Raw genomic sequence first — 54649 nt, forward strand, 5'->3', positions numbered from 1 at the left:
GAGGTCATGAGGCGGCGCCCGATCCCGGTCACAAGGTTCGCTGGGTCATCGAAAGCAGCGAGTGCCGCGCGCTCAGCGCGTCACACGCAGTCGCAGTTCGTTCTGACCTTGCACGCTTGCGGTGACGGCCACGCGGCGCGCGCCGGTGGTCACGACGAAATGCTGGCGCACCGGCGTGTTGACGTCGTGCACGACGCGCGGAAAGCAGGCGGCGATGTCGGCGCCGAGTTCTTCGAGCGGATCGTTGACGACGCCGTCGGCTTGCCAGTGCGCGCGCCAGTGGCAGTCGTAAGCGTGGGGGGTCGCGCGGCAATCGTCGGTGTGGGAGACGCCCGGCAGTTGCGCGGCGGTCCCGTTCGGCAGTTGCCGGAAATCGCTCGCGTCGACGATCTGCGTCAGCGCCGCGCAGATATCGGCGGGCTGGTTCGGTTCGGCCGTTTGCGCGGCGTCGACGGCTTTCGTGAAGAGCAGCGCCGCGCCGCAGGCGAGCGCGAGGCGCGGGAGCAAAGTCGGGAGCAAAAGTGAAACACGGCGGGCGAATGACATGGGCGAGGAGTCCAGAGAGCGGTTGCGATCAACGACGTGACTGACGTCAACGAAGGCCGTCGCATGGCGCGGCCTGTACGACTATCGTCGCTGCTCGCAGGCATTTTCAAAGCGCGGAACAGCTTGCGCGCTTCGCAAATGCTTCCGAACTCTTCTCGTGTCTTTCCGGATGTTGCGCACGACGCGGGGGGCGTCGTGCGCTTAGTTGACGTGAGCGCCGCGCGCGTCGCTCACGCCGCTATCGCTTCGGCCGAACGCTCGACTTCGAGCGTTTCATCATGGAACGCAGCAAGCGATTCGCGATGCGCGACGCTGACGATCGCCGCCTTCGGCAGCCGCTCGGTGAACAGTCGATAGAGCCGCGCCTCGTTTTCCGCGTCGAGCGCGCTGGTCGCTTCGTCGAGGAACAGGTAGTCGGGCTTGTGCAGCAGCACGCGCGCGGCGGCGAAGCGCTGCTGCTCACCCGGCGACAGCACGCGGGTCCAGTGCCCCGTTTCCTGCAGACGGTCCGCGTATTCCGACAGATGGCAGGTGATGAGCGCGTCGCGGCATTCGTCGTCGCCATAGGTGTCCGCCGCCGACGGATACGCGAGCGCCGCCTTCAGCGTGCCGATCGGCATGTAGCTGACCTGCGGGATGAACATCATGCGCGCATTGACCGGTGCGTCGATCGAGCCGTCGCCGAACGGCCACAGGCCTGCGAGCGCCCGCATCAGCGTGCTCTTGCCGGCGCCCGACGGACCGCGCACGAGCCAGCGCGAGCCCGGCCGGATCGCGATATCGCGGATGCGCGACAGCGGGTTGCCATTGGGCAGCGCGAGCGTGAGGCTGTCGGTGGTAAGCGTGTTGCTGTCGACGAAATGCAGATTGATGCCGCCGTGTTCCGTGGCCGGCGACACGGATTCCTTCAGACGCGGCGAATGCACGACGCGCTTGAATTCGCGCAACCGGTTCACGGTCGCGCGCCATTCGACGAGGCTCGTATAACTGTTGATGAACCACGAGAACGAATCGCTGACGGTGCCGAACGCGCTAGAAATCTGCATCAGCACGCCGAACGTGAACGCGCCCGCGAAGTAGCGCGGCGCGGCGACGACGATCGGGAAAATGATCGCGATCTGGCCGTAGAAGCTCAGCACGAAGGTCAGGCGCTTCGTGTACTTCATCACCTGCCACCAGTTGTCGCGGATGCGGCCGAACAGCGTGCGCGCGTTCGTCTTCTCGGTTTCCATGCCGTTGTAGAACGCGATCTGCTCGGCGTTCTCACGCAGCCGGATCAGGCCGAAACGGAAATCCGCCTCGACCTTCTGTGCCTGATAGTTGATCGACACGAGCGGATGGCCGACCTTCTGCATCACCAGCGAACCGACCACCGCATACAGCGCGGCGGCCCACACCATATAACCGGGGATATGCAGCGGCATGCCGCCGAGCGAAATACTCAGCGCGCCCGCGAGCGTCCACAGGATCGTGATGAACGACACGAGAGTGACGACGGTCGACAGCAGATCGAGCGTCAGCGACAGCGTGGTGGTCGCGAACGACTGCAGGTCGTCGCTGATCCGCTGGTCGGGGTTGTCGGCGAGGCGGTCACGCTCGATGCGGTAGAACGCGCTGTCGTTGAGCCACTCGTTCAGGTAGCGGGTGGTCAGCCACTGGCGCCAGCGGAAGCCGAGCATCTGGCGCAGATAGCGTCCATACACGGCGAGGATGATGAAGCCGAACGCGAGTCCGGTAAAAATCATCAGCAGATGCGGGAAGTCGTGGACGTTCTTCTGCTGCAGCGCGTTGTAGAAGTCCGCGCTCCAGCGGTTCAGGCGCACGTTGATCCAGACGACGATCAGGTTCATCACGATGATCGTAATGAGCAGCCCCCATGCGATGCCTCGTTCCTCGGAAACCCAGTAAGGCTTGATCAGGCTCCAGGCGGAGACCTTTTCGTCGGGCGGCAGCGCGGGGCTGGCGGAAGTATGTGGTGTCATGAGCGTCCTGATGATGTGCTAACCCGAAGTGCCATTCCGGCGTACGGTCCGATCTGGTTGACCCATGTCGGGCGATCCCGCTAACAGTCGGCCCTTTTCGAGGCCGTGACTGCGGCGGGTCTGCAATACCTGGCCGGGCATCGCGCCATCGTGCTCGATGAACGCGAGTCCGGACGGGCGCCCGATTCTGGCGTGACGCCCTTAAGCGAAAATTAATTTTTCGGGGCCGGCGTCCGCCGGGATGCCGCCGCCGCGCATGCGGCCACGAGCGCCGCGCACGCCGCGTTTTTGCGGCACCGTTCACGGCATTGTGCCAGAGCGCCGGGCCGCTTCGCATCGGCATCTAGTTAGACGGTGCCAGATCAAAATCGCGGCAGCGACGGCGGGCCGCTGGTTTGCGGGCGCCGCGCCTTTTATGGTCTAATGACCTGCGACGAAACAGGGGTGCTTCGCCCACAGGCGGCATGATTTTCATGCCGGGGCGGCGAGGCTGAGAGAGACCCTTTGCACCCGATCCGGGTAATACCGGCGCGGGAAGTTTCCGGAAGCAACCGTCTTCCATTCCCCGCCGGGCGGCGAGCGCAGCTCACATGCACACGCCGTGACCGGCCGGCTTCACCCGCCGGTTTCGTCCTGGGTACGTGCGTTTTTGGCCGTACGGAAAGGACTCGATGACCGCCTATTCTTCAGACATGCATCTTTCTCTTCGTCACGCCGCCTCGGGCGTGTCGTGCCACATTGGTTTTGCCCGCCGCAGTCAAACGGAGCGCGCGCGATGAACCGTTCCGCTCGACCTGATTTCGCGGTGCTCGGTGGCGGTTTGTGCGGCCGCCTGGTCGCGTGGCGCCTCGCGGGCGAAGGGCATCGCGTGGCCCTTTACGAGCGCGGCGATGCCACCGGCTCGCAGGCTGCCGCGTGGGTTGCCGCCGCGATGCTCGCGCCGCTGGCAGAAGCCGCGAGCGCCGAGTTGCTGATCACTCGGCTCGGCGCGAGTTCGCTCGAAAGCTGGCCGCGCGTACTCGCCGAACTGCCGGAGCCGGTGTTTTTCCAGCGCAACGGCACGCTCGTCGTCTGGCATCACGCGGATCGCACGGAGGCGCCGCTGTTCGAGCGCCGCGTGCGTGCGAACGCGCCGGCCGAGTTGCTCGACGGCGGCTTCGTCGCGCTTTCGGGCGCACAGCTCGGTGCCGCCGAACCCGCGTTGGCCGGCCGCTTCAATCAGGGCTGGCTGCTGCCGCGCGAGGGGCAGCTCGACAACCGTCAGGTGCTGTCCGCGCTCGCGGCGGGGCTTGCCGAGCGCGGCGTCGACACGCACTGGAACACGCCGATCGACGACGCGTCGCTGCCCGACGCCGGCATCACGATCGATTGCCGCGGGCTCGGGGCGAAACCTGTGCTACCGACGCTGCGCGGCATCCGCGGTGAAGTTGCGCGCGTGCATGCACCTCACCTGCAACTGACTCGCCCGGTGCGGCTGCTGCATCCGCGCTACCCGCTGTATATCGCGCCGAAGCAGAACGGCCTCTACGTGATCGGCGCGACCGAGGTGGAGGGCGAGGACATGTCGCCCGTCAGCGTGCGTTCGGCGCTCGAGTTGCTGAGCGCGGCGTTCTCGGTGCATCCGGGCTTTGGCGAGGCGCGCATCCTCGAGCTGAACTCGCAGTGCCGGCCGACCTTGCCCGATCACCGCCCCGCGCTGCTGTGGGACGGCGCGCGCACGCTGCGCGTGAACGGCCTGTATCGGCACGGCTATATGATCGCGCCGGAAGTCGCCGACGAAGCCGTACGCTTTGCGAGCGCGCTGCTCGACGGCCGCGTCGGGGACGCCGACGCATTCGCCGGCTGGCGGCGCGACGCACGCTGGAGCGAGCTGTTCCAACAGCATTTCGCGCGCGAGCCGGCCTGAGCGTAGCGGCCAACGTGCCGCGCGCGATGCCGCTGGCGCCATCGATTGAACCGTATTCGAACACCATGGACATTCATATCAATCAAAAGCCGTTGTCGCTGCCCGAAGGCGCGACTGTCGCCGATGCGCTCGCCGCCTTTGGCGCGCGTCCGCCGTTCGCGGTTGCGCTCAACGGCGATTTCGTCGCGCGTGCGCAGCATGCGGCGCGCGCGTTGCAAACGGGCGACCGGCTCGACGTCGTGCAGCCGGTCGCGGGCGGCTGAGCGCGCTCGCGCCAGCCTGTCGCTTACCGAACGCAACAACCGTCGCGGAAAACCCATTGCCGTCAAGCGGTCGGTTCTAGCCGCGACGGCAAACCAGGATGATGCAAATGACTTCTCACGAGAGCGCCGACGCGCTGACCCTATACGGTCAAACTTTCGCAAGCCGCGTGCTGCTCGGCACGTCGCGCTACCCGTCGCTGCAATCGCTGTCCGATTCGATCGACGCCGCGCGCCCCGGCATGGTGACCGTCGCGCTGCGCCGTCAGATGAACGAGGGCAACGCGGAAGCCGGCTTCTTCGAGCTGCTCAAGCGCCACGGCGTGCCGCTGCTGCCGAATACGGCGGGCTGCCTGAGCGTCGGTGAAGCGGTGACGACCGCGCACATGGCGCGTGAAATCTTCGAGACCGAGTGGATCAAGCTCGAACTGATCGGCGACGACTACACGCTGCAGCCCGACCCGGTCGGTCTGATCGAAGCCGCCGCGCGGCTCGTCAAGGATGGCTTCAAGGTGCTGCCGTACTGCACCGAAGATCTGGTGATCGGCCGCCGTCTGCTCGACGCCGGCTGCGAGGCGCTGATGCCGTGGGGCGCGCCGATCGGCACCGGCAAGGGCGTGATCAATCCGTACGGGCTGCGGGTGTTGCGCGAGCGGCTGCCCGACGTGCCGCTGATCGTCGACGCCGGGCTCGGCGTGCCGTCGCATGCGGCGCAGGTGATGGAATGGGGCTTCGACGGCGTGCTGCTGAACACGGCGGTGTCGCAGGCGACGCATCCCGACGCGATGGCGCGCGCGTTCGCGCTGGGCGTCGAGGCGGGCCGGCAAGCACACCTCGCGGGTCCGATGGCCGAGCGCGAGAGTGCGCACGCGAGCACGCCGGTGGTCGGCATGCCGTTCTGGCATCAGGATGGAGGTGCGGCATGACGCAGTCGTTGACGCTGAAGGATCGCGATCTGTTCTGGCCGACGGCCGACGAACTCATCGAAGCCGCCGAGCGCATCCGCGCGCGGCTCGGCGACTGGCCGCCGACCCACGCGCCGTGGCGCATCTGCCTGACCGCGCCCGACGAACCGAACGGCGGCGACCTGATCGTGATCGCCGACGCGCAGCCGCACGGCGAGCAGATCGCGCGCTGGCTGACGCGGGGCGCGGGTGTGATCGTCGCTGCGGAAAACCGCGCGACGCTGCATCTGGGTGGTGAGAAATACGGCCTCGAAGGCCATCTGGCGGAAGACTGGATTGCCGCGCTGGCCGCGTTCCTCGACTGCGGTTTCGATCCTCACGACGCGCTGGTGCTCGCGCTCGCGTGGCGCGACGGCGACGAGACCCGCGCCGACGACGCTTTCCCGTCCGACCTCGGCCGCTTTCCGCGCCTTACCGACCTGCCGCCGGCACCCGCCAGGGCGTTCGCGCGCTGCCCGGACAAGCTCGGCCTGTATCCGGTGCTGCCGACAGCGGACTGGGTCGAACGGGTGGTCGGCTTCGGCGTGAAGACGGTGCAGTTGCGCCGCAAGTCGGCGGAACCCGCCGACGAACTGAAGCGTGAGATCGCCCGCTGCGTGGCGGCCGGCCGCGCGCACGACGCGCAGGTGTTCATCAACGATCATTGGCAGGCGGCGCTCGAGGCGGGCGCGTACGGCGTGCACCTCGGCCAGGAAGACGTGCATACCGCGGATCTGTCCGCGCTGGCCAACGCGGGCATCCGCCTGGGCTTGTCCACGCACGGCTTCTACGAGATGCTGAAGGCGCTGCATTTTCGTCCGAGCTACATTGCATTGGGCGCCGTATTCCCGACCACGACCAAGGTCATGCCGACCGCGCCGCAGGGCTTGCGGCGCCTTGCACGCTACGTGCGACTGCTCGACGGCGTCGTGCCGCTCGTCGCGATCGGCGGGATCGATCTGCAGGTGTTGCCGGACGTACTCGCAACGGGCGTCGGCTGCGCAGCGGTGGTGCGCGCGGTCACGGAAGCGGCCGACCCGGCCGCCGCCGTTTCGGCGCTGCAACACACGTTTACGCAATAATCGTCAGGCATAGTCAAGGAACGGGGCACCTCAAGGCAGCTTTTGCATGATGGCCCTATAATTCGGCCTTCCGTGTAAAAGGACTGTCAGTTTGGTGCCTTCCTCCCCCGAGACCATACTCGAGCTGCGCGACGTCGACTTCGGTTACGGCGACCGGCTCGTCCTGTCGAATCTGAATCTGCGCTTTCGTCGCGGTCAGGTCGTTGCGGTCATGGGCGGCTCGGGTTGCGGCAAGACCACAGTGCTGCGGCTGATCGGCGGCCTCGTGCGCGCGCAGCGCGGCCAGGTGCTGTTCCATGGCCAGGACATCGGCGGGCAGACGCGCGAAGGACTTTACGCGCTGCGCCGCAAGATGGGCATGCTGTTCCAGTTCGGCGCGCTGTTCACCGACATGTCGGTGTTCGAAAACGTCGCCTTCTCGCTGCGCGAACACACCGATCTCCCCGGAGAACTGCTGCGCGACCTCGTGCTGATGAAGCTCAACGCGGTCGGCCTGCGCGGCGCGCGCGACCTGCTGCCGTCGGAGATTTCGGGCGGCATGGCGCGGCGCGTGGCGCTCGCGCGCGCGATCGCGCTCGACCCCGAACTGATGATGTACGACGAGCCGTTCGCCGGCCTCGATCCGATCTCGCTCGGCATCACCGCGAACCTGATCCGCACGCTGAACCAGGCGCTCGGCGCGACGTCGATTCTCGTCACGCACGACGTGCCGGAATCGTTCGCGATCGCCGACTACGTGTACTTCCTGGCCAACGGCGGCGTGCTCGCCGAAGGCACGCCGGACGAGCTTCGCGCGTCGACCGACCCGACCGTGCGGCAGTTCATCGACGGCGCGCCGGACGGCCCGTTCAGGTTCCACTATCCGGCGCAGACGCCGCTCGCGGCGGACTTCCGCATCGGCGGAGGCCAGTCATGATCAGTACGATCGGTCGCTCGGTCATCACCGGGCTCGGCACCGCCGGCTACGCGACGCGCTTCTTCCTGCGGCTCGTGCTCGAAATTTTTCCGCTGCTGCGCCGTCCGCGTCTTGTCACGAAGCAGATCCACTTCGTCGGTAATTATTCGCTCGTGATCATCGCGGTGTCGGGGCTGTTCGTCGGCTTCGTGCTCGGGCTGCAAGGCTATTACACGCTGAACCGTTATGGCTCCGAGCAGGCGCTGGGGTTGCTGGTCGCGCTGTCGCTCGTGCGCGAGCTCGGCCCGGTCGTGACCGCGCTGCTGTTCGCCGGGCGCGCGGGCACGTCGCTGACCGCCGAAATCGGCCTGATGAAGGCGGGCGAGCAACTCACCGCGATGGAAATGATGGCCGTCGATCCGGTCAAAGTCGTGATCGCGCCGCGCCTGTGGGCGGGCATTATCTCGATGCCGATCCTCGCGGCGATCTTCAGCGCGGTCGGTGTTCTTGGCGGTTACGTGGTGGGCGTGCTGCTGATCGGCGTCGATGCCGGCGCGTTCTGGTCGCAGATGCAAAGCGGTGTCGACGTGTGGCGCGACGTGGGCGCCGGGGTCGTCAAGAGCGTGGTGTTCGGCCTCGCGGTGACCTTCGTCGCGCTGTTTCAGGGGTACGAGGCGAAGCCGACGCCGGAAGGCGTGTCGCGCGCGACGACCCGCACGGTCGTGTACGCGTCGCTCGCGGTGCTCGGGCTCGATTTCCTGCTGACCGCGCTGATGTTCAGCTAAGGCCGCGCAGCATGCCGGCTGCCGGCGGCGCACGCTGCGCCGCGCACGGCGGGATGTGGCGGCGGCGCGGCGGATTCACTTTGGGATGACGATGAAAAAGAATGTTCTCGACTTCTGGGTCGGCCTGTTCGTGGTGCTGGGTTTCGTAGCGTTGCTGTTTCTTGCGCTGAAGGTCGGCAACATGAGCTCGTTGTCGTTCCAGGCAACCTACCCGGTCAAGCTCAAGTTCGACAACATCGGCGGGCTGAAGCCGCGCGCGCCGGTAAAGAGCGCGGGCGTGACGGTCGGCCGGGTCGCGTCGATCGGCTTCGATAGCAACACCTACCAGGCGCTCGTCACGATCGATATCGACAAGCAATTCGAGTTTCCGAGGGACACTTCGGCGAAGATCCTGACCTCGGGTCTGCTCGGCGAGCAGTACATCGGGCTCGAGCCGGGCGGCGACTCGGAAATGCTGAAGGCGGGCGATACCATCGCGATGACGCAATCGGCGATCGTGCTGGAAAACCTGATCGGCCAGTTCCTGTATAGCAAGGCCGCGGATTCCGGCGCGGCGAAGCCCGCCGCTTCCGCCCCCGCACCGGCGCCGGCAGCGCCGGCCGCAGGCGCCGCCGGCCAGTCAGGCCAATAAGGAGAAACTACGATGCAGACGAAACTGCAGACCCCGCGCAGCGGTGCGCGCGTCCTACAGTTCGGCAAGGTCGCCGTGGCGGCTGCGCTGCTCGCCGGTTGCACGACCGTGCAGACGCCTACCAAGGGCGACCCGTTCGAAGGGCTGAACCGCACCATCTTCACCATCAACGACAAGGTCGACCAGTACGCGATCAAGCCGGTCGCGCAGGGCTACGTGTTTGTTACGCCGCAGCCGGTGCGGGACAGCGTGACGAACTTCTTCTCGAACATCGGCGATATCTATATCGCGGCGAACAATCTGCTGCAGTTGCGTATCGCGGACGGCGTGTCGGACATCATGCGGATCGTGATCAACACGTTGTTCGGCGTCGGCGGCCTGTTCGACGTCGCGACGCTCGCGAAGCTGCCCAAGCATGACAACGACCTCGGTCTGACGCTCGGCCACTACGGCGTGCCGGCGGGCCCTTACCTGGTGCTGCCGCTGTTCGGACCGAGCACGGTGCGCGACGCGTTCGGCTCGCTCGGCAACTACTACGTGAACCCGATTAGCTACATCGATCCGCCGGGGCTGAGCTGGGCCTTGTGGGGCCTTAACATCGTCAATACGCGCGCGAACCTGCTCGGCGCGAGCAATCTGCTGGAAGGCGCGGCGCTCGACAAATACTCGTTCGTACGCAACGCGTATCTGCAGCGCCGCCAGTATCTGCTGTCGGATAACCGCCGGCGTCCGCAGGACCTGCCGAGCTACGACGAAGAAGCGCCGCTGCCGAAGTACGACGAAGGCGAGACGGGCGCGGCCGCAGGGGCGGCAGGTGCGCCGGCCGGCGCTGCAACCGGCGCGGCCGGCGCCGCCGCGGGCACGCAGGGTGCTCCGGCAAAGGCGGCTCCCGCATCCGGCGCGGCCGTGGCCACGCCGCAAGGCGCATCGGCACCGCAAGGCGCGTCGGCGCCGGAGGCCGCGTCGGGCACCGAGACCCCTCCGCTCGACCTGAAAGGCGGCCCTGAAACGCAGATTCCGGCCGGTCAGCTGGTGCCGCCCACGCGCTTCAACTTCCCGTCGTTCAGATTGCATTGAACGTACAGCCGTAACAGATCGATACGACTCTCGCAGTTTGCGCATGGATTGCCGTCGAACTCGCGTGATAAGGTCCGTTCAAACTGTTGCACTATTTTTGAGGCAAAGCTCGATATGAAAAAATTCTTCCTGATTCCATTGTTTGCCGTGTTGTTTTCATTCATCAGCGCGGGCGCATCGGCGCAAACCGTCGACACCAACTCCCCCGAGGCGCTGATCAAAACCGTCACCCAGCAGGTGATGGACGCAATTCGCGGCGACAAGTCGATCCAGCAGGGCGACATCACCCACATCACGGCGCTCGTCAACGAAAAGATCCTGCCGTACACCGACTTCCGACGCACCACCCAGCTCGCGATGGGCCGCAACTGGCGCACCGCGACGCCCGAGCAGCAGAACCAGGTGGTCGAGCAGTTCAAGATGCTGCTGATCCGCACGTACTCGGGCGCGCTCGCGCAGGTGCGCGACCAGCAGATCCAGTTCAAGCCGTTCCGCATGAACCCGGACGACACCGACACGGTGGTGCGCTCGGTCGTGATGAACAACGGCCAGCCGATCGAACTCGACTATCGCCTGTACAAGACGCCGCAAGGCTGGCGCGTGTATGACCTCAACGTGCTCGGCGCATGGCTGATCCAGGCGTATCAGCAGCAGTTCAACGAGCAGATCCAGCAGAAGGGCGTGGACGGACTGATCCAGTTCCTCACGCAGCGCAATCAGCAACTCGCCGCGGGCAAGCAGTCGTGAGCGACGTGCTGAACCAGGTCGCGAACCGCTTCGACAGCGGCGCGACGCTGACCCACGAGAGCGCGAAGGCCGCGCTCGCGGCGGGTCTGCAACGCATTGCGGCGGGCGCGCGCGGCGTCGATTGCGCGCCGCTCACGCAATTCGATTCGTCGGCGCTCGCCGTCCTGCTCGCGTGGGTGCGGGCCGCGGCGGCGCGCGGCGGCAAGTTCGAAATCGTCAATCTGCCGGCTGGTCTCGCCAGTCTCGCGCAGGCCTACGGCGTCGATACGCTTCTCTCTCCTGGCGCCTCCAGCATGGTTGCGTCAGCGCGACATTGACGCTCCTCTAGCGTCGTCTCCCGCCTTCCGGCCAGTCCGGGGGTGTCAGTTTTTGCCCTATAATCAAACGTTTTTTTGGGGCGTTGAACTGGCCCCCTAATCGGCCCCGGTTCCGTTTCTTCCAGCATTTGCACGTCCCCAGGCTCCATCGGGGCTACTTCAGGCGCCGCGACGCGCGCGGCCCATAGTCATGTCAGCCATAGAAATTCGTAACGTCAAGAAGCGCTACAAGGACTTGCAGGCGCTCAAGGGCGTCAGCCTCACGGTCGAAGAAGGCGAGTTCTTCGGACTGCTTGGTCCGAACGGCGCGGGCAAGACGACGCTCATCAGCATTCTCGCGGGTCTCGCACGCGCCGACGAAGGCAGCATCGCGGTGCGTGGTCACGACGTCGTCGACGATTTTCGCAACGCGCGTCGCGCGCTCGGCGTGGTGCCGCAGGAACTCGTGTTCGATCCGTTCTTCACGGTGCGCGAAACCTTGCGTATCCAGTCGGGCTACTACGGTCTGCGCAACAACGACGCGTGGATCGACGAGATCATGGCCAATCTCGATCTCACCGAAAAAGCCGATGCCAACATGCGCGCGCTGTCGGGCGGCATGAAGCGCCGCGTGCTGGTCGCGCAGGCGCTCGTGCACCGTCCGCCGGTGATCGTGCTCGACGAGCCGACCGCGGGCGTCGACGTCGAACTGCGCCAGACGCTGTGGAAGTTCATCTCGCGCCTGAATCGCGAAGGCCACACGATCGTGCTGACCACGCACTATCTGGAAGAGGCAGAATCGCTGTGCGACCGCATCGCGATGCTGCGCCGTGGCGAGGTCGTTGCGCTCGATCGCACCAGCACGCTGCTGCAGCGCTTCGCAGGCATGCAGCTGTTCGTGCGCTTCGCGCACGGCGTGCTGCCCGCCGATCTGCGTCCGCTCGAGGCGGAAAGCGGCGCGGGCAACGGCAATGGGCGCCAGCATCTGCTGCGCCTGACGAGCTACGACGACGTCGAGCGCATCCTCGCGCAATGCCGCGCGGCCGGTTGTACATTCGAAGAAATCGAGGTCCGCAAAGCCGACCTCGAAGACGTATTCGTTCAGGTGATGAACGGTCCGGAAGTGATCGAGGGGCTCGCATGAGCGGCTACAGTGGATTTAGCACGCTGTTTTACAAAGAACTGCTGCGTTTCTGGAAGGTATCGTTCCAGACCGTGCTCGCGCCGGTCATCACCGCGCTGCTTTATCTGACCATCTTCGGCCACGCGCTGCGCGGCCACGTCGAGGTCTATCCGGGCGTCGAATATACGAGTTTCCTGATTCCGGGTCTCGTGATGATGAGCGTGCTGCAGAACGCGTTCGCGAACAGTTCTTCTTCGCTGATTCAATCGAAGATCACCGGCAACCTCGTGTTCGTGCTGCTGCCGCCGCTGTCGCACCAGGAGATGTTCGCGGCCTACGTGCTCGCGGCCGTGGCGCGCGGGCTGTGTGTGGGCTTCGGCGTGTTCATCGTGACGATCTGGTTCGTGCCGCTCGCGTTCACCGCGCCGCTCTACATCATCGTGTTCGCGATGTTCGGCGCGGCGATTCTCGGCACGCTGGGGCTGATTGCCGGCATCTGGGCCGAGAAGTTCGACCAGCTCGCCGCGTTCCAGAACTTCCTGATCATGCCGCTCACCTTCCTGTCGGGCGTGTTCTATTCGACGCATACGCTGCCGCCCGGGTGGCGCGAAGTATCGCGGCTCAATCCGTTTTTCTACATGATCGACGGCTTTCGCTATGGCTTTTTCGGCGTGTCGGATATCGACCCGCTGGCGAGCCTCGCGATCGTCGCCGGTTTCTTCGTGGTGCTGGCTGTCGTGGCGATGCGCATGCTCGCCACCGGCTACAAGCTGCGCCACTGACGAGGAGCTTCTCTCATGTTGCCGACTCCCGAACAGGTCAAACAGTACATTGCAGCTGGACTCGCGTGCGAGCATCTCGAAGTCGAAGGCGACGGTCAGCATTTCTTTGCGACGATCGTCTCGCCGAGCTTCGAAGGCAAGCGCCTGATCCAGCGTCACCAACTCGTGTATGCGGCGCTCGGCGAGCGCATGCGCGAAGAAATCCACGCGCTCAGCATGAAGACGCTGACGCCCGCCGAATGGCAGAACGCGTAATCTGGAAATTTAGTGCGAATTACTCACGAAGGGCGCGACGCAGCGAGCGGCGCGCCGAACACAGACAAAGCAGGTCCGGGCGCGAACCGGACCGATCAGGAACCGACAGGCATGGATAAACTCATCATTGAAGGTGGCTACCCGCTCTCCGGTGAAGTTGTCGTCTCGGGTGCGAAGAACGCGGCATTGCCGATCCTGTGCGCGGGTCTGTTGAGCGCGGATCCGGTGCATCTGGAGAACGTGCCCGATCTGCAGGACGTGCGCACGATGCTCAAGCTGCTCGGCCAGATGGGCGTGCGTATCGAAGCGGGCGAAGGGCGCGTCGCGCTCGACGCGTCGAAGGTCGACAACCTCGTCGCGCCGTACGAGATGGTGAAGACGATGCGTGCGTCGATTCTCGTGCTCGGTCCGCTCGTCGCGCGCTTCGGTCATGCGCGCGTGTCGCTGCCGGGCGGCTGCGCGATCGGCGCGCGTCCGGTCGACCAGCACATCAAGGGTCTGCAGGCGATGGGCGCCGAGATCACGATCGAGCACGGCTTCATCGAAGCGCGCGCGAAGCGTCTGAAGGGCGCGCGCATCGTCACCGACATGATCACCGTGACCGGTACCGAGAACCTGCTGATGGCGGCGGTGCTCGCGGAAGGCGAAACGATCATCGAGAACGCCGCGCGCGAACCCGAAGTGGTCGACCTCGCGCATCTGCTCGTCGCGATGGGCGCGAAGATCGAAGGCATCGGCACGGATCGCCTCGTGATCCAGGGCGTCGACAAGCTGCACGGTGCGAAGCACACGGTCATTCCGGACCGGATCGAAGCGGGCACCTTCCTGTGCGCGGTCGCGGCGGCAGGCGGCGACGTCACGCTGCGCAAGATGCGTCCGCTGCTGCTCGAAGCCGTCACCGAAAAGCTGCGCGAAGCGGGCGTGACGGTCGAGGAAGGCGACGACTGGATGCGCGTGCGCATGGACAAGCGCCCGAGTGCGGTCACGTTCCGCACCTCCGAATACCCGGCGTTCCCGACCGACATGCAGGCGCAGTTCATGGCGCTCAACACGATCGCCGACGGTACGTCGCAGGTCGTCGAGACGATCTTCGAAAATCGCTTCATGCACGTGCAGGAGCTGAACCGCCTCGGCGCGAGCATCACGATCGACGGCAACACCGCGCTCGTCACCGGCGTCGAGAAACTGTCCGGCGCGAAGGTGATGGCCACCGATCTGCGCGCATCCGCGAGTCTCGTGATCGCCGCGCTGCGCGCCGAGGGCGAGACGTTGATCGACCGCATCTATCACCTCGATCGCGGCTACGACCGCATGGAAGCGAAGCTCAACGCGATCGGTGCGAAGGTGCGCCGCGTGTCCGGGAGCCAGGCATGAGTTCGATGCCGCAAACGTCGTCGTCGCCGGCGGTGAGCGCGCCGCTCACGCTCGCGTTGTCGAAAGGGCGTATCTTCGAGGAAACGCTGCCGCTGCTCGCGGCGGCCGGCATCGAGGTCGCCGAAGATCCGGAGAGTTCGCGCAAGCTGATTCTGCCGACCACCGACCCGAATCTGCGCGTGATCATCGTGCGCGCGACCGACGTGCCGACCTATGTCGAGTACGGCGCGGCCGACTTCGGTGTGGCCGGCAAGGACGTGCTGCTCGAGCATGGCGGTAGCGGTCTGTATCAGCCGGTCGATCTGGACATCGCGCGTTGCCGGATGTCGGTCGCGGTCGCGGCGGGTTTCGATTATGCGAACGCGGTGCGCCAGGGCGCGCGTCTGCGGGTTGCGACCAAGTATGTTGAAACCGCGCGTGAGCATTTTGCCGCCAAGGGCGTGCACGTCGATCTGATCAAACTGTACGGTTCGATGGAACTCGCGCCGCTGGTCGGCCTCGCCGACGCGATCGTCGACCTGGTCAGCTCGGGCAATACGCTGCGCGCGAACAATCTGGTCGAGGTGGAGGAGATCATGCAGATTTCGTCGCGCCTCGTGGTGAACCAGGCAGCGCTGAAGCTGAAGCGCGCCGCGTTGCGGCCGATTCTCGACGCGTTTGCCAATGCGTCGTCGAAGCCCGGCGCCCCGGCCTGACTGAACGATGGCACTCTGATCACGCTGCGACTCAGCGCCTTACCGAAACGGATACCTGTATGTCTACCAAGATTCGCAAACTCGATTCCACCGCTCGCGACTTTCACAAGTCGCTGCATGCGGTGCTCGCGTTCGAGGCGAGCGAAGACGAAGCCATCGAGCGCGCGGTCGCGCAGATTCTGAACGACGTGAAGGCGCGCGGCGACGAGGCGGTGCTCGAGTACACGAACCGCTTCGATCGCATCGCTGCGAAAAGCGTGGCCGAGCTCGAACTGCCGATGGCGGAGCTCGAAGCGGCGCTCGAAAGTCTCGAGCCCAAGCGGCGTGCATCGCTCGAAGCGGCGGCGGCGCGCGTGCGCGGCTATCACGAGAAGCAGAAGATCGAGTGCGGCAGCCATAGCTGGCAGTACACCGAGGCGGACGGCACCGTGCTCGGCCAGAAGGTCACGCCGCTCGATCGCGCGGGCATCTACGTGCCGGGTGGCAAGGCCGCGTATCCGTCGTCGGTGCTGATGAACGCGATTCCGGCGCGGGTGGCCGGCGTGCGCGAAATCGTGATGGTCGTGCCGACGCCCGACGGTGTGAAGAATCCGCTGGTGCTCGCGGCGGCATTGCTCGGCGGCGTCGATCGCGTGTTCACGATCGGCGGCGCGCAGGCGGTGGGCGCGCTCGCGTACGGCACGCAGAGCGTGCCCGCGGTCGACAAGATCTGCGGTCCCGGCAACGCGTACGTCGCGTCGGCGAAGCGTCGCGTGTTCGGCACGGTCGGTATCGACATGATCGCCGGGCCGTCGGAAATCCTCGTGCTGTGTGACGGCACGACCGATCCACGCTGGGTCGCGATGGATCTGTTCTCGCAGGCCGAGCACGACGAACTCGCGCAGTCGATCCTGCTGTGCCCGGACGACGCGTTTATCGCGCGCGTGCAGGAAGCGATCGACGAACTGCTGCCCGCGATGCCGCGCCACGAAGTGATCCGCACGTCGCTCGAAAACCGCGGCGCGCTGATCAAGGTGCGCGACATGGCCGAGGCCTGCGCGATCGCCAACGACATCGCGCCGGAGCACCTCGAAATTTCGGCGCTGGAGCCGCATCAGTGGGCGCAGCAGATCCGCCACGCGGGCGCGATCTTCCTTGGCCGCTACACGAGCGAGAGCCTCGGCGACTACTGCGCGGGCCCGAACCACGTGCTGCCGACGTCGCGTACCGCACGGTTCTCGTCGCCGCTCGGCGTCTATGATTTCTTCAAGCGTTCGAGCCTGATCGAGGTCAGCGCGGAAGGCGCGCAAACGCTTGGCGAGATCGCCGCCGAACTCGCATATGGCGAAGGTCTGCAAGCGCACGCACGCAGCGCCGAGTTCCGGATGCGGCAGAACAACATCGAACGCGGCTGAGGCGGAAGCGGCGAGGGCGGCAACTGCCGCGCGAGCGACGCATCGAGCCCACCGCCGCATTCAATAACGACGACCGAGACCAACCCGAACGCCCTGCACCGACGCCGCCCCGGCGGTCTTCGCACGGCCCGGACCCGAAGCTATGACGACACCTCAAGACATCATCCGCAGCGACGTGCTCGCAATGACGAGCTATCCGGTCCCGGACGCCACCGGCTTCATCAAGCTCGACGCGATGGAGAACCCGTTCACGCTTCCGTCGGAACTTGCCGCGCATCTCGGCGAGCGACTGGCAGGCGTCGCGTTGAACCGATATCCGGCGCCGCGTCCCGAGCAGTTGATCGAGCGCATCCGTCATGTGATGGGCGTGCCGGCGGCTTGCGACGTGTTGCTCGGCAATGGCTCGGATGAAATCATCAGCATCATGTCGGTCGCGTGCGCGAAGCCGGGCGCGAAGGTGCTCGCGCCTGTGCCTGGCTTCGTCATGTATCAGATGTCCGCCAAGCTGGCGCATCTCGAATTCGTCGGCGTGCCGCTGAAAGCCGACTTCACGCTCGATACCGACGCGATGCTCGCGGCGATCGCCGAGCACGAACCGGCGTTGATCTATCTCGCGTATCCGAACAACCCGACCGGCACGCTGTTCGATGACGCCGAAATCGAGCGCATCGTAGCCGCGGCGGGCAAGAGCCTCGTCGTGATCGACGAGGCGTATCAGCCGTTCGCGCAGAAGAGCTGGCTGCCGCGCGCCGACCAGTTCGACAACGTCGTCGTGATGCGCACGGTGTCGAAGCTGGGCCTCGCCGGGATCCGCCTCGGTTACCTGGTGGGCAAGCCCGCGTGGCTGACCGAGTTCGACAAGGTGCGCCCGCCGTACAACACCAACGTGCTGACGCAGGCCGCCGCCGATTTCCTGCTCGACCACATCGGCGTGCTCGACGCGCAGGCCGCACAATTGCGCGACGAACGCGAGAAGCTCGCGCAGGCGGTGGCCGCGCTGCCGGGCGCCGAAGTGTTCGCCAGCGCGGGCAACTTCCTGCTCGTACGGGTGCCCGATGCGTCGGTATTGTTCGAAACCCTGCTAACGGCGCGTATTCTGATCAAAAACGTGAGTAAAATGCACCCATTGCTGGTCAACTGCGTGCGTTTGACCGTCGGTTCGCCGAACGAGAACGCCCAGTTGCTCGCCGGCCTGAAACTCGTGTTGCGGTAATCCGCCGCATCGAGCGGCGGCACTGAGCCGCTGCATTGAACGGCTGCGCCAGGCAGCCCGCCATTTGTCCACCCCACATTACTAGCGCTTTTAAGCCAGATTCGAGGAATTGCCATGCGCCTTGCGGAAGTCGTTCGCAACACTAGCGAAACGCAGATCCGTGTGAAGATCAACCTGGACGGCACCGGCCAGCAGAAGCTGGCCACCGGTGTGCCGTTCCTGGACCATATGCTCGACCAGATCGCCCGCCACGGGCTGTTCGACCTCGAGATCGAAGCGCATGGCGACCTGCATATCGACGACCACCACACGGTCGAAGACACCGGCATCACGCTCGGTCAGGCCGTCGCCAAGGCGATCGGCGATCGCAAGGGCATCCGCCGCTACGGTCATTCCTACGTGCCGCTCGACGAAGCGCTGTCGCGCGTCGTGATCGATTTTTCCGGCCGTCCGGGCCTCGAATTCCACGTGCCGTTCACGCGCGCACGCATTGGCACGTTCGACGTCGACCTGTCGATCGAATTCTTCCGTGGCTTCGTGAACCATGCCGGCGTGACGCTGCATATCGACAATCTGCGCGGCATCAACGCCCACCACCAGCTCGAAACGGTGTTCAAGGCGTTCGGGCGCGCACTGCGCATGGCCGTCGAACTCGACGAGCGCGCGGCTGGGCAGATTCCGTCGACCAAGGGCAGTCTCTGACGCAACGGCCGTGGCAGGCTTTAACACAGGGTTTCACCGCCCCCAACGTCTTCAGGCCACTCACCTTCACGCGACTCATCGGGCAGGACCGCATTTGCCGGCACGTCGTTCGACGCCGCGCGGCGGCATCGATGGATCGAGGGCAGAGGGCCAAACTTGAAATGAAAACTTCGATAGCGATTGTGGATTACGGAATGGGCAACCTGCGCTCGGTTGCCCAGGCACTGCGCAAAGCGGCGCCGGAAGCGGACGTGGCGATCGTCGATCGTCCGGAAGCGATCCGCGCGGCCGACCGCGTGGTGCTGCCCGGCCAGGGCGCGATGCCCGACTGCATGCGCAGTCTCGGCGCGTCCGGGTTGCAGGAAGCGGTCGTCGAGGCGTCGCGCAGCAAGCCGCTGATGGGCGTGTGCGTCGGCGAGCAGATGCTGTTCGACTGGAGCGCCGAAGGTGACACGCCGGGGCTGGGTCTATTGCCCGGCAAGGTGATGCGCTTCGAGCTCGAAGGCCGCCTGCAGGACGACGGCTCGCGCTTCAAGGTTCCGCAGATGGGCTGGAACCGCGTGCGTCAGGCGCAGCCGCATCCGCTGTGGGACGGCGTGGCCGACAACGCGTTCTTCTATTTCGTGCACAGCTACTACGTGGTGCCGGACAACCCGGCGCACACGTCGGGCGAAACGGTCTACGGCGTGCCCTTTACCTCGGCGGTAGCGCGGGATAACATCTTCGCCACCCAGTTTCACCCCGAAAAGAGCGCCGAGGCGGGTTTGCGCGTGTATCGCAACTTCGTGCACTGGAACCCGTGAACGCCTTTCTTTATCCCGTTGCCGCGCGTGCGTCGCGCGGCGCCGCGGTCCCGCATCCGAGCGGCGCCCCACTGGAGCGCCGAAAGAGTTGTACTAAACTAGCGAGACGGTATTGCGGCGGGCTGATCCGCCAGCCGCTGCCGCCGACCTTCAATCCACTCCCAGATAACACCCGATTGCTATGCTGCTGATTCCCGCCATCGACCTGAAAGATGGTCAGTGTGTACGCCTCAAACAGGGCGATATGGACCAGGCGACGATTTTCTCCGAGGAACCGGCGGCAATGGCCCGACACTGGGTCGACCGCGGCGCGCGTCGTCTGCATCTCGTCGATCTGAATGGCGCGTTCGCCGGCAAGCCGAAGAACGGCGATGCAATTCGGGCGATCATCGATGAAGTGGGCGGTGAAATTCCGGTTCAGCTCGGCGGTGGCATCCGCGACCTGAACACGATCGAGCGCTATCTGGACGACGGTTTGTCATACGTAATCATCGGCACCGCGGCGGTGAAGAATCCCGGCTTCCTGCAGGACGCGTGCACCGCGTTCGGCGGCCATATCATCGTCGGTCTCGACGCGAAAGACGGCAAGGTCGCCACCGACGGCTGGAGCAAGCTGACCGGTCACGAAGTGGCCGACCTCGCGCGCAAGTTCGAGGACTACGGCTGCGAGTCGATCATCTACACCGACATCGGCCGCGACGGCATGCTGCAAGGTATCAACATCGAAGCGACGGTGCGCCTTGCGCGCGCGGTCAAGATTCCGGTGATCGCGAGCGGCGGTCTGTCGAACCTCACGGACATCGAATCGCTGTGCGAAGTCGAAGGCGAGGGCATCGAAGGCGTAATCTGCGGCCGCGCGATCTATTCGGGCGACCTCGATTTCGCGGCCGCGCAGACGCTCGCGGACAAGCTGCGCGAAGCGGACGACGCTTAAGCGCGGCATCGGCTGCGCTTGCCGGGAAGCTTGCGCCGCGTGCCGGCGTGGCACTCACCTCGGCATGCGGCACTCGCTCGACCGACGGCTTGCCGGGTAGCGCGCTTCGTGTAATCACGCAACCGGAACCTTGTCGGCCCGCGGCCAGCACTCCACTCGCGGCGCGACCCAACCCGTCGCGCCGGCACCGTGCCGCTTGCCCCGCAAGCGAGCGGCCTCATCAGCGGTATTGGCAGAATTGCACGATCATGGCTCTAGCTAAACGCATCATCCCCTGTCTCGACGTCACCGCGGGCCGCGTGGTCAAGGGCGTCAACTTCGTCGAACTGCGCGACGCCGGCGACCCGGTCGAAATCGCGCGCCGCTACGACGATCAGGGCGCCGACGAACTGACGTTCCTCGACATCACCGCGACTTCGGATCAGCGCGACCTGATCCTGCCGATCATCGAGGCGGTCGCCTCGCAGGTGTTCATTCCGCTGACGGTCGGCGGCGGCGTGCGCGCGGTCGAAGACGTGCGGCGCCTGCTGAACGCGGGCGCCGACAAGATCAGCATGAACTCGTCGGCGGTCGCGAATCCGCAGCTCGTGAAGGACGCGACCGACAAATACGGCTCGCAGTGCATCGTCGTCGCGATCGACGCGAAGCGCGTGTCGGCCGACGGCGAAACGCCGCGCTGGGAAGTCTTCACGCACGGCGGGCGCAAGGCCACCGGTCTCGACGCGGTCGAATGGGCGCGCAAGATGGCCCAGCTCGGCGCGGGAGAGATCCTGCTGACCAGCATGGATCGCGACGGCACCAAGAGCGGCTTCGATCTTGCGCTGACGCGCGCGGTGTCGGACGCGGTGCCGGTACCGGTGATCGCCTCGGGCGGCGTCGGCAATCTGCAGCATCTCGCCGACGGCATCAAAAGCGGTCACGCCGATGCGGTGCTCGCCGCGAGCATCTTCCACTATGGCGAACATACGGTCGGCGAGGCCAAGCGCTTCATGGCCGACCAGGGCATTTCGGTGAGGTTGTGACGTGACGAATCCTTCGGCAGTGAACTGGCTCGACAAGGTCAAGTGGGACGCGAACGGCCTCGTGCCGGTGATCGCGCAGGAAGCGTCGACGAACGACGTGCTGATGTTCGCGTGGATGAACCGCGAGGCCTTGGTGAAGACCGTCGAGACCGGCCGCGCGGTGTATTTCTCGCGTTCGCGCCAGCGCCTGTGGTTCAAGGGCGAAGAGTCGGGCCACGTGCAGCATGTGCACGAAGTGCGGCTCGATTGCGACGAAGACGTCGTGCTGCTGAAAGTCGAGCAGGTGTCGGGCATCGCATGCCACACCGGCCGCCACTCGTGCTTTTTCCAGAAATTCGAAGGCTCGGTGGACGACGGCGACTGGCAGGCCGTCGATCCCGTGCTGAAAGACCCCGAACACATCTACAAATGACGCAATCCACGCAAAACCTGTCGCCCTCCGAGGCTTCCACGTTCGACACGCTGCAGCGCCTCGCGGCGGTGATCGATGGTCGCAAGGGCGGCGATCCAGACACCTCGTACGTTTCTCGCCTGTTCCACAAGGGCGACGACGCAATTCTGAAGAAGATCGGCGAAGAAGCCACCGAAGTCGTGCTGGCCGCAAAGGACACGCGCCACGGCGGCGCACCGAAGGCGCTGGTCGGCGAGGTCGCGGACCTGTGGTTCCACTGCCTCGTGATGCTGTCGCATTTCAATCTGAGCCCCGCCGACGTGATCGCCGAACTCGAGCGTCGCGAAGGCCTGTCGGGCATCGAGGAAAAGGCGCTGCGCAAGAGCCGCGCGCGTGAGGAAAACGGCGACTGAGCAGCCGGAGCGGAAATCTGGCGTTTCCGCTTGAACTCGCACGCGCTGGCACCTATATAGCGGTAACCGCACCTTCGTGAGGACGCAAGCATGGAACAGCCGCAAGGAAGCTATCCGCCGCCGGTCTACCGCCACGCGATGGAGCCTGAGCGGGAGCGCAGCCTGCGCACGCTCACACACGTGCTGTACGCGCTGTATGCGGTCCATTGGCTGACCGGCGGGCTCACCATTCTGGTCGCGATCATCATCAACTACGTGAAACGGGCCGACGTGGCGGGCACGCCATACGAAGCGCACTTCGAATGGCAGATTCGCACATTCTGGATGGGTCTCGTCGGTTATGCGATCGGCGCGTTGCTGTTGGTCGTCGTGATCGGCATCCCGGTGCTGTGGGCGGTCAGCATATGGATGTTGTACCGTATTATCAAAGGCTGGCTGTATCTGTACGATAACAAGCCATTCGCGAATCCGGCCGGCTGGGTCTGAACGCTAGCCGGTCTGCGCGCGCGGACCGGCTTCGGGTCGAACCTCGTCGCGTGCTGCTTCGCTCGCCTCAGTCATACCGCGTCAGGAATACGATGAGTCACGATCCGAACTGTCTTTTCTGCAAGATCGCCGCTGGCGAAATCCCCTCGACCAGGGTTCACGAAGACGACGAGTTCGTCGCCTTCCGCGACATCCGTCCGGCGGCCGAAACGCATGTGCTGGTGATCCCTCGCAAGCACATTGCGACGCTGTCGAACTGTACGGAAAGCGACGCGCCTCTACTTGGTAGAATGCTTGTCCTGGCCGCGCGACTGGCCGAGCAATTGGGGGTCGCGTATAGCGGCGGCGAAACGGGCTTTCGCACGGTAATCAATACCGGTCCGGGAGGTGGTCAGGAGGTGTATCACCTGCACGCGCACATCCTCGCGGGACCACGCCCCTGGCACCGCATGGGCTGAACGGGGGCGCCGTTATTTTTACCACTGTGTAATACCGTCGACGCGATCGCCTGGCCACAATGACGGCGATTCAGACGACGGCGCACTTTGCGAGCGCGGTGGTGCGACCTGCGGTAACGTAGAGATAGCGGGAGACGAAGCGCACGCGCTTCAGATTAGGCAAATTTGCCGCATCGAGATGCGGCGTCGGGGTTAAGGAGAGTAGTCATGGGTTCGTTGAGTATTTGGCATTGGTTGATCGTTCTGTTGATCGTCGCGCTCGTGTTCGGCACGAAGAAACTGCGCAACATCGGCAGCGATCTGGGCGGCGCTGTGAAGGGCTTCAAGGAAGGCATGAAAGAAGCCGAATCGCCGTCGGCCGACGCGCAACAGCAGCGCGAACTGCCGCGCAACGGTGCGGTGGACGTCGAAGCGAAAGAAAAGACGCAGCAATCGGGCGATTACCGCTAAGCCGCGGCGTTCCCGCCGTTCCCGCGTTTCTGACGGACATTCCATTTCATGCTGGACCTCGGTCTAACCAAGATGGCGCTGATCGGCGTCGTCGCGCTGGTCGTCCTCGGGCCTGAGCGCCTGCCGCGTGTCGCCCGCACGGCCGGCGCGCTGTTCGGCCGCGCACAGCGGTACGTCAACGACGTGAAGGCCGAAGTCACGCGCGAAATCGAACTCGACGAATTGCGGCGCATGAAGACCGAGTTCGAGAAGGCCGCGAGCAATGTCGAAACGGCAGTTCAGGATAATCTGCGCAAGCACGAGAATGAACTGAACGAGGCATGGAAGAGCGGTACGTCGGTGTCGCCGAGCATCGCCGGCGGCGCGCTGGAAGACGCCGGCAGCGGCGTTAGCGGCACCACCGGTGCCACCTCGTGGCCCGTCAGTACGCCTTCCGCCGCGCCCAAACGCAAGAACTGGCGCGTCCAGCAGAGCGCCACCCCCACCTGGTACAAGCGAGCGAGCATGCGCCGCACGCGCGTGCAGTCGGGCGCCGCGCGCGTTGCGCGGCACACACCTGCCAACCTGCGTCGTCCGACGCGGTTTTTCTGATGTTCAGATCGACAATCTCTAACCGAGGGCCGGTGTGAGCGACCCCCAGCAATCCCAGAACGAAGGCGCTGAAGAGACCTTCATTTCCCACCTCGTCGAACTGCGTGACCGCATCATCCGTGCGGGACTCGCCGTCATCGTCGTGTTTATCGGGCTCGTGTACTGGGCGCCGGACATCTTCAAACTGCTCGCACGTCCGCTGATGATGAATCTGCCGAAGGACGGCAAGATGATCGTCACCGACGTCACCGGCTCGTTCTTCGTGCCGATGAAGGTGACGATGCTGGTCGCCTTCGTGATCGCGCTGCCGATCGTGCTGTACCAGATCTGGGCGTTCGTCGCGCCGGGGCTCTATCAGCACGAGAAGAAGCTGGTCGCGCCGCTGGTGGCGAGCAGCTACACGCTGTTCCTGTGCGGCATGGCGTTCGCGTACTTCGTCGTGTTTCCGACCATCTTCCGCGTGATGGCGCACTACAACGCGCCGCTCGGCGCGGAAATGACAACCGATATCGACAATTACCTGAGCTTCGTGCTGACGATGTTCATCGCGTTCGGTGTCACGTTCGAGGTGCCGATCGTCGTCGTGCTGCTGGTGCGAATGAACGTGGTGACGCTGAAGAAGCTGAAAGAGATCCGGCCGTATGTGATCGTCGGCGCATTCGTGGTGTCGGCCATCGTGACTCCGCCGGACGTGTTTTCGCAACTGATCCTCGCGGTTCCGCTGATTCTGCTGTACGAAGCAGGCCTCGTCGCGGCGCGGTTGATCGTCGGCAAGCAGCCGGTGGTCGTCGAGGATGCGAGTCCGCCGCCATCTAGTTGAGGTGCCGCGAGTCGGTGCCGGGCGTCAAATGAAAAGGGCAGTCCATCGGACTGCCCTTTTTCGTTGCATTAAGTCGCGGCCTTGACCTCAACCGCCTTCGTCATCCGGCTGATCGCCGCCGTTCTCCTCTTCCGGCTGTTTCGGCGGCGGTGGGCGTTTGCCGATCATCACGTCGAGGTCGATCTGATGGCCTTTGCGCACCAGATGCACTTTCGCCGGCGTGCCCGGCTTGATCTGCGCGATCACGTTCAACAGGCGCGTGGTATCGGTGATCACCTGGCCGTTCACGCTCGTCAGGATGTCGCCGGGCCTGATGCCCGCGCGGTCGGCCGGACCGCTCTTCAGCACGCCCGCGACGATCGCGCCCGACTTCTGATCGAGCCCGAACGACTCCGCGATTTCCGGCGTCACGTCCTGCGGTTCGACGCCGATCCAGCCGCGCGTAACCGTCCCGGTCGTGATGATGCTCTCGAGCACGCTGCGCGCGGTCGATACAGGAATCGCGAAGCCGATGCCGAGCGAGCCGCCCGAGCGCGAGTAAATGGCGGTGTTGATGCCGAGCAGATTGCCGTTCACGTCGACGAGCGCACCGCCCGAGTTGCCGGGGTTGATCGGGGCGTCGGTCTGGATGAAGTTTTCGAACGTGTTGATGCCGAGGTGGTTGCGGCCGAGCGCGCTGACGATGCCCATCGTCACCGTCTGACCGACGCCGAACGGATTGCCGATCGCAAGCACGACGTCGCCGACGCGGGTCTGGTCCATCCGGCCGAGCGTGATGGTGGGCAGATTGCTCATGTTGACCTTGAGCACGGCCAGATCGGTTTCCGGGTCGATGCCGATGACCTTCGCGCTGGCGGTGCGGCCGTCGGCGAGCGCGACTTCGATCTGATCGGCGCCGTCTACGACGTGCTGGTTCGTTAGAATGTAACCTTCCGAACTCACTATCACGCCTGAGCCGAGATTCGAGGCAGGCTGCTCCTGCTGCTTGCGATTGTTCCTGTCGCCGAAGAAGTAGCGGAACAGCGGATCTTTGGCACGCGGGTCGGGCGGCAGCGAGCCGTCCTTGCTGGAGAACACGTTGACGACCGCGGGCATGGCTTTTTGCGCCGCTTCGGCATAGGACGTTTCGGCATGCCCTTTGCTGATGCCCGGCGCCACTTCCCGCAGCGCCACGATCGGTTCGGCCAGTTGTCTGCCGAATTGTCCTTGACGCTGCAGCCACTGCGGTTTGAGGGTCGCAATGATGAACATCAGCGCCAACAGCACCGTCACCGCTTGGGCAAATAACAGCCAAAAGCGTCTAAGCATCTGAAGACAAGAGGTCTCTATATGGATCGGATTGAACTTGAATTGTACTTGAACAATCTCCTTGAAACCGCGCGCTTCAAGGACTATTGCCCGAACGGACTGCAGGTCGAAGGGCGCCGCCGGATCAACAAACTCGCGACCGGCGTGACCGCGTCGGTGGCCTTCCTGGAGGCCGCGCTCGACTGGGGCGCGGACGCCGTGCTGGTCCATCACGGCTACTTCTGGCGCAACGAGGCGCCGCAGATCACCGGCCGCAAGCATGCTCGACTGAAGCTGCTGCTCGCCAACGACCTGAACCTGTTCGCCTACCACCTGCCGCTCGACGATCACCCCGAATTCGGCAACAACGCGCAGATCGGCGCGAAGATGGGCTGGATCAGCGACGCGCGTTTCGGCGACAACGACCTCGGCTGGCTCGCCACGTTGCCGATGCCGATCACGCTGTCGCACCTGACCGCGGAAATCGAGCAGACGCTGGGCCGCACGCCGCTCGTGTTCGGCGATCCCGATATGCAGCTGCGTCGCATCGGCTGGTGCACCGGCGCCGCGCAAGGGATGTTCGACGCGGCGATCAACGCGGGCGTCGACGTCTACGTGACCGGCGAAGTATCGGAGTCGGTGATGCATACGGCTGCGGAAAGCGGCGTCGCGTTTCTCGCGGCCGGCCACCACGCGACCGAACGCTTCGGTGTGCAGGCGGTGGGCAAGCATCTGTCCGAATCGTTCGATATCGAACACCTGTTTATCGATATTCCCAATCCCGTTTGAATTGCACATTGCATTAACGAAGAAAAAGGCGCGAATACCGTAGAAGGCACTTAAAAGGAGGTACAAAAAAGTTTGCGATCGGTACGGACAAACCCTGAGTTATCAAGGGCTTCGCACGGTTTTTGGCAATCGGCCCTTGTAAATGGCGACTCCATTCGAGCAAACTAGCGGCGGTAGAAGCGACGTGAAGGAAAAATCCAACTCAGAAGTGGGGCGTGTGATGCGAGACAAAGAAGAGGAACGCGTCGATGGCAGCCGCCGTAACTGGCTGGTAGCGACGACCGTAGCAGGCGGCATAGGAGGTGTTGCCGTTGTCGTACCCTTTGTTAGTTCGTTTGCACCATCCGAAAAGGCCAAGGCTGCAGGTGCCCCGGTCGAAGTCGATATCAGTGGTCTGAAGCCCGGCGACATGATGACGGTCGCCTGGCGTGGCAAGCCGGTGTGGATCATCAACCGCACCGACCGCATGCTCGCCGATGTTCAAAAAGCCGATAGCCAGGTAGCGGACCCCCACACGCAGAATCCCTTCTCGATGCCGCTGCCGGACTACTGCAACAACGAATTCCGCTCACGCGCCGAGAACAAGCATCTGCTGGTTGCTGTCGCCGTTTGCACGCATCTGGGCTGCACGCCGACTCCGCGCTTCCAGGAGGGCCCGCAGCCCAATCTCCCGGACGACTGGCCCGGCGGCTTCCTGTGCCCGTGCCACGGCTCGACCTACGACATGGCCGGCCGCGTCTTCAAGAACAAACCCGCCCCGCAGAACCTCGACATCCCACGCTTCATGTTCACGTCGGCGACGGCCCTTGTGATCGGGAAGGACGAAAAAGGAGAAGCGTAATGGCGAGCGAACACGAAGTAGAGACGACCGGGCTGGCTGGTTGGATCGACCAACGCTTCCCGATGACTGCCACGTGGAAGAAGCACGTTTCCGAGTACTACGCGCCGAAGAACTTCAACTTCTGGTACTTCTTCGGTTCGCTTGCATTACTGGTGCTGGTCAACCAGATCGTCACCGGCATTTTCCTGACGATGAACTACAAGCCCGACGCGACGCTCGCGTTTTCGTCGGTCGAGTACATCATGCGCGAGGTGCCGTGGGGCTGGCTGATCCGCTACATGCACTCCACCGGCGCGTCGATGTTCTTCGTCGTCGTGTACCTGCATATGTTCCGCGGGCTGATGTACGGCTCGTACCGCAAGCCGCGCGAGCTCGTGTGGATTTTCGGCTGCCTGATCTTCCTGTGCCTGATGGCCGAGGCGTTCTTCGGCTACCTGCTGCCGTGGGGCCAGATGTCGTTCTGGGGCGCGCAGGTGATCGTGAATCTGTTCTCCGCGATTCCGTTCATCGGTCCGGATCTGTCGCTGTGGATTCGCGGCGACTACGTCGTGTCCGACGTCACGCTGAACCGCTTCTTCGCGTTCCACGTGATTGCGATTCCGCTGGTGCTGGTCGGCCTCGTGATCGCGCACCTCGTCGCGCTGCACGAAGTCGGCTCGAACAACCCGGACGGCATCGAAATCAAGGCGAAGAAAGGGCCGGATGGCGTGCCGCTCGACGGCATTCCGTTCCACCCGTACTACTCGGTGCACGACTTCATGGGCGTGGCCATCTTCCTGCTGATTTTCGCGGCGATCATCTTCTTCGCGCCGGAAATGGGCGGCTACTTCCTAGAAGCGAACAACTTCATTCCCGCGAATCCGCTGCAGACTCCGCCGGAAATTGCGCCAGTCTGGTACTTCACCGCTTTTTATGCGATGCTGCGCGCCACCACCGATCCATTCAAGATCGTGCTGATGATCGTCATCGCACTGCTCGGGCTGCTCGCGCTCGTGCGCGCGCGCGGCAAGTGGAAGCTCGGATTGCCGGTGCTCGCGGTGCTGGTGATCGTCGCGATGGTGTTCACCGAATCGAAGTTCTGGGGCGTCGTGGTAATGGGCAGCGCGGTGATTTCGCTGTTCTTCCTGCCGTGGCTGGACCGCTCGCCGGTCAGGTCGATTCGCTATCGGCCGTTCTTTCACAAGGTTTTCTTCGGGATCTTCGTGATCGCGTTCCTGACGCTCGGCTTCCTCGGCACACGGCCGCCATCGCCGGCCGCGACGCTGATTGCCCAGATCTGCGCACTGATCTACTTCGCGTTTTTCCTCGGCATGCCCTTCTGGACGCGGCTTGGCAAGTTCAAGCAGCCGCCGGAACGGGTGCGGTTCAAGCCTCACTAATCGCGAGCCAGGAGAACACGAAGATGAAAAAACTGCTTTCGATGTGCGCGCTGGTCGGCGCGACCGTGCTTGCGTTGCTGGCCGCTCCGGTCCACGCGGACGAGGATTTCCCGCTCCATCGCGCGCCGGACAACACGAACAATTTCGCTTCTTTGCAGCGCGGCGCGCAATTGTTTGTAAACTACTGCCTGAATTGCCACAGCGCGAACCTGATGCGCTACAACCGCCTGAACGACCTCGGCATCACGCCGAACGAAATCCAGGCGAATCTGCTGTTCACCACCGACAAGATCGGCAACACGATGACCGTGGCGATGCGTCCGGACGACGCGAAAGCGTGGTTCGGCGCGACGCCGCCGGATTTGTCGGTGGAGGCGCGGGCGCGCGGCACGGACTGGCTGTACACGTATCTGCGTAGTTTTTACCGCGACGATACGCGGCCGACCGGCTGGAACAATCTGGTGTACGAAAACGTGAGCATGCCTCACGTGCTGTGGCAGCTTCAGGGGCAGCGGGCGGCGAAATTCGGTGACGAAACCGACGAGAAAACCGGCGAAAAGGTACACAAATTCCTCGGCTTCCAGCAACTCACTCCGGGGACGATGTCGCCGGTAGATTATGATTCTGCTGTGGCCGACCTCGTGTCGTACCTGTCATGGATGTCCGAACCGACGCAGCAAACCCGCAAGCAACTTGGCGTGTGGGTGCTGTTGTTCCTCGGTATCCTGAGCTTTTTCGCCTGGCGACTGAACGCCGCGTACTGGAAACATATCAAATAATCACGCCGCTACACGGCGTGGGGCCGGCGCCAGGAAAGACCTGCTGAACGGTTTTTCCGTGCGCTGGCCCTTCAGCTTTTTGAGGAAACGTAAACATGATGGTTCTGTATTCCGGCACTACTTGCCCGTTCTCCCAGCGTTGCCGGCTGGTGTTGTTCGAAAAGGGCATGGACTTCGAGATCCGCGACGTCGACCTGTTCAACAAGCCGGAAGACATCGCCGTGATGAATCCGTATGGTCAGGTGCCGATTCTCGTCGAACGGGACCTGATTCTGTACGAATCGAACATCATCAACGAGTACATCGACGAGCGCTTCCCGCACCCGCAGCTGATGCCGGCCGATCCGGTGCAGCGCGCGCGTGCCCGCCTGTTCCTGCTCAACTTCGAGAAAGAGCTGTTCGTCCACGTCGGCACGCTCGAAAACGAGAAGGGCAAGGCAGCGGAGAAGAATCACGAGAAGGCGCGCCTCGCGATCCGCGATCGCCTGACGCAGCTCGCGCCGATCTTCCTGAAGAACAAATACATGCTCGGCGAGGAGTTCTCGATGCTCGACGTCGCGATCGCACCGCTGCTGTGGCGCCTCGACCACTACGGTATCGAGCTGTCGAAGAACGCCGCGCCGCTGATGAAGTACGCCGAGCGCATTTTCAGCCGCCCGGCTTATATCGAAGCACTGACGCCGTCGGAAAAGGTGATGCGTCGTTGAGTTTGGCTTTGGCGTGCAGGCGCGCATCGCTTCGATGCGCACCTGCACCCGCAAGAGGACTGTTGATGCAAGAGATTTCCACGAAGCCATATCTGCTGCGCGCGCTCTACGAGTGGTGCACGGATAACGGCTACACACCGCACATTGCGGTCCGCGTCGACAATCAGACGCGCGTGCCGCGTCAGTTCGTGCGAGACAACGAGATCGTGTTGAACATCAGCTTCGAGGCGACCAGCCAGCTGCAGATGGGTAACGAGTGGATCGAGTTCAACGCGCGCTTCTCCGGCAAGTCGCACAAGATCGAAGTACCGGTCGCCAATATCCTTGCGATCTACGCGCGCGAGAACGGCCAGGGCATGGCGTTCCCGGTCGAATCGGCGGGCGGCGAGGCTCAGGATTCCGGCGCCGATGCCGCGGACGAAGCCGACACGCCGGCGCCGCCGCGCGCCGTCGAAACCGCGCCGGCCGACCCGGCCACGGCCAGCGACGCTCACGACAAACCGCAACCCGACGACGATGGCTCGAAAGGTGGCGGAAGGGCTCGCCTTAAGATCGTGAAATGAAGTAGAATCACGGCCTCATGCCGGCTTAGCTCATCAGGTAGAGCGCTTGACTTGTAATCATGAGGTGGCGGGTTCGAGTCCTGCAGCCGGCACCAGATTGCTTTATCAGCAGTAACTGGAAATGCTTGAAACCCCGTCGAAGCACGCGCTTCGGCGGGGTTTTTCTTTTTTCGGCATTCGCGCCGGTGACGATAGCAACTCTGCTCGATATTGCGCTGCCCCTAAAGGGTGGGGTGATCTAGTGAGCGACAGTTGTTTTCATCGCCCAAGAAACTCGCGGATCGCCGTCGCGATCTCGGCCGCATGCGTTTCAAGAGCGAAGTGGCCGGTATCCAGAAAACGCACGTGCGCCTCAGGCAGATCGCGCCTGAATGCCTCGGCACCCGCCGGGAGAAAGAACGGATCGTTCTTGCCCCATACCGCCAGCAGCGGCGGTCGGTAGGTGCGGAAATATTCCTGAAACGCCGGGTACAGCGCGACGTTATGGCGATAGTCGCGGAACAGATCGAGCTGGACCTCGTCAGCGCCGGGGCGACGCAGGTAGAAGTCGTCGAGCGAGTAGCCGTCCGGCGAGACCGATGCCGTGTCCGGCACACCATGCGTGTATTGCCATACGGTCGCCTCGTATGCGAGCAGCGCACGCAACGCTTCGCGATTGGCCGGCGACGCGTCCTGCCAGTACGCGCGAATCGGATTCCAGCCGTCGCTGAGTCCTTCTTCGTAGGCGTTGCCGTTCTGCGTGACGATCGCGGTGACCCGCTCGGGATGCTCGAGCGCTAGCCGGAAGCCGGTCGGCGCACCGTAGTCGAAAACATAGACGGCGAAGCGGCCAAAGCCGATCACCTCGGTGAATCGTCCGATCACGTCCGCAATATGGGCGAACGTGTAGGCAAAGTCCTCGCGCGCGGGCATGTCGGACTGTCCGAAGCCGGGCAGATCGGGCGCGACGATGTGAAAACTGTCTGCGAGCCGCGGGATCAGATCGCGAAACATGTGGCTCGAACTCGGAAAACCGTGCAGCAGCAGGAGTTTCGGGGCGTCCTCGCGTCCGGCTTGACGATAGAACACCTTGAAACCGTCGACGTCGGCGTGGTGATAGGTGATAGCGGTCATGATCATTCTCCGTGCGAAAAGTAACGTGGATGGTGGATGCGGATACAGACGCGTGAGGTGGTCAGAGGCATCACGTCGACCTCACGCGGTGATGCGGTTCAGTCGGTGGATGCCGCCTGTGCCGCCTCGACGATGACTTCGACAACGGTGTCGGGCGCCGTCACGCTCGGCGTGTGATCGACGTCGAACGCGTGGATGCGCGCGCCGATGTGCTGGGCGGTCGAACGCTGGGTCTCGGGCGCGATCATCCGATCCTGCCCGGCGACGAGGAACCAGCTCGGCAGGTCTTTCAACGACGGTCGTCCCACGGGTTCGCCGATGCACGCCGCCCCGATCGGACGCTGGATCGCAGCGAGCAGGCTCGCTTCGCTCGCAGTCGAGTGATGCGCGAAGGCATTCTCGAACGCATCACGCGGGAGCCAGATCAAGCCGTCGCGATCGGGCACGAGCATCGGCGCGAGCTGATGCGCGTCACCGCGGTGGAACACGTCGGCCACCGTTTCGCCTTCGTCGGGCGCCAACGCCGCGACGTACACCAGCGCTTTCACGTTCGCCGCACGCATGGAGCCGATTACCGCGCCCGCGTACGCATGCCCGACCAGCACGACGGGTCCCTCGATTCGCGCGAGCGAGCGCTCGAGCGCAGCCGTGCCGTCGCCGAGCGAAGTCAGCGGCAAGGGCGCCGCGACGGCATCGAAATGCCGGGCGGCGAGCCGCTCGATGACCCGGCTCCAGCTCGACCCATCCGCCCATACGCCATGCACGAGCACTACGTTCACATTCCGAAGAGACATGCTGTTGCTCCTTTGAGCGAAGAAACGTTGGGCTGAGCGGCAGGAATCAGAACGTGGTCGTTCGTAACTGTCTTAATGTATTTTTACAGGTTACTAATGAGTGATGTAACTTGTCAATGACGATTTTGATGGTTACCATGCAGTAATCATCATCAGCTCCGTCACCTTGAAAAATGGACTACCGTCAGATTCCCGCGCTGTTCGTGGCCGAAGCACCGGGCCTCGATTTTCTGAATTCGGTGGCCACGCCGGTGGATGAGCAAATCGACTGGATCGTCGACGGAGCGGGCCTGCAGGATTGGCTGCAACAGGCCGGCATGGTGTCGGCCGAGGCACTCGCTGAGATGCGCGGGCGGTTTGCGTCGGCTGAGTTCGACGCGGTGGCGGGCGAGGCGCGCGAACTGCGCGAGTGGTTCAGGCGCTTCGTCACGGCGAGGAAAGGGCGGCCACTCACGGCCGCGGACCTACGCGAGCTCGAGCCGCTAAATCGATTGCTCGAGCGGGACGAACGATACGGCGCAGTCGTTCCCGGCGCTGAATCTGCGTTCGAATTCCGCGAGCTACGGAGGTGGAAGTCACCCGAATCGTTGCTAATGCCGATTGCGGAAGCGTTGGCAAGGCTTGTTTGCGACGAGGATTTCACACAGGTCAAGGCGTGCGAAGGTCCGCGTTGCACGCTGCTGTTCGCGGACCATACGCGCGGACATGCGCGGCGCTGGTGCAGCATGGCGGTCTGCGGAAATCGCGCGAAAGTAGCGGCGCATCGCAAGCGGCGCAAGGATCAGGAGGGAGCTGGTTCCCAGCTGCCAGACTAGGCTGAGATTGCGACTGTGCCGTGCCCGCACCGGCGCGGCACCAGTTTTTGGCCCACTTGGACGAGCAACCCGCACAACATCGCGATGCGATTTCCCGTCCAACATGAGCCGCGGCGGCTTCATCAACAACGCGTCGATCAACGGCCCCGGATAGAGACTGAAGGTGGCGCGAGGTGAGCCGCACAACGGGCCAAATATCACGATATCTCTTTCACCTTGTCGACAATAGACTTTTTAGTCTGGAGTTGGCGCGCCGAAATGCACCGCGGCCTATGGTGCGCGGATCAATGGATCAAAAATCACGCTATCTCTTTCACCTTGTCGATTCTGGACACTACAGTCTTGAGTTGGCGAGTCGCGGTTCGTCTACAGTCTTGGGTGAGGCACCGGATAGCTCAAAAATCACGATATCTCTTTCACCTTGTCGATAGTAGACTTTTTTATCTACCAACGGCGCGGCAAAATCCACTACGGCCTAAGGTGCGCCGCCTGATGGCTCAAAAATCACGATATCTCTTTCACCTTGTCGATTGTGGACTCCGCAGTCCACGCTCGTCGTGTCCAAACTCACCTGATCATCGTCGCAATCCATGCCGCGCCCTGAATCCGCACGGCGGCGGCGGTACGGTACTATTCGGGCGTCGCCCGGATGGGGGCCAGCCGCCGGACATTCCAGTCCGCTGCCACGGTCCACGTCGCCGGTGACGTCACATCGACTCCATTGCACCATGACCAGCCCCGCAACTCTCACCTGGCCCGAAGCCGACGGCCCGCGCACCGCACGCTGGCGTTCCGAAGCGGTCGTGCCGCCGCCGAAGCGCGTCGTCGTCGCCGACGACCGCACCACCGCCGATTCGGCCTACCGCCTCGCCTGCGAAGGCACTGCGCTGTTGTGGCACGGCGACTTCCAGAACGCGCGTCAATTGCTGCAGGCGGTCACGCGCCGGCTCGAACGCAAGCCGCGCAAGCACGGAGCGACATCGCTCGACGCGTTCAACCTGCATCGGCAGGCGCAGTCGCAGCGCGCCCGCACACTCGGCATGATCCTGATCCCGCTCGATGCCGACTACGGCATTCCATTGCGCCGCGCGCCCGACGTGCGGCAGGCTTGCATCGAAGCGTATGGACCGGCGACCGGCGATGCGTCGGTGGTGTCGTTGCGCGAGTTGCTCGGCTTGATCGGCGCGCACGAATGGCGCAAGAAGGGTGTCGAGATTGCTGCGCTCGGCGAGCGCATTCATCCGCATTACGGCGTGTTCTCACCGGTGCGCGGCGAGTACGTCGATCTGGTTGCCCGCACGGCGCTACCGTCGCTGGAACTCGCGTTCGATATCGGCACGGGCACCGGCGTGCTGGCCGCGCTGCTGGCCAAGCGCGGCGTGCGCAAGATCGTCGCGACGGATCAGGACGCGCGCGCGCTCGCGTGTGCGCGTGAAAATCTCGCGCGTCTTGGCTACGCCGGGCAGGTCGAGATCGTGCAGGCCGATCTGTTTCCGGACGGTCGGGCGCCGCTCGTCGTCTGCAATCCGCCGTGGGTGCCGGCGCGGCCCGCGTCGCCGCTCGAGTACGCGGTTTACGATCCGGACAGCCGCATGCTGCTCGGCTTCCTGAACGGCCTGGCTGATCATCTGACGCCGGACGGCGAGGGCTGGCTGATCATTTCGGATTTCGCCGAGCACCTCGGGCTGCGCACGCGCGAATGGTTGCTGGCGGCGATCGGGCACGCGGGGCTCACTGTGGTGGGCCGCGAGGACATTCGTCCACGCCATCCGAAGGCCAGCGATCAGAACGATCCGCTGCATGTTGCGCGAGCGGCCGAGATCACGTCGTTGTGGCGGCTCAAGGTGCGGTGACGGCGAGTGCGCGCGTCACGCCGGTGCGCGCGCTTCCAGATACGCGCATGCGCCCCGGCCAGCCACCAGCCCGCTGGCAAAACAGGCTGTCAGCAGATAACCGCCGGTCGGCGCTTCCCAATCAAGCATTTCGCCCGCGCAGAATGCGCCGGGCATCCGGTCGATCATCAGATGCGCGTTCAGCGCTTCGAACGGGATGCCGCCCGCCGTGCTGATCGCTTCGTCGATCGGCCGCGCGCGCAGCAGTCGCACCGGCAGCGCCTTGATCGCGTGCGCTAGGCCGCTTGCATCGGCGAATGCTTCTTTCGACAGAATCTCGTGCAATAGCGCCAGTTTGACCCCGCCGATGCCGATCCGCCCGTGCAGATGACTCGCGATCGAACGCGAACCGCGCGGCCGCGTCACTTCCTCGACGACTCGCTCGAGCGGCAAGCCTGGCGCGAGATCCAGCGCGATCGTGAGCTCGCCGTCGGCCAGAATCCGCTCGCGGATCAGCGCCGACATCGCGTAAATCAAGCTCCCTTCGAGGCCCGTTTCGGTCAGAAGTATTTCACCTTGTCGATTGTGGACTTTTCCGTCTACGTCGGTGAGGGAAATCGCGATCGTCTTGATCGGCTGGCCGGCGAAGCGCTCGCGCACATACGGGCCCCAGTCCGCGTCGAAGCCGCAGTTCGCGGGGCGTAGTGGCGTCACCGGCACGTCGCGCGACGTCATCAGCGGCACCCACGCGGCGTCGGAGCCGAGCCGCGGCCAACTGGCGCCGCCGAGCGCGAACACGACCGCGTCGTAGCCGACCGTCCGCTCACCGTCGGGCGTGGCGAAGCGCAGCGCGTGCGCGGCGTTGCCTTCGGACAGTGACGCCCAGCCGGTCCACTTGTGACGCATATGGAACTGCACGCCCGCTTCGCGCAGCCGATGCAGCCACGCGCGCAGCATCGGCGCGGCCTTCATGTCGGACGGAAATACGCGCCCCGAACTGCCGACGAACGTCTCGACGCCCAACTCGTGCAACCATGCGCGCAGCGCGTCGGGACCGAACGCGTCGAGCAGCGGCGCAATGTGCTCGCGGCGCGCGCCGTAGCGGTCGAGAAACGGCTCGAGCGCTTCCGAATGCGTGATGTTCATGCCGCCTTTGCCCGCCATCAGAAATTTGCGGCCGACCGACGGCATCGCGTCATACACGTGGACTTGCACGCCGCGCCGGGCGAGCGTCTCGGCGGCCATCAGGCCGGCGGGGCCGCCGCCGATCACGGCGACGCGGGCGGAATCGAGCGAGGAGGGCATGCGGTTCGGCGGATCTGCGGGGGAAAAGGGCGGTGCACCGTCAGCGACCGAACGGACGGGCGGCGCGAAGGGCGTTATTGTCACACCGCGCGCGGCGCGCGGCAAACGCCGCCGACTGGTGTTGAACTTCGTTCATCGCTTGGCTCGCGCCGCACGCGACCTATACTTTTCACACATCTTCCATCGGACGTCGTTCGCGTCGTTCCATCGCGTCAATCCCCATTCACGTCACTTGCGACGCAACGGCTGCGGCGCGCTTCACTGTCGCGCGCCGGCAGCCGACGCGCGGCGCCCGTCGAATCGATGGAAGATCGATCGTCTGGTTCAAGGAGATTGCCATGACCCGCAAATATATCGACTGTCGCGAATTTCCGAGCGAAATGAACTGCACCGTCGCGATGTCCGCCGACAGCGACAGCGAACTGCTCGAAGCCGCGGTCCAGCATGCCGTCAGCGTTCACAAGCACGCGGATTCGCCGGAACTGCGCGCGCAGCTTAAGACGCTATTTCATGAGGGAACGCCGCCCGTCGAGGCGCCGCGCGCTTGAGGTACCCGTGCAACGGGAGTGTGGAAGCCCGCGTCGCGAGCGGCATCTAGCCGCCCGCGCGGTGGTGTTGAAGCAGTCTTGTGGTGACACGCGAAACGCGATACCAAGCCATCCTAACCGACACGCCGACGCGCTAACCCGGATACGCCTCATCGACCTTCAGGCCGGCGAGCTTGAAGATCACCCGCAACGTCTGCGGCTTGATGTCGCGTCGCGATGCGAGCGTCGTCATCACGAAGTCGAGTACCTTGGCGTACTTGAGCATCGTCAGGCAGGTTTCGAGGTCGACGTTGCCGTCGCGCATGACCTCCGCGAGCCGCAGCATTTCCGTCGAGATGTCGCGAGCCATCTCCAGTTCGAGTTGCTGTTTCTCCGACCATGCCGGCGCGGTGGTCAGCTTCGCCAGCATTTCCTGAAACTTCTGTTCGACATTTCCGTTGGGTACCGTATCCATTGCCGCCTCTTCTGTGATCATCCGAGCGCGCGACAGGTTGCAAAGCCGGTCGCTGCTGGTTACGTAACGTTCGGCCCGTTGCGGGACCGCTCTCCCCACATGCATCCGGTTCGCATGTCCGGTCGCTCGGCCGGACAGCCTCCAGTTTTCGGCGACACGGCTTGCACCCGCAGGCTCAGCCAGCGCGCAAGCCGTTTCAGCCATTCTCGAGCCACTTCCGCGCAGCGCCTGGGCGAGCAGGAAATATTCCCAGCAGAGTACCTATGTCGCGTGGTCCGCGCGCCGTGCTCGCTGGGAATGCCGCAGTTTGGGTAAACTGGCAGTAACTTTTCTCTTTTTCCGTCATCTGTCGCACGTTCGCGCTGCAATTGATGGCGACCCACACGATGTCCGGCAAAACCCACGAAATCCGTCCCAACCAGTCCGTCGAACTGCTCAAAGAACTCCACATCCTCACGCGTGACGGCAAGATGAATCAGGACAGCCGTCGCAAGCTGAAGCAGGTCTACCACCTGTTCCAGTTCATCGAGCCGCTGCTCAAGGACCTGAAGGACCGGCAGGGTTCGCTGACGCTCGTCGATCACGGCGCGGGCAAGTCATACCTCGGTTTTATCCTGTACGACCTGTTTTTCAAGGAGTTTCAGGACGCCGCTGGTGGGGCTTCGCACATTTATGGCATTGAAACGCGCGAAGAGCTGGTGACGAAGTCCGAAGAGCTGGCGGCGCGGCTCGGTTTCAAGGGCATGTCGTTTCTGAATCTGTCGGTGGCGGAGTCGATCACGTCGACGCGGCTACCCGCCGAAATCGACATCGTGACTGCGCTGCACGCGTGCAATACGGCGACCGACGACGCGATCCGTTTCGCGCTCGAAAAGCACGCGAAGTACATCGTCGTCGTGCCGTGCTGCCAGGCCGAGGTGGCCGGCGTGCTGCGGCAGAACAAGGGCAAGGCCCTGAAGAGCGCGCTGACGGAAATCTGGCGGCATCCGTTGCACACGCGCGAATTCGGCAGTCAGATCACGAACGTGCTGCGCTGCCTGCAACTCGAAGCGCATGGCTATCAGGTCAGTGTGACCGAGCTGGTCGGCTGGGAACACTCGATGAAAAACGAGCTGATCATCGCGCAGTACAAGGACCTGCCGCGGCGCCGGCCGGCTGAGCGACTCGGCGAAGTGCTGGACACGCTCGGGCTCGATGCGCTCAAGGAGCGGTTTTTCGTGCCGGCTTGAGGCGCAGGCTGGCGCCTTACCTAGCGCTTCATCAACGCATCCCAACCGGAGAGGCCAATGCGCCGCAGCGTTTCCTGATTGCGCTCGTAAATCTCTTCCGCGTCGGGAAAGGCCTGCACGGCTCGCTCGATGCTGTCTTCACGCAGCAGATGCAGGATCGGATAGGGCGCCCGGTTCGTGTAGTTTTCGATGTCGTCGGGCTCGCTGCCTTCGAACTGGTAGTGCGGATGAAAGCTCGCGATCTGAATCACGCCTTCGAGCCGCAACTGCTGGATCAGCCGGTCGGCGAAGAACAGGCAGTCGTTGAAGTCGAGAAAGTCGCCGAACGCGCGCGGCAGGATCAGCAGCGTCGTGTCGATGGCGGCGGGGTCGGCGGCGACGAGCGTCTGCAGCTCGGCCTCCAGGTCGGTGAGTACCGTTTCCAGCGTGTCCGCTTCGCTGACCGCATAGCGAATCTGCCCCTTCACATGCACAGCCTTCGCGAACGGGCACAGGTTCAAGCCGATCACGGCTTCCGTCAGCCAGTGACGGGTCGCGGCGATAACGGCATCGTGGGATGCGGCTGGCAACGGCATGGCGGACGGATGTGACGGGGAAACGCGCAATTTTAAAGGACCCAGCTGACGGACTGACTCAGCGAGCCTGGTTCTTTGCGCAAGCGGCGGCAATCAACTGCGCGGCGACTTTCGGCGCGACGAGGATCGGCCCGCAGCCCGGCCCGTAAGTCTGGCTCGCCGCGTACACACCCTCGATCAGCAGACCGAGTCCATCGGCGAGCGCTTGCGGATCGTCGGCGCCAGCCGCCGTCGACAGTTCGACGAGCCGAGCCATCAAGCGCTGCTTGTTGCGGAACACGAATTGCCGCGCCGGATGCGCGGTATCCGAAAACTCCACCGACACGTTCACGAACGGGCAGCCGCGGTAATGGTCGACCGAGGCGCGCACCGCGAGGTCGTCGAAGTATTGCTGAAGCTGCTTCGCCGGTTCGCCCGGATGTTTGGCGAAACTCTTCTCGACGTAGCCGAAGAACTGCTCGTCCTTCTGTTCCAGATACGCCATTACCAGCTCGTCCTTCGACGAAAACTGCCGGTACAGGCTCATTTTGTTCACACCCGCGCGCTCGACCACCGCATCGACGCCGACCGTGCGCACGCCCTCGCGATAGAACAACTCGCTGGCCGCGCGCAGCAGATGCTGTTGCGCCTGCGGCCCCGCGGTCTGTGCGCCGCGCGCACGCCGCGAGCGAGTAGCGGCGGGCTTGAGAGTTTCGCTGTCGGACATGGCAAGTCACCCGAATGAAATTGACGCCTTGACATGTTACCGACCAGTAACTAACATCGCAACACCATTGTGACTGATCTGTCACAAATCAATTACCGAAGCCGTAACAATACGAACGATGCCGCCACCCGCGCCGCGTCGATTGGAGAACCGATGAACTGGGCTGCGCGACTGATAGGCGGACGTTTCCACTATGGCTGGTTGACCGTCGCCGTGGTGTTCCTGGTGTTGCTCGCGGCGGCCGGTACGCGCGCGACGCCGAGCGTGATGATGGTGCCGCTCGAGAACCAATTCGGCTGGAGCCGTGCGACGATTTCGCTCGCGATCTCCGTGAACATCGCGCTGTACGGATTGATGGGGCCGTTCGCGGCCGCCGCGATGCAGCGCTTCGGTGTGCGCCCGACGCTACTGACCGCGCTCGGCACGATGGCTGCGGGCGTCGCGCTGTCGTCGCTGATGACGCATCCGTGGCAGATGGTGCTGATCTGGGGCGTGATGGTCGGCGGATCGACCGGGGTGGCGGCGCTGTCGCTGTCGGCGACCGTCGTCACGCGCTGGTTCACGACGCGCCGCGGTCTCGTGATGGGTATCCTGACCGCCAGTTCGGCGACCGGCCAACTGGTGTTCCTGCCGCTGCTCGCGGCGATCGCCGAGCATTACGGCTGGCGCCAGGTCGTGTGGGTCGTCGCGCTCGCGGCGGGCATCGTGATTCCGCTCGTTGCGTTTCTGCTGCCCGAACATCCGGCCGATATGCAGCTGCGCCCGTACGGCGAACCGCACGACGCGCCGATGAACACCACCGTCACCAGGCAGAATCCGCTCGCGATCGCGTTCGGCACGCTCGCGTCGGCGAGCAAGACGCGCGACTTCTGGCTGCTGTTCTTCAGCTTCTTCATTTGCGGCGCGAGCACCAATGGCTATGTCGGCACCCATCTGATCGCGATGTGCGGCGACTACGGGATGACCGAAGTGCAGGGCGCGTCGCTGCTCGCGGCGATGGGCGTGTTCGACCTGTTCGGCACGACGCTGTCGGGCTGGCTGTCGGATCGCTTCAATAGCCGCGTGCTGCTGTTCTGGTACTACGGGCTGCGCGGCCTGTCGCTGATGTATCTGCCGCACGCGTTCGGCATCGATTTTTTCGGGTTGCCCTTGTTCGCGGTGTTCTACGGTCTCGACTGGATCGCCACTGTGCCGCCGACCGTGCGTCTTGCCACCGATGTCTACGGCAAGGAATCGGCGCCGATCGTGTTCGGCTGGGTGGTCGCCGGCCACCAGCTCGGCGCGGCGTTCGCGGCGCTCGGCGCGGGCATGCTGCGCGCGAGCCTCGGCACCTACACGATCGCGTCGATGATTTCCGGCGGCTTGTGCCTGATCGCCGCGGTGATCGTGCTGCGCATCAACCGCCCAGCCAAGGTGCCGACGCCGCAGGCAATCTGAATCGCCTTCGCGAACCGCGTAGATTCACGTCAGCGAAGCAACGACGCACGGCCCCACTACGGGGCCGTGCGCGCTTTTCAGCCAGCGCGCATAGCCCCCCCGCAAGTTGGAGCGCGCACCGAAAGCCCGTTATGCTATGTGGCCTCGGGCAACCGCCCGACGATCATGAATTTCTACCGAGAGAAGCGCATGGCCAAGAAACCCGCCTCAACCGAAGTTGCCATTCACGAACTGATTGCAGGCCGTTGGAGCCCGCGCGCGTATTCGAGCGAGCCGGTGAGCCGCGATCAATTGCGCGCGGTGCTCGAAGCGGCGCGCTGGGCGCCGTCTTCGTATAACGCGCAGCCCTGGCGTTTCGTCGTATTCGATCGCAGCGTCGATGAAGTCGCGTTCAAGAAGGCTTTCGCCACGCTGGTGCCGTTCAACCAGGGCTGGAATGCGCCCGCGCCGGTGCTGATCGCGGTGACCGCGCACACCCTGACCAGCAAGGGAGACGTCAATCGCTGCGCGCTCTATGACGCGGGTGCGGCGGCGATGTCGCTGGTGCTGCAGGCGCACGCGCTCGGCCTCGCCGCGCACCAGATGAGCGGCTTCGATGTGAACGCGTTCCGCACCACTTTCGAATTGCCGAAAGACGTCGAGCCGATCGCGATGATCTCGCTTGGCCATTACGGCGACGTCGACAAACTGGACCCGGTCCTGCGCGAACGCGAGAAGGCGCCGCGTCAGCGCGTGGCGCTCGCGGAAATCGCGTACGGCGGCGGCTGGAAGAAGGCGTTCTGAGCGACGGACTCGCGGCGTTTGCCGCGTGACGTCGCAAAGCGGTCAGGTCCGCGCGGCACGGTCCGCGCGTTTTTCATCGGCACCGACCACGCCGTCCTCCTCATCCGCCACGCTCGACAGCGGCGCCGCCACATGCTCGAGCGACTTGCGCTCCGCGTCGACACCCCAGATCGCCGCGACGAGCGCCGCCGCGAGCATCAACCCCGAGCCGACCAGATAGCCCGAAAACACTTCGCTGCGCTGGTGCGTGTCGATCAGCCGGCCGAAAAACGCCGGTCCGACGATGCCGCCGAGCGCGGTGCCGAACGCATAGAAAACCGCAATCGCGAGCGCGCGGATTTCGAGCGGGAACGATTCGCTGACGGTCAGATACGCGGAACTCGCGGCCGCCGACGCGAAGAAGAAAATCACCATCCACGCGACCGTCTGCGTGACGACGGTCAGCAGTTGCTGTTCGAACAGATAACCCGACAGCGTCAGCAGGATCGCCGACATCGCGTACGTTCCGGCGATCATCTTGCGTCGGCCGATCACATCGAATAGCCGCCCGAGCACGAGGGGCCCCAGGAAATTGCCGAGCGCGAAAGGCAGCAGATACCAGCCGATGTCGCCGCCCGGCACATGATAGAAGTCGGTGAGGACGAGCGCGTAGGTGAAAAAGATTGCGTTGTAGAAGAATGCCTGCGCGGTCATCAACGTGAGACCGACCAGCGAGCGGCGCCGGTGCACGTTGAACAGCGTATGGAACACCTCGCGCAACGGCGTATGGTCGCGCGCGCGCAGGCGTAGCCGCGTGAGGGCGTCGTCGGCGAGCGTGTGGCCGTCGTCGCGAAAACGCGTTTCGATGCCCTCGACGATCGCCCGTGCGTCGCGCTCGTCACCGTGCGTGAGCAGCCAGCGCGGGCTTTCGGGTATCCAGATGCGCATCGGCAGAATCCCGAGCGCGAGTACCGCGCCGATGCAAAAACACGCGCGCCAGCCCCAGTCGGAAGGCAGTAGATACGGATCGAGCAGCACCAGCGAGCCCGCGGCGCCGAGCCCCGCGCCAACCCAGAACGTGCCGTTGATGCCGAGGTCGGTCCAGCCGCGCACGCGTGCCGGCGTGAATTCCTGGATCGTCGAGTTGATCGCCGTGTATTCGCCGCCGATACCTGCGCCGGTCAGGAAGCGGAACAGCATGAAGCTCATCAGATTCCACGACACCGCGGTCGCCGCGGTCGCGGCCAGATAGAGCGTCAGCGTGATGAAGAACAGCCTGCGGCGGCCGAGCCGGTCGGTCAGCCAGCCGAAACCGAGCGCGCCGAGCACCGCGCCGGCAATGTACGCGCTGCCCGCGAGGCCGACGTCGGCATTCGAAAAGCGCAGCGCCGGGCTCGTTTTCAGCGCGCTCGCGACCGCGCCGGCGAGCGTCACTTCGAGCCCGTCTAACAGCCACGTCACGCCGAGCGCGACTACGATCAGAGTATGAAAGCGGCCCCACGGCAGGCGGTCTAGCCGCGACGGCAAGTCGGTTTCGATCAGCATGGCGGGGTGGTCATCGACGGCGGCGGTGGGCGGCACGCTCATGACGCGAAGTCTCCTCGATGGCGAAATGGGGCGGCGTATCCGGTCGGACGCAGCAAAATCCGTTCCGCGCGACGATTCCAGCCAATCTTGCCGCGGTCCCCGCAACTTCAGTTGATGCTGCCGGAGTTTTCGTGATACAAAGCCGCTCCCCTATCTGTGCGCGCCAGCCGTGAGCGGCCATTCCTGCCATGAACTATTGCGCGATTGACTTCGGTACTTCCAATTCGGCCGTCGCGATTCCGAGCGGCCCGCAGCTTAAGCTGGCGCCGGTCGAAGGCGCGTACACGACGCTGCCCACCGCGGTCTTCTTCAACACCGACGAAAACACCAGCGAATTCGGGCGCGCGGCGCTTGCCGCCTACATCGACGGTTTCGACGGCCGGCTGATGCGCTCGATGAAAAGCATTCTCGGCTCGCCGCTCGCCGAGAATACGACCGATCTCGGTGACGGCACTGCGATCAAGTACACCGACGTGATCGCGACTTTCCTGACCCATCTGAAGCGCGCGGCCGAGGCGAGCGCCGGCGGCGCGATCGACCGCGCGGTGCTGGGTCGCCCGGTGTTCTTCGTCGACGACGACCCGCGCGCCGACCAGATGGCGCAGCAACAGCTCGAAGCCGCTGCCCGCACGGTCGGTTTGCGCGAGATCCACTTTCAGTATGAACCGATCGCGGCTGCGTTCGACTATGAATCGCATCTGAGCGCCGAAGGACTCGTGCTTGTGGCGGACATCGGCGGTGGCACGTCGGACTTTTCGCTCGTGCGGGTGGGGCCGGAACGGATGAAGCGCGTCGAACGCAAGGACGACGTGCTCGCGCATCATGGTGTGCACGTCGCGGGTACGGACTTCGACCGCCGCGTCGAACTCGTGACGATCCTGCGCGAGCTCGGTTATCAGTCGCTCGATCCGCAGGGGCGTGAAATCCCGAACCGGATTTATTTCGATCTCGCGACGTGGCACCTGATCAATACCGTCTACACGCCGAAGCGGGTCAGCGAACTCGCGCTGATGCGGCACCTTTTCACGGAGACGAAGCACCATGACCGGCTGATGCGCGTAGTCGAGCAGCGGTTCGGGCACGCGCTCGCCGCGCACGCGGAAGAGGCGAAGATCGGCGTGGCAGCGGGCGGCGAGACCGTGATCGATCTCGAACAAGTGGAAGAGGATCTGCGCCTCGCGTTCGACGAAGCGCAACTCATCAAGGCCGGCGAGGATGAAACGCGACGTATCGTGCAGGCCGCGCGCGATACGGTGCAGGCGGCGGGTGTCGCGCCGCGCGACGTCGACGCGATTTATTTTACCGGCGGTTCGACCGGCCTCGCGTTTCTGTCGGGCGCGCTGGCGGCGGCGTTTCCGGACGCGAAAGCGGTGTTCGGCGATCGCCTCGCGAGCGTGGCGACGGGCCTCGGTATTCACGCCCGGCGCGTGTTCGGATAATCGCGAATAATCGGAAAAATAATCCGCCGCGAATTGCGAAGACGGCAAATTTTAATCGATTGATTTGATTTGCCGCCGATAATAAAAAACCCCGCCGAGGCGGGGTTTTTTGCGTCCAGAAGGAAGCGAGAAGCTTACACCGGCTTGATGTTAGCTGCTTGCTTGCCCTTCGGGCCCGTCTTCACTTCAAACGTAACCTTCTGGTTTTCTTGCAGCGTCTTGAAGCCGTCGACGCGAATTTCCGAGAAATGCGCGAACAGATCTTCACCGCCGCCGTCCGGAGTGATGAAGCCAAAGCCCTTAGCGTCGTTGAACCACTTGACGGTACCGGTTTCCATATTACTTTTTCCTAAAAATGGTGAATAAGGCCGAAGCCCGGGGGTGCATGAAAATCAAGGAAGGGGGTAATGGGACCAACCGGAGTACCGTTGATGGGCGAACTACGAAAGAACCACTTCACTCGCCACTTGAAATCCTGCTGGAACGTTATACGGCGAATTCGGACGGAGGTCAACAGTCTGCACGAAACTTATCGGACTGATGCGATGGTTTCTTACAAATTTTACGTATCAGACTGATCTCTTGCCAGGGAGAACCCTTAGTTGGTTTCCCTGCAGCAACGCGGTGCAACCGTTAAACTACGCGCCGCGCGTCGGTTGCACCTATTCCGCATCTGCACGCGCTCACATGCGAGTCACCCGTCCCCACCGCCACAAGCGATGCCACGCGGTGCCGACATGGTTCTGATTTAGGAGAAGACGTGAAAAGTTCTATACAACGGGACATCGGGCCATTCGCGCTGATGCTGACCGGTCTGGGTTCGATCATCGGGTCCGGGTGGCTGTTCGGCGCGTGGAAGGCTGCAAAGATTGCCGGTCCCGCTGCAATTTGCGCATGGATCATCGGCGCGGTGGTGATTCTCGCGATTGCACTGACCTACGCGGAACTCGGCGCGATGTTTCCGGAATCTGGCGGGATGGTGCGCTATGCGCGCTACTCGCACGGTGCGCTGGTTGGTTTCATCAGCGCCTGGGCCAACTGGATCGCGATCGTATCGGTGATCCCGATCGAGGCCGAAGCATCGATTCAATACATGAGTACGTGGCCCTATCCGTGGGCGCACGCGCTCTTCGTCGACGGGTCATTGACCACCAACGGCCTGCTGTTGTCCGCCGGCCTCGTGATCATCTACTTCCTGCTCAACTACTGGGGCGTCAAGCTGTTCGCGCGCGCCAACTCGGCCATCACGATCTTCAAGTTCCTGATCCCGGGCGCAACGATCGTCGGTCTGATGATGACCGGCGTCCACACCGAGAACTTCGGCCAGACGACCACGTTCGCGCCGTACGGCTGGTCGGCGGTGCTGACCGCGGTCGCGACGAGCGGCATCGTGTTCGCGTTCAACGGGTTCCAGAGCCCGGTCAACCTGGCCGGTGAAGCGCGCAATCCGGCCAGGAGCGTGCCGTTCGCGGTGATCGGCTCGATCCTGCTCGCGCTCGTGATCTACGTGTTGCTGCAGATCGCCTACATCGGCGCTGTGAATCCGGCCGACGTGATGAAGGGCTGGAGCCACTTCAACTTCGCTTCGCCGTTCGCGGAGCTGGCGATTGCGCTGAACCTGAACTGGCTGGCGTTCCTACTGTACGTCGACGCGTTCGTAAGCCCGAGCGGCACCGGTACGACCTATATGGCGACCACGACGCGGATGATCTACGCGATGGAGCGCAACAACACGATGCCGAAAATTTTCGGCCGGGTGCATCCGTTCTACGGCGTGCCGCGTCAGGCGATGTGGTTCAACCTGTTCGTGTCGTTCATCTTCCTGTTCTTCTTCCGCGGCTGGAGCTCGCTCGCGGCGGTGATCTCGGTCGCGACCGTGATCTCGTACCTGACCGGCCCGATCAGCCTGATGGCGCTGCGCCGCGCGGCAACCGATCTCGAGCGCCCGCTGCACATCGCCGGCATGAAGGTGATCGCGCCGTTCGCGTTCGTCTGTGCGTCGCTGATCCTGTACTGGGCGAAGTGGCCGCTGACCGGCGAAATCATTCTGCTGATGGTCGTCGCGCTGCCGGTGTACTTCTACTTCCAGGCCAAGCAGGGCTTCGAGGGCTGGAACCGCGATCTGAAGGCCGCCTGGTGGCTGGTCGCGTATCTGCCGATCATGGCGATCCTGTCGCTGATCGGCAGCAAGGAGTTCGGCGGCTTCGGCATCCTGCCGTACGGCTGGGACATGCTCGTCGTGATCGCCTTCTCGTTGGTGTTCTATTTCTGGGGCGTGAACAGCGGCTACCGTTCGGAGTATCTGGACGAGCGGCTCGTGCACGACGAAGTGCTCGAAGGTATCGGCGCGCACTGAGCGTTCGCCGCAACGAAGGGGCCGCTCGAAGCGGGCCCTTCGCGTTGGATAAAAAGCCCGTCTGATCGATGTTCAGGCGGGCTTTTTCGTTGGTCGTTGCTGCTGGGTTGTTTCGCGGCGGGTCAGGCGGTGCCGAACACGTAGTTCGTCATTGCGAGCGAGCGCTGGTACGTGCCGAGCGACTGGATCGCAAGCGAATAGTCGTCGTCGGCGGCGCCGAGGGCGGCAAACACCGGCAACAGATGCTCGTCGGTCGGATGCATCAGTACCGCGTGCGGCGCCTGGCGGCGATAGTCGAGCAGCGCGTCGATATCGCGCGCGACGAGCTTGTCTTCGAACCAGTCGGTGAATTCGGTCACGCGCGGGTCGGCGTCTTCCGGGCGAGCGGAGAAATCGGCGGCGCGCAGGTTATGGGTGATCTGGCCGGAGCCGACCACCATCACGCCTTCGTCTTTCAGCGCGCGCAGCGCGCGGCCGACACGGAAATGATGCGCGGCGTCCTTGTGCGGCTGGATTGACAACTGCGCGATCGGCACGTCCGCTTGCGGGAACATCAGCAACATCGGCACCCATGCGCCGTGGTCGAGTCCATGCGGTTGCACGTCCGCGACGATGCCGCTCGCGCCGAGCAGCGCGGCGGCGCTGCGCGCGACGTCGGGTGCGCCCGGTGCCGGGTATTGGATTTCGTAGAGCTGGCGCGGAAAGCCGTAAAAATCGTGGATGGTTTCAGGCGCCGTCGCGATGCTCGCGAGTGGCTGCGCGGTGCCCCAGTGCGCCGACAACATCAGGATCGCCTCGGGACGGGGCAATTGCGTGCCGAGCGCCCCGAACTCGGCGGACGGCATCGAAGGATCGATCGGCAGTGTGGGCGAGCCGTGGGACAAGAAAAGCGAAGGTAAGCGGTTCATGACAGCAGCGCGGCCGTGACAGCACGGCACGGAGAAATTGGGTTGCTACCAATATAGGTTCGCACGCCAGTTTGATAAATGGGCGCGGGGGGAATTGATTGTGTCGCGGACGTTGTTAATCCGCGTTGCCGCTGTTAATCCTGTGCGTCCCGCAGTCCTTGCCACGCCGACGACAACGCCGGCCCCAGCGCAAACAGATCGAGCACGCGTGCGACCGTGTGGTCGACCATCTCGTCGATCGAAGCAGGCTGGTTATAGAACGCGGGCAGGGGCGGAAAGATCACTCCACCCATTTCGGTGACGGCAGTCATATTGCGCAGATGCGCGAGGTTGAACGGCGTTTCGCGCACCAGCAGCACGAGGCGGCGACGCTCCTTCAGGGTGACATCGGCGGCGCGGGTGATCAGGTTGTCGGCGAAACCGTGCGCGATGCTCGCGAGCGTTTTCATCGAGCAGGGCGCGACGATCATGCCATCGGTCGCGAACGAGCCGGACGCGATGCTCGCGCCGACGTCGCGCACCGAATGGACGACATCCGCGAGCGGATGCACGTCTTCCTTGCCCAATTGGAGTTCATGCTGGATGTTGAGCCAACCGGCGCTCGAAATCAGCAGGTGGCTCTCGACGCCGCCGAGCCGCCGTAGCGTCTCGAGCAGCCGGATGCCGTAGATGGCGCCGGTGGCGCCGGTGATCGCGACGATCAGCCGGCGGGGCGCCGCGGTGCGTGCTTGCTGCATGGCTAGCGGCGCCTGATGATGCGAACGAACCGTAAGGCGCTCAGGCCGCGGCGAACAGCTGCTGCAGTTCGCCCGATTCGTACATCTCCATCATGATGTCCGAGCCGCCGATGAATTCGCCCTTCACATACAGCTGCGGAATGGTCGGCCAGTTCGAGAACACCTTGATGCCCTGACGGATTTCGTCGTCTTCGAGAACGTTGACGGTCTTGATTTCACCGACGCCGCACGCTTTCAGGATCTGGATGGCGCGGCCGGAAAAACCGCACATCGGGAACTGGGCCGTGCCCTTCATGAAGAGAACGACGTTGTTGCCGTCGACGATTTGCTTGATGCGTTGTTGCGTATCCATGACTGACCTTGCGGTTCCGATAAAGGATGGGAATAGGCTGAAATGATAGCGGATTTCGCTACGGGCGGCCGCAGCCGCGTCGCGCCTGGGGTTTTAGCGTTGGCGACCGCGCTTAGGCCGCGGCGGCGCGCAACACGCCCCCGCTGATTCGCTCGACGCCGGCGAGATCGCGCTCCGAGCGGACCTCGGCGAAACCACGCGCGCTCAGCAACGCGCGCACGGCTTCGGCCTGGTCGTAGCCGTGCTCGATCCAAAGCGCGCCATCGGCGGCGAGACGCTCGGGCGCGCCGGCGATGATCGCGCGGATCGCGCTGAGGCCATCGGCTTCGTCGGTGAGCGCGCCGCGCGGCTCGAAGCGCAGATCGCCTTCGGCGAGATGCGGATCGCCGCTCGCGATATATGGCGGATTGCTGACGATCGCGTCGAAGCGCAGCGAGGCGTCGAGCGAGCCGTACCAGTCGCTGTGCAGGAACGTCACGGCGCCGCCGGGGCGCTTCGCGTCGAGCAGGCGCGCGCCGTTGCGCGCGGCGACGGCGAGCGCGTCGGCCGAGCGGTCGAGTGCCCAGACGTGGGCCTCGGGCCGCATCGACGCGATCGCCACCGCGATTGCGCCGGTTCCGGTGCCGAGATCGAGCACACGTGGGCGCGGCCGAGCTTCGATTGCCGCGAGCGCGGTCTCCACCAGCAGCTCGGTTTCAGGGCGAGGAATCAGCACGTGCGGCGTGACTTCGAATTCGAGCCCGAAGAACTCACGCGCGCCGACGAGTTGCGCAACCGGCTCGCCGGCCATGCGCCGCGCCTCCAGCGCGCGATAACACTCGACGCTCGCGCGCTCGAGCGGCTCCTCGCCGCGCGTGATCAGCTGCGTGCGCCGCCAGCCGAGCACATGCGTAAGCAGAATCCGCGCTTCGAGCGGCGGCAGCGGCGAAGCGCGCAAGAGCGCGTCGGCCGTCGCGGGCGGAGCGGCGGGGTCGAGCGGAACCGGGGAGGCGTCGGTCATTGCAGGGGCGTCAGTCCGCGTCGCCGAGCGAGGCCAGCAGCTCGGCCTGATGCTCGCTGACGAGCGCCGCGATCAGTTCGTCGAGATCGCCGTCCATGATCGCGTCGAGGCGATACAGCGTCAGGTTGATGCGGTGATCGGTGAGACGCCCCTGCGGGAAGTTGTAGGTGCGGATGCGCTCCGAACGGTCGCCCGAACCGATCAGGTTCTTGCGCGTCGCCGCTTCCTTTGTTTGCTGCTCGTGCGTTTGCTTGTCCTTGATGCGCGCGGCGAGCACCTTCAGCGCTCGGTCCTTGTTCTTGTGTTGCGAGCGGTCGTCCTGACATTCGACGACGATGCCCGTCGGCAAGTGCGTGACACGCACCGCGGAATCGGTCTTGTTGATGTGCTGGCCGCCCGCGCCCGACGCGCGGAACGTGTCGATGCGCAAATCGGCCGGATTGATCTCGACCTCGCCGATCTCGTCCGCTTCGGGCATCACCGCGACCGTGCAGGCCGACGTATGGATGCGGCCTTGCGTTTCGGTGGCCGGCACACGCTGCACGCGATGTCCGCCCGACTCGAACTTCAGCTTCGAATACGCGGCATCGCCGGCAATTCGCACGATGACTTCGCGATAGCCACCGAGATCCGATTCGCTCGCCGACATCATCTCGACCTGCCAGCGGTTGCGTTCGGCATAGCGCAGATACATGCGCAGCAGATCGCCAGCGAACAGCGCGGATTCGTCGCCGCCGGTACCGGCGCGGATTTCGAGGAAGATGTTGCGCTCGTCGTTCGGGTCTTTCGGCAGCAGCATTTTCTGCAGCTCGACGCCGAGCGTTTCCATACGATCGCGCGCCGCGCGGATTTCCTCTTCGGCGAAATCGCGCATCGACGCGTCGGCGAGCAGTTCCTGCGCGGTGGCCGCGTCGTTCTGCGCCTGACGCCAAAGCCCGTAATGCTCGACGACCGGGCCAAGCTCCGCGTGTTCGCGCGTGAGCTTGCGGTATTGGTCGAGGTTGGCGGTGATGTCCTCGCGGCTCAACAGGTCGTTCAGTTCGGCCAGCCGGGTGGTCAGCTGGTCGAGCTTGCGTTGCATGCTCGTTTTCATCGGGCGGGTAGCGGAGCGGACTCCGGAAAGAATGCAGCCAGGGGAACGGGCGAATGCCCGGGGCGGAAGCACTTCGCGAGCCACGGCGATGGCGCGCGGGGTGCGGCGAGCACTGCGCCGCTAACGCTCGGAAGAGCCGGAGTGTTTGTAGAAGCCGCTCATCAGCTCGATCAGCTTGTCGCGGTTGTCGCTGCTCGCGCGGTTCAACGCGTGAGTAGGACCATGGATCAGCTTGTTCGTGAGCGACTGCGACAGTGCTTCGAGCACTGCGGCCGGGTCGTCGCCGCGCGCGAGCATTTTCTGCGCGCGTTCGACTTCCGCGCGGCGCAGCGTGTCGGCCTGCGTGTGCATGTGGCGGATCACCGGAACGATGCTGCGCGCGTCGAGCCACTGCATGAAGTTCTGCACGCGCGTTTCGATGATCGCTTCGGCTTGCGCGACCGCGGCCTGGCGCGACGCATTGCCTTCGCGGACGATCGCGCCGAGGTCGTCGACGGTGTACAGGAACACGTCTTCGAGCTGGCCGGCTTCGGGTTCGATGTCGCGCGGCACTGCGAGGTCGACCATGAAAATCGGCCGGTGACGGCGCGCCTTGACCGCGCGCTCGACAGCGCCCAGCCCGATGATCGGCAACGTGGAGGCCGTGCACGACACGATGATGTCGAATTCGTGCATCCGGGAGGGCAGTTCGGAAAGCGGAATGGCGCGGCCGTTGAAACGCTCGGCGAGCCGCATGCCGCGCTCGGCGGTGCGGTTCGCGACGACGAGTTCACGCGGATGTTGCGCGGCAAAATGCGTCGCGCAGAGCTCGATCATTTCGCCGGCACCGATGAACAGCACCCGCTGGTTCGAGATCTTGTCGAAAATGCGTTGGGCGAGGCGCACCGCGGCGGCGGCCATCGATACCGACTGCGCGCCGATTTCGGTGGTGCTGCGCACTTCCTTCGCAACGGCGAAGGTGCGCTGGAACAACTGATTCAGATAGGTGCCGAGGGCGCCGGCTTCGGAGGCGGTGCGCACCGCGTCCTTCATCTGTCCGACGATCTGCGTTTCACCGAGCACCATCGAATCGAGCCCCGACGCGACGCGGAACGCATGGCGCACGGCTTCGGACTGCGGCAGCGCGTAGACGTGCGGCGCGAGTTCATCGATGGGGAGGTTGTGGTACTTCGACAGCCACTGGACCGAAGCTTCGCGCGCGGCGAGGTCGTCGGTCGCGCAGTAGAGTTCGGTGCGGTTACAGGTGGACAGAATTGCCGCTTCCGGCGCATTGGGGGCCATGCGGCCCACCCAGATGCCTTTGAACGTATCCAGAGCGGGCTTGATCTGTTCGAGCGGAAACGCCACGCGTTCGCGCAAGGCGACAGGCGCAGTGTGATGGTTAATTCCGATCGTTAGAAGCTGCATTTGGGGGAGCTATCGTTCAGCCCTATATTATAGCGTTTTCACGATTCTCACATCCGGCACGCCGTATACCCCGCATGCGTCAGCTCTCGCCTGTCTGGGTCTCCGGCGGGATCGCGTCGAGCTGGTAACCGTAACCATAGACCGGCGTCAGCGCGTAGCCAAGCTCCGGACGCAGTTGCAGCTTGCCGCGCACGCGCGACGCGTGAGTGTCGATGGTGCGCGACTTTACGTCGCGGCGGCGCGACCACACGGTTTCAAGAATATGAGCGCGCGACACCGGTCGCGCCAGATTGTTGAACAGCAGCAGCGCGAGGCGGAATTCCTTCGGCGTCAGGATGACGGTCAGTTCGCGGAAGGTCACGGCGAAATTCGCCGCGTCGAACGTATAGCCGCCGATCACGTCGCGCCGACGTTTGGGCGGCCGCCGCAGGCCCGCACGGCGCTGCAGCGCCTCGACCCGCGCGAGCATTTCAGGGCCGCGCACCGGTTTGCTGAGGCAGTCGTCGGCGCCGGCGTGCAGCGCGGCGACGATCTGGCATTCGCGCGGTGCCGCAATCAGCATCATGATGGGCAGGCCTGGCAGGATGGAACGCGCGCGCGGGATCACGTCTTCGGCGCAATGGTCGCCGGCCCAGCTTTCGGTGATCAGCAGGTCGAAAAATTCGTCGGTGGCGCGCTGCAGGAAGGTGGCGCTGCTGGTGAAGTGCAGGCACACGTGGCCGCCGGCGAAAATGAGCCGGTCGACCAGTTTGGCGTGTTGTAGGTCGGGTTCGATAAGGGCGATGCGCATGGCGCGGC

General features: G+C 64.1%; 61 protein-coding genes, 1 tRNA gene and 1 riboswitch (1 of these 63 only partly in view). Of the genes, 43 read left to right on the top strand and 19 right to left on the bottom strand.

Annotated elements, in window-relative coordinates:
* From GCT19_RS26855 to GCT19_RS26865, 3 genes are all read right to left on the bottom strand, one after another.
* A protein-coding gene (locus GCT19_RS26855; protein WP_018433824.1) for a hypothetical protein crosses the window boundary here: on the bottom strand, positions 1-8 show its beginning. 661 nt of this gene lie to the left of the window's left edge; only the first 8 of its 669 coding nucleotides appear in the window; its start codon is at positions 6-8; its stop codon lies off the left edge, out of view.
* A 64-nt stretch (positions 9-72) separates the two neighbouring features.
* The gene (locus tag GCT19_RS26860; protein ID WP_152853619.1) at positions 73-546 is read right to left on the bottom strand and encodes a hypothetical protein; all 474 of its coding nucleotides are present in this window, start codon (positions 544-546) and stop codon (positions 73-75) included.
* 230 nt (positions 547-776) lie between these two features.
* Positions 777-2528, bottom strand: a complete 1752-nt coding sequence (locus GCT19_RS26865; protein ID WP_018433822.1) for an ABC transporter ATP-binding protein/permease — start codon at positions 2526-2528, stop codon at positions 777-779.
* Between the two features lie 430 nt (positions 2529-2958).
* Positions 2959-3082: riboswitch (TPP riboswitch) on the top strand.
* A gap of 221 nt (positions 3083-3303) precedes the next feature.
* On the opposite strand from GCT19_RS26865, the gene GCT19_RS26870 reads away from it, so the two are divergent.
* The 28 genes from GCT19_RS26870 to tatC all read left to right on the top strand — a co-directional run bounded on the left by GCT19_RS26870 (position 3304) and on the right by tatC (position 25057).
* Positions 3304-4434 (top strand): FAD-dependent oxidoreductase, encoded by a 1131-nt coding sequence (locus tag GCT19_RS26870; RefSeq protein WP_018433821.1) that lies wholly within the window; start codon positions 3304-3306, stop codon positions 4432-4434.
* Between the two features lie 65 nt (positions 4435-4499).
* Positions 4500-4697, top strand: a complete 198-nt coding sequence (gene thiS / locus GCT19_RS26875; protein ID WP_026225709.1) for a sulfur carrier protein ThiS — start codon at positions 4500-4502, stop codon at positions 4695-4697.
* Positions 4698-4804: 107 nt separating this feature from the next.
* A complete protein-coding gene (locus tag GCT19_RS26880) occupies positions 4805-5620 on the top strand; it encodes a thiazole synthase (RefSeq protein ID WP_152853620.1) in 816 nt (271 codons plus the stop codon).
* Positions 5617-6720 carry a thiamine phosphate synthase gene (thiE, locus tag GCT19_RS26885; RefSeq protein WP_018433819.1) on the top strand — a complete coding sequence of 368 codons (1104 nt, stop codon included), beginning with the start codon at positions 5617-5619 and terminating at the stop codon, positions 6718-6720. The genes GCT19_RS26880 and thiE overlap by 4 nt, the downstream gene beginning before the upstream one ends.
* A gap of 94 nt (positions 6721-6814) precedes the next feature.
* The gene (locus GCT19_RS26890; protein WP_321576877.1) at positions 6815-7636 is read left to right on the top strand and encodes an ABC transporter ATP-binding protein; all 822 of its coding nucleotides are present in this window, start codon (positions 6815-6817) and stop codon (positions 7634-7636) included.
* A complete protein-coding gene (gene mlaE, locus GCT19_RS26895; RefSeq protein WP_013090708.1) occupies positions 7633-8400 on the top strand; it encodes a lipid asymmetry maintenance ABC transporter permease subunit MlaE in 768 nt (255 codons plus the stop codon). Before GCT19_RS26890 ends, mlaE begins: the two co-directional genes overlap by 4 nt.
* Positions 8401-8491: 91 nt before the next feature.
* Positions 8492-9031, top strand: coding sequence for an outer membrane lipid asymmetry maintenance protein MlaD (gene mlaD, locus GCT19_RS26900; RefSeq protein WP_152853622.1), 540 nt, complete (start codon positions 8492-8494; stop codon positions 9029-9031).
* A gap of 12 nt (positions 9032-9043) precedes the next feature.
* On the top strand, positions 9044-10108 hold the full coding sequence (locus GCT19_RS26905; RefSeq protein WP_152853623.1) for an MlaA family lipoprotein: 1065 nt from the start codon (positions 9044-9046) through the stop codon (positions 10106-10108).
* 114 nt (positions 10109-10222) lie between these two features.
* A complete protein-coding gene (locus GCT19_RS26910) occupies positions 10223-10855 on the top strand; it encodes an MlaC/ttg2D family ABC transporter substrate-binding protein (protein WP_013090705.1) in 633 nt (210 codons plus the stop codon).
* A complete protein-coding gene (locus GCT19_RS26915) occupies positions 10852-11172 on the top strand; it encodes an STAS domain-containing protein (protein WP_018433815.1) in 321 nt (106 codons plus the stop codon). Before GCT19_RS26910 ends, GCT19_RS26915 begins: the two co-directional genes overlap by 4 nt.
* Positions 11173-11362: 190 nt before the next feature.
* Entirely contained in the window at positions 11363-12295 is a 933-nt protein-coding gene (locus tag GCT19_RS26920; RefSeq protein WP_013090703.1) for an ABC transporter ATP-binding protein, read from the top strand.
* Entirely contained in the window at positions 12292-13056 is a 765-nt protein-coding gene (locus tag GCT19_RS26925; protein ID WP_018433814.1) for an ABC transporter permease, read from the top strand. Before GCT19_RS26920 ends, GCT19_RS26925 begins: the two co-directional genes overlap by 4 nt.
* Positions 13057-13071: 15 nt before the next feature.
* Positions 13072-13311 carry a BolA family protein gene (locus GCT19_RS26930; RefSeq protein WP_013090701.1) on the top strand — a complete coding sequence of 80 codons (240 nt, stop codon included), beginning with the start codon at positions 13072-13074 and terminating at the stop codon, positions 13309-13311.
* A 111-nt stretch (positions 13312-13422) separates the two neighbouring features.
* Entirely contained in the window at positions 13423-14685 is a 1263-nt protein-coding gene (murA, locus tag GCT19_RS26935) for a UDP-N-acetylglucosamine 1-carboxyvinyltransferase (RefSeq protein ID WP_018433813.1), read from the top strand.
* Positions 14682-15380: an ATP phosphoribosyltransferase gene (hisG, locus tag GCT19_RS26940; protein WP_018433812.1), complete on the top strand. Its 699-nt coding sequence runs from the start codon at positions 14682-14684 to the stop codon at positions 15378-15380. Before murA ends, hisG begins: the two co-directional genes overlap by 4 nt.
* Positions 15381-15439: 59 nt before the next feature.
* The gene (gene hisD / locus GCT19_RS26945; RefSeq protein ID WP_152853624.1) at positions 15440-16774 is read left to right on the top strand and encodes a histidinol dehydrogenase; all 1335 of its coding nucleotides are present in this window, start codon (positions 15440-15442) and stop codon (positions 16772-16774) included.
* A 142-nt stretch (positions 16775-16916) separates the two neighbouring features.
* Positions 16917-17987: a histidinol-phosphate transaminase gene (gene hisC, locus GCT19_RS26950; protein ID WP_152853625.1), complete on the top strand. Its 1071-nt coding sequence runs from the start codon at positions 16917-16919 to the stop codon at positions 17985-17987.
* A 114-nt stretch (positions 17988-18101) separates the two neighbouring features.
* On the top strand, positions 18102-18689 hold the full coding sequence (hisB, locus tag GCT19_RS26955; protein WP_013090696.1) for an imidazoleglycerol-phosphate dehydratase HisB: 588 nt from the start codon (positions 18102-18104) through the stop codon (positions 18687-18689).
* 161 nt (positions 18690-18850) lie between these two features.
* Positions 18851-19492 (top strand): imidazole glycerol phosphate synthase subunit HisH, encoded by a 642-nt coding sequence (gene hisH / locus GCT19_RS26960; RefSeq protein WP_013090695.1) that lies wholly within the window; start codon positions 18851-18853, stop codon positions 19490-19492.
* A gap of 181 nt (positions 19493-19673) precedes the next feature.
* Positions 19674-20426 (top strand): 1-(5-phosphoribosyl)-5-[(5-phosphoribosylamino)methylideneamino]imidazole-4-carboxamide isomerase, encoded by a 753-nt coding sequence (gene hisA / locus GCT19_RS26965; RefSeq protein WP_013090694.1) that lies wholly within the window; start codon positions 19674-19676, stop codon positions 20424-20426.
* A gap of 248 nt (positions 20427-20674) precedes the next feature.
* A complete protein-coding gene (hisF, locus tag GCT19_RS26970; RefSeq protein WP_152853626.1) occupies positions 20675-21448 on the top strand; it encodes an imidazole glycerol phosphate synthase subunit HisF in 774 nt (257 codons plus the stop codon).
* Position 21449: 1 nt separating this feature from the next.
* Positions 21450-21860, top strand: coding sequence for a phosphoribosyl-AMP cyclohydrolase (hisI, locus tag GCT19_RS26975; RefSeq protein WP_026228359.1), 411 nt, complete (start codon positions 21450-21452; stop codon positions 21858-21860).
* Positions 21857-22252 (top strand): phosphoribosyl-ATP diphosphatase, encoded by a 396-nt coding sequence (locus tag GCT19_RS26980; RefSeq protein WP_152853627.1) that lies wholly within the window; start codon positions 21857-21859, stop codon positions 22250-22252. Before hisI ends, GCT19_RS26980 begins: the two co-directional genes overlap by 4 nt.
* Before the next feature lie 90 nt (positions 22253-22342).
* On the top strand, positions 22343-22738 hold the full coding sequence (locus GCT19_RS26985) for a DUF4870 family protein (protein WP_152853628.1): 396 nt from the start codon (positions 22343-22345) through the stop codon (positions 22736-22738).
* Positions 22739-22830: 92 nt separating this feature from the next.
* Positions 22831-23196 (top strand): histidine triad nucleotide-binding protein, encoded by a 366-nt coding sequence (locus GCT19_RS26990; protein WP_013090689.1) that lies wholly within the window; start codon positions 22831-22833, stop codon positions 23194-23196.
* A 207-nt stretch (positions 23197-23403) separates the two neighbouring features.
* The gene (tatA, locus tag GCT19_RS26995; RefSeq protein WP_013090688.1) at positions 23404-23646 is read left to right on the top strand and encodes a Sec-independent protein translocase subunit TatA; all 243 of its coding nucleotides are present in this window, start codon (positions 23404-23406) and stop codon (positions 23644-23646) included.
* Positions 23647-23694: 48 nt separating this feature from the next.
* Entirely contained in the window at positions 23695-24237 is a 543-nt protein-coding gene (gene tatB / locus GCT19_RS27000; protein WP_018433804.1) for a Sec-independent protein translocase protein TatB, read from the top strand.
* Between the two features lie 34 nt (positions 24238-24271).
* Positions 24272-25057 carry a twin-arginine translocase subunit TatC gene (gene tatC, locus GCT19_RS27005; protein ID WP_018433803.1) on the top strand — a complete coding sequence of 262 codons (786 nt, stop codon included), beginning with the start codon at positions 24272-24274 and terminating at the stop codon, positions 25055-25057.
* Between the two features lie 87 nt (positions 25058-25144).
* On the opposite strand, the gene GCT19_RS27010 is transcribed toward tatC, so the two are convergent.
* Positions 25145-26365, bottom strand: coding sequence for a Do family serine endopeptidase (locus GCT19_RS27010; protein WP_013090685.1), 1221 nt, complete (start codon positions 26363-26365; stop codon positions 25145-25147).
* A 21-nt stretch (positions 26366-26386) separates the two neighbouring features.
* On the opposite strand from GCT19_RS27010, the gene GCT19_RS27015 reads away from it, so the two are divergent.
* From GCT19_RS27015 to GCT19_RS27045, 7 genes are all read left to right on the top strand, one after another.
* Positions 26387-27133, top strand: a complete 747-nt coding sequence (locus GCT19_RS27015; protein ID WP_026228358.1) for a Nif3-like dinuclear metal center hexameric protein — start codon at positions 26387-26389, stop codon at positions 27131-27133.
* Positions 27134-27353: 220 nt separating this feature from the next.
* The gene (petA, locus tag GCT19_RS27020) at positions 27354-27974 is read left to right on the top strand and encodes a ubiquinol-cytochrome c reductase iron-sulfur subunit (protein ID WP_026228357.1); all 621 of its coding nucleotides are present in this window, start codon (positions 27354-27356) and stop codon (positions 27972-27974) included.
* Entirely contained in the window at positions 27974-29353 is a 1380-nt protein-coding gene (locus tag GCT19_RS27025; protein WP_152853629.1) for a cytochrome b, read from the top strand. Before petA ends, GCT19_RS27025 begins: the two co-directional genes overlap by 1 nt.
* Before the next feature lie 23 nt (positions 29354-29376).
* Positions 29377-30132: a cytochrome c1 gene (locus tag GCT19_RS27030; protein WP_152853630.1), complete on the top strand. Its 756-nt coding sequence runs from the start codon at positions 29377-29379 to the stop codon at positions 30130-30132.
* A gap of 95 nt (positions 30133-30227) precedes the next feature.
* Positions 30228-30839 carry a glutathione S-transferase N-terminal domain-containing protein gene (locus GCT19_RS27035; RefSeq protein ID WP_006052302.1) on the top strand — a complete coding sequence of 204 codons (612 nt, stop codon included), beginning with the start codon at positions 30228-30230 and terminating at the stop codon, positions 30837-30839.
* Positions 30840-30904: 65 nt separating this feature from the next.
* Positions 30905-31402 (top strand): ClpXP protease specificity-enhancing factor, encoded by a 498-nt coding sequence (locus GCT19_RS27040; RefSeq protein WP_152853631.1) that lies wholly within the window; start codon positions 30905-30907, stop codon positions 31400-31402.
* 19 nt (positions 31403-31421) lie between these two features.
* A tRNA-Thr gene (locus GCT19_RS27045) sits at positions 31422-31497 on the top strand.
* A gap of 163 nt (positions 31498-31660) precedes the next feature.
* Here the strand turns inward: GCT19_RS27045 and GCT19_RS27050 are convergent.
* Together GCT19_RS27050 and GCT19_RS27055 are read right to left on the bottom strand one after the other, a co-directional pair.
* Positions 31661-32515, bottom strand: coding sequence for an alpha/beta fold hydrolase (locus tag GCT19_RS27050; protein WP_152853632.1), 855 nt, complete (start codon positions 32513-32515; stop codon positions 31661-31663).
* 98 nt (positions 32516-32613) lie between these two features.
* Positions 32614-33309 carry an alpha/beta fold hydrolase gene (locus GCT19_RS27055; RefSeq protein WP_152853633.1) on the bottom strand — a complete coding sequence of 232 codons (696 nt, stop codon included), beginning with the start codon at positions 33307-33309 and terminating at the stop codon, positions 32614-32616.
* Between the two features lie 173 nt (positions 33310-33482).
* Between GCT19_RS27055 and GCT19_RS27060 the strand changes: the two genes are divergently transcribed.
* On the top strand, positions 33483-34124 hold the full coding sequence (locus tag GCT19_RS27060; RefSeq protein ID WP_018433794.1) for a CGNR zinc finger domain-containing protein: 642 nt from the start codon (positions 33483-33485) through the stop codon (positions 34122-34124).
* Between the two features lie 728 nt (positions 34125-34852).
* Positions 34853-35977 (top strand): methyltransferase, encoded by a 1125-nt coding sequence (locus GCT19_RS27065; protein WP_152853634.1) that lies wholly within the window; start codon positions 34853-34855, stop codon positions 35975-35977.
* Positions 35978-35992: 15 nt separating this feature from the next.
* Here the strand turns inward: GCT19_RS27065 and GCT19_RS27070 are convergent, their stop codons facing one another.
* A complete protein-coding gene (locus tag GCT19_RS27070) occupies positions 35993-37261 on the bottom strand; it encodes a TIGR03862 family flavoprotein (RefSeq protein WP_018433792.1) in 1269 nt (422 codons plus the stop codon).
* A gap of 338 nt (positions 37262-37599) precedes the next feature.
* Here GCT19_RS27070 and GCT19_RS27075 point away from each other — a divergent pair, with 338 nt between their 5' ends.
* Positions 37600-37809 (top strand): DUF1059 domain-containing protein, encoded by a 210-nt coding sequence (locus GCT19_RS27075; protein WP_013090674.1) that lies wholly within the window; start codon positions 37600-37602, stop codon positions 37807-37809.
* Between the two features lie 133 nt (positions 37810-37942).
* Here the strand turns inward: GCT19_RS27075 and GCT19_RS27080 are convergent, their stop codons facing one another.
* A complete protein-coding gene (locus GCT19_RS27080; protein ID WP_013090673.1) occupies positions 37943-38263 on the bottom strand; it encodes a type II toxin-antitoxin system HicA family toxin in 321 nt (106 codons plus the stop codon).
* 386 nt (positions 38264-38649) lie between these two features.
* On the opposite strand from GCT19_RS27080, the gene GCT19_RS27085 reads away from it, so the two are divergent.
* Positions 38650-39492 (top strand): class I SAM-dependent methyltransferase, encoded by an 843-nt coding sequence (locus GCT19_RS27085; RefSeq protein ID WP_018433789.1) that lies wholly within the window; start codon positions 38650-38652, stop codon positions 39490-39492.
* 20 nt (positions 39493-39512) lie between these two features.
* Here GCT19_RS27085 and GCT19_RS27090 read toward each other — a convergent pair whose 3' ends face one another.
* Both GCT19_RS27090 and GCT19_RS27095 read right to left on the bottom strand, forming a co-directional pair.
* Positions 39513-40067 (bottom strand): DUF1415 domain-containing protein, encoded by a 555-nt coding sequence (locus tag GCT19_RS27090; protein WP_152853635.1) that lies wholly within the window; start codon positions 40065-40067, stop codon positions 39513-39515.
* Positions 40068-40125: 58 nt separating this feature from the next.
* Positions 40126-40773: a TetR/AcrR family transcriptional regulator gene (locus tag GCT19_RS27095; RefSeq protein ID WP_152853636.1), complete on the bottom strand. Its 648-nt coding sequence runs from the start codon at positions 40771-40773 to the stop codon at positions 40126-40128.
* 153 nt (positions 40774-40926) lie between these two features.
* Here GCT19_RS27095 and GCT19_RS27100 point away from each other — a divergent pair, with 153 nt between their 5' ends.
* Together GCT19_RS27100 and GCT19_RS27105 are read left to right on the top strand one after the other, a co-directional pair.
* A complete protein-coding gene (locus GCT19_RS27100; RefSeq protein ID WP_018433786.1) occupies positions 40927-42210 on the top strand; it encodes an MFS transporter in 1284 nt (427 codons plus the stop codon).
* A 189-nt stretch (positions 42211-42399) separates the two neighbouring features.
* Entirely contained in the window at positions 42400-42993 is a 594-nt protein-coding gene (locus tag GCT19_RS27105) for a nitroreductase family protein (RefSeq protein ID WP_026228354.1), read from the top strand.
* Between the two features lie 42 nt (positions 42994-43035).
* On the opposite strand, the gene GCT19_RS27110 is transcribed toward GCT19_RS27105, so the two are convergent.
* The gene (locus GCT19_RS27110) at positions 43036-44559 is read right to left on the bottom strand and encodes an MFS transporter (RefSeq protein ID WP_152853637.1); all 1524 of its coding nucleotides are present in this window, start codon (positions 44557-44559) and stop codon (positions 43036-43038) included.
* Between the two features lie 188 nt (positions 44560-44747).
* Between GCT19_RS27110 and GCT19_RS27115 the strand changes: the two genes are divergently transcribed.
* Entirely contained in the window at positions 44748-45998 is a 1251-nt protein-coding gene (locus tag GCT19_RS27115; protein ID WP_152853638.1) for an Hsp70 family protein, read from the top strand.
* Positions 45999-46132: 134 nt separating this feature from the next.
* Here GCT19_RS27115 and GCT19_RS27120 read toward each other — a convergent pair whose 3' ends face one another.
* On the bottom strand, positions 46133-46336 hold the full coding sequence (locus GCT19_RS27120) for a cold-shock protein (protein ID WP_013090665.1): 204 nt from the start codon (positions 46334-46336) through the stop codon (positions 46133-46135).
* A 422-nt stretch (positions 46337-46758) separates the two neighbouring features.
* Between GCT19_RS27120 and GCT19_RS27125 the strand changes: the two genes are divergently transcribed.
* Positions 46759-48354: an APC family permease gene (locus GCT19_RS27125; RefSeq protein ID WP_176136422.1), complete on the top strand. Its 1596-nt coding sequence runs from the start codon at positions 46759-46761 to the stop codon at positions 48352-48354.
* A 122-nt stretch (positions 48355-48476) separates the two neighbouring features.
* Here the strand turns inward: GCT19_RS27125 and GCT19_RS27130 are convergent, their stop codons facing one another.
* The 7 genes from GCT19_RS27130 to GCT19_RS27160 all read right to left on the bottom strand — a co-directional run bounded on the left by GCT19_RS27130 (position 48477) and on the right by GCT19_RS27160 (position 54641).
* Positions 48477-49262 carry a DODA-type extradiol aromatic ring-opening family dioxygenase gene (locus GCT19_RS27130; protein WP_152853639.1) on the bottom strand — a complete coding sequence of 262 codons (786 nt, stop codon included), beginning with the start codon at positions 49260-49262 and terminating at the stop codon, positions 48477-48479.
* A gap of 134 nt (positions 49263-49396) precedes the next feature.
* The gene (locus GCT19_RS27135; protein ID WP_152853640.1) at positions 49397-49999 is read right to left on the bottom strand and encodes a UbiX family flavin prenyltransferase; all 603 of its coding nucleotides are present in this window, start codon (positions 49997-49999) and stop codon (positions 49397-49399) included.
* Positions 50000-50039: 40 nt separating this feature from the next.
* A complete protein-coding gene (gene grxD / locus GCT19_RS27140) occupies positions 50040-50351 on the bottom strand; it encodes a Grx4 family monothiol glutaredoxin (RefSeq protein WP_008918687.1) in 312 nt (103 codons plus the stop codon).
* 112 nt (positions 50352-50463) lie between these two features.
* Positions 50464-51351, bottom strand: coding sequence for a peptide chain release factor N(5)-glutamine methyltransferase (gene prmC, locus GCT19_RS27145; protein ID WP_152853641.1), 888 nt, complete (start codon positions 51349-51351; stop codon positions 50464-50466).
* Positions 51352-51361: 10 nt separating this feature from the next.
* Positions 51362-52444, bottom strand: a complete 1083-nt coding sequence (gene prfA / locus GCT19_RS27150) for a peptide chain release factor 1 (protein ID WP_152853642.1) — start codon at positions 52442-52444, stop codon at positions 51362-51364.
* Between the two features lie 120 nt (positions 52445-52564).
* Positions 52565-53851 (bottom strand): glutamyl-tRNA reductase, encoded by a 1287-nt coding sequence (hemA, locus tag GCT19_RS27155; RefSeq protein WP_013090659.1) that lies wholly within the window; start codon positions 53849-53851, stop codon positions 52565-52567.
* Between the two features lie 79 nt (positions 53852-53930).
* Positions 53931-54641: a response regulator transcription factor gene (locus tag GCT19_RS27160; RefSeq protein WP_018433776.1), complete on the bottom strand. Its 711-nt coding sequence runs from the start codon at positions 54639-54641 to the stop codon at positions 53931-53933.
* Positions 54642-54649 lie beyond the last annotated feature (8 nt).

Origin of the sequence: Paraburkholderia atlantica (assembly GCF_009362785.1) — a bacterium.
GTDB lineage: Bacteria > Pseudomonadota > Gammaproteobacteria > Burkholderiales > Burkholderiaceae > Paraburkholderia > Paraburkholderia atlantica.

Excerpts from the sequence above, each read along its gene's own strand:
- GCT19_RS27010 (WP_013090685.1), bottom strand. The coding sequence starts at position 26,365 with ATGCTTAGACGCTTTTGGCTGTTATTTGCCCAAGCGGTGACGGTGCTG.
- GCT19_RS27055 (WP_152853633.1), bottom strand. The coding sequence starts at position 33,309 with ATGTCTCTTCGGAATGTGAACGTAGTGCTCGTGCATGGCGTATGGGCG.
- hisD (WP_152853624.1), top strand. The coding sequence starts at position 15,440 with ATGTCTACCAAGATTCGCAAACTCGATTCCACCGCTCGCGACTTTCAC.
- GCT19_RS26905 (WP_152853623.1), top strand. The coding sequence starts at position 9,044 with ATGCAGACGAAACTGCAGACCCCGCGCAGCGGTGCGCGCGTCCTACAG.
- GCT19_RS26985 (WP_152853628.1), top strand. The coding sequence starts at position 22,343 with ATGGAACAGCCGCAAGGAAGCTATCCGCCGCCGGTCTACCGCCACGCG.
- grxD (WP_008918687.1), bottom strand. The coding sequence starts at position 50,351 with ATGGATACGCAACAACGCATCAAGCAAATCGTCGACGGCAACAACGTC.
- GCT19_RS27115 (WP_152853638.1), top strand. The coding sequence starts at position 44,748 with ATGAACTATTGCGCGATTGACTTCGGTACTTCCAATTCGGCCGTCGCG.
- GCT19_RS27015 (WP_026228358.1), top strand. The coding sequence starts at position 26,387 with ATGGATCGGATTGAACTTGAATTGTACTTGAACAATCTCCTTGAAACC.
- GCT19_RS27065 (WP_152853634.1), top strand. The coding sequence starts at position 34,853 with ATGACCAGCCCCGCAACTCTCACCTGGCCCGAAGCCGACGGCCCGCGC.
- murA (WP_018433813.1), top strand. The coding sequence starts at position 13,423 with ATGGATAAACTCATCATTGAAGGTGGCTACCCGCTCTCCGGTGAAGTT.
- GCT19_RS27120 (WP_013090665.1), bottom strand. The coding sequence starts at position 46,336 with ATGGAAACCGGTACCGTCAAGTGGTTCAACGACGCTAAGGGCTTTGGC.
- GCT19_RS27060 (WP_018433794.1), top strand. The coding sequence starts at position 33,483 with ATGGACTACCGTCAGATTCCCGCGCTGTTCGTGGCCGAAGCACCGGGC.
- thiE (WP_018433819.1), top strand. The coding sequence starts at position 5,617 with ATGACGCAGTCGTTGACGCTGAAGGATCGCGATCTGTTCTGGCCGACG.
- GCT19_RS27130 (WP_152853639.1), bottom strand. The coding sequence starts at position 49,262 with ATGAACCGCTTACCTTCGCTTTTCTTGTCCCACGGCTCGCCCACACTG.
- GCT19_RS27035 (WP_006052302.1), top strand. The coding sequence starts at position 30,228 with ATGATGGTTCTGTATTCCGGCACTACTTGCCCGTTCTCCCAGCGTTGC.
- hisH (WP_013090695.1), top strand. The coding sequence starts at position 18,851 with ATGAAAACTTCGATAGCGATTGTGGATTACGGAATGGGCAACCTGCGC.
- tatB (WP_018433804.1), top strand. The coding sequence starts at position 23,695 with ATGCTGGACCTCGGTCTAACCAAGATGGCGCTGATCGGCGTCGTCGCG.
- GCT19_RS27135 (WP_152853640.1), bottom strand. The coding sequence starts at position 49,999 with ATGCAGCAAGCACGCACCGCGGCGCCCCGCCGGCTGATCGTCGCGATC.
- GCT19_RS27030 (WP_152853630.1), top strand. The coding sequence starts at position 29,377 with ATGAAAAAACTGCTTTCGATGTGCGCGCTGGTCGGCGCGACCGTGCTT.
- GCT19_RS27160 (WP_018433776.1), bottom strand. The coding sequence starts at position 54,641 with ATGCGCATCGCCCTTATCGAACCCGACCTACAACACGCCAAACTGGTC.
- GCT19_RS26920 (WP_013090703.1), top strand. The coding sequence starts at position 11,363 with ATGTCAGCCATAGAAATTCGTAACGTCAAGAAGCGCTACAAGGACTTG.
- GCT19_RS26870 (WP_018433821.1), top strand. The coding sequence starts at position 3,304 with ATGAACCGTTCCGCTCGACCTGATTTCGCGGTGCTCGGTGGCGGTTTG.
- GCT19_RS26880 (WP_152853620.1), top strand. The coding sequence starts at position 4,805 with ATGACTTCTCACGAGAGCGCCGACGCGCTGACCCTATACGGTCAAACT.
- mlaE (WP_013090708.1), top strand. The coding sequence starts at position 7,633 with ATGATCAGTACGATCGGTCGCTCGGTCATCACCGGGCTCGGCACCGCC.
- GCT19_RS27070 (WP_018433792.1), bottom strand. The coding sequence starts at position 37,261 with ATGCCCTCCTCGCTCGATTCCGCCCGCGTCGCCGTGATCGGCGGCGGC.
- GCT19_RS27040 (WP_152853631.1), top strand. The coding sequence starts at position 30,905 with ATGCAAGAGATTTCCACGAAGCCATATCTGCTGCGCGCGCTCTACGAG.
- hisA (WP_013090694.1), top strand. The coding sequence starts at position 19,674 with ATGCTGCTGATTCCCGCCATCGACCTGAAAGATGGTCAGTGTGTACGC.
- GCT19_RS27025 (WP_152853629.1), top strand. The coding sequence starts at position 27,974 with ATGGCGAGCGAACACGAAGTAGAGACGACCGGGCTGGCTGGTTGGATC.
- GCT19_RS26980 (WP_152853627.1), top strand. The coding sequence starts at position 21,857 with ATGACGCAATCCACGCAAAACCTGTCGCCCTCCGAGGCTTCCACGTTC.
- prfA (WP_152853642.1), bottom strand. The coding sequence starts at position 52,444 with ATGAAAACGAGCATGCAACGCAAGCTCGACCAGCTGACCACCCGGCTG.
- GCT19_RS27050 (WP_152853632.1), bottom strand. The coding sequence starts at position 32,515 with ATGACCGCTATCACCTATCACCACGCCGACGTCGACGGTTTCAAGGTG.
- GCT19_RS27085 (WP_018433789.1), top strand. The coding sequence starts at position 38,650 with ATGTCCGGCAAAACCCACGAAATCCGTCCCAACCAGTCCGTCGAACTG.
- GCT19_RS27100 (WP_018433786.1), top strand. The coding sequence starts at position 40,927 with ATGAACTGGGCTGCGCGACTGATAGGCGGACGTTTCCACTATGGCTGG.
- mlaD (WP_152853622.1), top strand. The coding sequence starts at position 8,492 with ATGAAAAAGAATGTTCTCGACTTCTGGGTCGGCCTGTTCGTGGTGCTG.
- thiS (WP_026225709.1), top strand. The coding sequence starts at position 4,500 with ATGGACATTCATATCAATCAAAAGCCGTTGTCGCTGCCCGAAGGCGCG.
- GCT19_RS27075 (WP_013090674.1), top strand. The coding sequence starts at position 37,600 with ATGACCCGCAAATATATCGACTGTCGCGAATTTCCGAGCGAAATGAAC.
- GCT19_RS26910 (WP_013090705.1), top strand. The coding sequence starts at position 10,223 with ATGAAAAAATTCTTCCTGATTCCATTGTTTGCCGTGTTGTTTTCATTC.
- GCT19_RS26865 (WP_018433822.1), bottom strand. The coding sequence starts at position 2,528 with ATGACACCACATACTTCCGCCAGCCCCGCGCTGCCGCCCGACGAAAAG.
- GCT19_RS27080 (WP_013090673.1), bottom strand. The coding sequence starts at position 38,263 with ATGGATACGGTACCCAACGGAAATGTCGAACAGAAGTTTCAGGAAATG.
- prmC (WP_152853641.1), bottom strand. The coding sequence starts at position 51,351 with ATGACCGACGCCTCCCCGGTTCCGCTCGACCCCGCCGCTCCGCCCGCG.
- GCT19_RS27110 (WP_152853637.1), bottom strand. The coding sequence starts at position 44,559 with ATGAGCGTGCCGCCCACCGCCGCCGTCGATGACCACCCCGCCATGCTG.
- GCT19_RS27105 (WP_026228354.1), top strand. The coding sequence starts at position 42,400 with ATGGCCAAGAAACCCGCCTCAACCGAAGTTGCCATTCACGAACTGATT.
- hisF (WP_152853626.1), top strand. The coding sequence starts at position 20,675 with ATGGCTCTAGCTAAACGCATCATCCCCTGTCTCGACGTCACCGCGGGC.
- petA (WP_026228357.1), top strand. The coding sequence starts at position 27,354 with ATGCGAGACAAAGAAGAGGAACGCGTCGATGGCAGCCGCCGTAACTGG.
- GCT19_RS26925 (WP_018433814.1), top strand. The coding sequence starts at position 12,292 with ATGAGCGGCTACAGTGGATTTAGCACGCTGTTTTACAAAGAACTGCTG.
- hemA (WP_013090659.1), bottom strand. The coding sequence starts at position 53,851 with ATGCAGCTTCTAACGATCGGAATTAACCATCACACTGCGCCTGTCGCC.
- GCT19_RS26860 (WP_152853619.1), bottom strand. The coding sequence starts at position 546 with ATGTCATTCGCCCGCCGTGTTTCACTTTTGCTCCCGACTTTGCTCCCG.
- hisB (WP_013090696.1), top strand. The coding sequence starts at position 18,102 with ATGCGCCTTGCGGAAGTCGTTCGCAACACTAGCGAAACGCAGATCCGT.
- GCT19_RS27090 (WP_152853635.1), bottom strand. The coding sequence starts at position 40,067 with ATGCCGTTGCCAGCCGCATCCCACGATGCCGTTATCGCCGCGACCCGT.
- GCT19_RS26930 (WP_013090701.1), top strand. The coding sequence starts at position 13,072 with ATGTTGCCGACTCCCGAACAGGTCAAACAGTACATTGCAGCTGGACTC.
- hisC (WP_152853625.1), top strand. The coding sequence starts at position 16,917 with ATGACGACACCTCAAGACATCATCCGCAGCGACGTGCTCGCAATGACG.
- GCT19_RS27095 (WP_152853636.1), bottom strand. The coding sequence starts at position 40,773 with ATGTCCGACAGCGAAACTCTCAAGCCCGCCGCTACTCGCTCGCGGCGT.
- GCT19_RS26990 (WP_013090689.1), top strand. The coding sequence starts at position 22,831 with ATGAGTCACGATCCGAACTGTCTTTTCTGCAAGATCGCCGCTGGCGAA.
- hisG (WP_018433812.1), top strand. The coding sequence starts at position 14,682 with ATGAGTTCGATGCCGCAAACGTCGTCGTCGCCGGCGGTGAGCGCGCCG.
- tatA (WP_013090688.1), top strand. The coding sequence starts at position 23,404 with ATGGGTTCGTTGAGTATTTGGCATTGGTTGATCGTTCTGTTGATCGTC.